Origin of the sequence: Streptomyces sp. NPDC051133, from assembly GCF_040682635.1 — a bacterium.
In the GTDB taxonomy this organism is placed as follows: Bacteria; Actinomycetota; Actinomycetes; order Streptomycetales; family Streptomycetaceae; genus Streptomyces.
Genome location: NZ_JBFBBK010000032.1, coordinates 1 through 54,099 on the forward strand (window position 1 = coordinate 1; position 54,099 = coordinate 54,099).

Annotated in this window: 61 protein-coding genes and 1 pseudogene (1 of these 62 only partly in view); 26 read left to right on the plus strand and 36 right to left on the minus strand. The window is 70.8% G+C overall.

All coding sequences use genetic code 11. The features are described 5' to 3' along the window. The first annotated feature begins 135 nt into the window (after positions 1-135). A complete protein-coding gene (locus AB0N17_RS28945; protein ID WP_366014475.1) occupies positions 136-708 on the plus strand; it encodes a GNAT family N-acetyltransferase in 573 nt (190 codons plus the stop codon). Here AB0N17_RS28945 and AB0N17_RS28950 read toward each other — a convergent pair. The 7 genes from AB0N17_RS28950 to AB0N17_RS28980 all read right to left on the minus strand — a co-directional run bounded on the left by AB0N17_RS28950 (position 705) and on the right by AB0N17_RS28980 (position 9,147). After that, entirely contained in the window at positions 705-2,204 is a 1,500-nt protein-coding gene (locus tag AB0N17_RS28950; RefSeq protein WP_366014477.1) for a type IV secretory system conjugative DNA transfer family protein, read from the minus strand. The two genes, AB0N17_RS28945 and AB0N17_RS28950, sit on opposite strands and share 4 nt — an antisense overlap. Positions 2,205-2,218: 14 nt before the next feature. Next, a complete protein-coding gene (locus AB0N17_RS28955) occupies positions 2,219-3,631 on the minus strand; it encodes an ATP-binding protein (RefSeq protein ID WP_366014478.1) in 1,413 nt (470 codons plus the stop codon). Between the two features lie 14 nt (positions 3,632-3,645). Beyond that, entirely contained in the window at positions 3,646-5,202 is a 1,557-nt protein-coding gene (locus AB0N17_RS28960) for an SCO6880 family protein (RefSeq protein ID WP_366014479.1), read from the minus strand. After that, positions 5,199-6,527, minus strand: coding sequence for a hypothetical protein (locus AB0N17_RS28965; RefSeq protein WP_366014480.1), 1,329 nt, complete (start codon positions 6,525-6,527; stop codon positions 5,199-5,201). Before AB0N17_RS28965 ends, AB0N17_RS28960 begins: the two co-directional genes overlap by 4 nt. Then, positions 6,517-7,347: a hypothetical protein gene (locus tag AB0N17_RS28970; protein WP_366014481.1), complete on the minus strand. Its 831-nt coding sequence runs from the start codon at positions 7,345-7,347 to the stop codon at positions 6,517-6,519. Before AB0N17_RS28970 ends, AB0N17_RS28965 begins: the two co-directional genes overlap by 11 nt. A gap of 177 nt (positions 7,348-7,524) precedes the next feature. Further along, a complete protein-coding gene (locus AB0N17_RS28975; RefSeq protein WP_356385887.1) occupies positions 7,525-7,833 on the minus strand; it encodes a hypothetical protein in 309 nt (102 codons plus the stop codon). Between the two features lie 642 nt (positions 7,834-8,475). Continuing rightward, positions 8,476-9,147, minus strand: coding sequence for a TetR/AcrR family transcriptional regulator (locus AB0N17_RS28980; protein ID WP_366014482.1), 672 nt, complete (start codon positions 9,145-9,147; stop codon positions 8,476-8,478). Between the two features lie 98 nt (positions 9,148-9,245). Here AB0N17_RS28980 and AB0N17_RS28985 point away from each other — a divergent pair, with 98 nt between their 5' ends. The 4 genes from AB0N17_RS28985 (at position 9,246) to AB0N17_RS29000 (ending at position 13,392) form a co-directional block, all read left to right on the plus strand. Then, positions 9,246-10,166, plus strand: a complete 921-nt coding sequence (locus AB0N17_RS28985; protein WP_366014483.1) for an oxidoreductase — start codon at positions 9,246-9,248, stop codon at positions 10,164-10,166. Positions 10,167-10,506: 340 nt separating this feature from the next. Continuing rightward, complete coding sequence (locus tag AB0N17_RS28990; protein ID WP_366014484.1) at positions 10,507-11,277, plus strand: trypsin-like peptidase domain-containing protein; 771 nt, start codon at positions 10,507-10,509, stop codon at positions 11,275-11,277. Between the two features lie 185 nt (positions 11,278-11,462). Continuing rightward, positions 11,463-12,470 carry a bifunctional lytic transglycosylase/C40 family peptidase gene (locus tag AB0N17_RS28995; protein WP_366014485.1) on the plus strand — a complete coding sequence of 336 codons (1,008 nt, stop codon included), beginning with the start codon at positions 11,463-11,465 and terminating at the stop codon, positions 12,468-12,470. Positions 12,471-12,699: 229 nt separating this feature from the next. Continuing rightward, entirely contained in the window at positions 12,700-13,392 is a 693-nt protein-coding gene (locus AB0N17_RS29000; RefSeq protein WP_366014486.1) for a phosphatase PAP2 family protein, read from the plus strand. Positions 13,393-13,422: 30 nt separating this feature from the next. Here AB0N17_RS29000 and AB0N17_RS29005 read toward each other — a convergent pair whose 3' ends face one another. Then, the gene (locus tag AB0N17_RS29005) at positions 13,423-14,988 is read right to left on the minus strand and encodes an FAD-binding oxidoreductase (RefSeq protein ID WP_366014580.1); all 1,566 of its coding nucleotides are present in this window, start codon (positions 14,986-14,988) and stop codon (positions 13,423-13,425) included. A 330-nt stretch (positions 14,989-15,318) separates the two neighbouring features. Here AB0N17_RS29005 and pstS point away from each other — a divergent pair, with 330 nt between their 5' ends. The 4 genes from pstS to pstB all read left to right on the plus strand — a co-directional run bounded on the left by pstS (position 15,319) and on the right by pstB (position 19,469). Beyond that, positions 15,319-16,449 (plus strand): phosphate ABC transporter substrate-binding protein PstS, encoded by a 1,131-nt coding sequence (pstS, locus tag AB0N17_RS29010; RefSeq protein ID WP_366014487.1) that lies wholly within the window; start codon positions 15,319-15,321, stop codon positions 16,447-16,449. A gap of 125 nt (positions 16,450-16,574) precedes the next feature. After that, on the plus strand, positions 16,575-17,585 hold the full coding sequence (pstC, locus tag AB0N17_RS29015; protein WP_366014488.1) for a phosphate ABC transporter permease subunit PstC: 1,011 nt from the start codon (positions 16,575-16,577) through the stop codon (positions 17,583-17,585). Next, entirely contained in the window at positions 17,582-18,643 is a 1,062-nt protein-coding gene (gene pstA, locus AB0N17_RS29020) for a phosphate ABC transporter permease PstA (protein WP_366014489.1), read from the plus strand. Before pstC ends, pstA begins: the two co-directional genes overlap by 4 nt. A 49-nt stretch (positions 18,644-18,692) precedes the next feature. Continuing rightward, positions 18,693-19,469 carry a phosphate ABC transporter ATP-binding protein PstB gene (gene pstB / locus AB0N17_RS29025; RefSeq protein ID WP_366014490.1) on the plus strand — a complete coding sequence of 259 codons (777 nt, stop codon included), beginning with the start codon at positions 18,693-18,695 and terminating at the stop codon, positions 19,467-19,469. Positions 19,470-19,775: 306 nt separating this feature from the next. Here pstB and AB0N17_RS29030 read toward each other — a convergent pair whose 3' ends face one another. After that, positions 19,776-20,774, minus strand: coding sequence for an inorganic phosphate transporter (locus AB0N17_RS29030; RefSeq protein WP_366014491.1), 999 nt, complete (start codon positions 20,772-20,774; stop codon positions 19,776-19,778). 7 nt (positions 20,775-20,781) lie between these two features. Next, positions 20,782-21,402: a DUF47 family protein gene (locus AB0N17_RS29035; protein ID WP_123975966.1), complete on the minus strand. Its 621-nt coding sequence runs from the start codon at positions 21,400-21,402 to the stop codon at positions 20,782-20,784. 218 nt (positions 21,403-21,620) lie between these two features. On the opposite strand from AB0N17_RS29035, the gene AB0N17_RS29040 reads away from it, so the two are divergent. Further along, positions 21,621-21,926 (plus strand): metal-sensing transcriptional repressor, encoded by a 306-nt coding sequence (locus AB0N17_RS29040; protein WP_199211084.1) that lies wholly within the window; start codon positions 21,621-21,623, stop codon positions 21,924-21,926. 29 nt (positions 21,927-21,955) lie between these two features. Here AB0N17_RS29040 and AB0N17_RS29045 read toward each other — a convergent pair whose 3' ends face one another. Then, positions 21,956-22,114 (minus strand): hypothetical protein, encoded by a 159-nt coding sequence (locus AB0N17_RS29045; protein WP_366014492.1) that lies wholly within the window; start codon positions 22,112-22,114, stop codon positions 21,956-21,958. A 94-nt stretch (positions 22,115-22,208) separates the two neighbouring features. Continuing rightward, entirely contained in the window at positions 22,209-23,165 is a 957-nt protein-coding gene (locus AB0N17_RS29050) for a hypothetical protein (RefSeq protein ID WP_366014493.1), read from the minus strand. Positions 23,166-23,310: 145 nt separating this feature from the next. On the opposite strand from AB0N17_RS29050, the gene AB0N17_RS29055 reads away from it, so the two are divergent. Then, the gene (locus tag AB0N17_RS29055) at positions 23,311-23,484 is read left to right on the plus strand and encodes a hypothetical protein (protein ID WP_366014494.1); all 174 of its coding nucleotides are present in this window, start codon (positions 23,311-23,313) and stop codon (positions 23,482-23,484) included. On the opposite strand, the gene AB0N17_RS29060 is transcribed toward AB0N17_RS29055, so the two are convergent. The 8 genes from AB0N17_RS29060 to mshD form a co-directional block, all read right to left on the minus strand. Continuing rightward, the gene (locus AB0N17_RS29060) at positions 23,466-23,873 is read right to left on the minus strand and encodes an NUDIX hydrolase (RefSeq protein ID WP_366014495.1); all 408 of its coding nucleotides are present in this window, start codon (positions 23,871-23,873) and stop codon (positions 23,466-23,468) included. The two genes, AB0N17_RS29055 and AB0N17_RS29060, sit on opposite strands and share 19 nt — an antisense overlap. A 19-nt stretch (positions 23,874-23,892) precedes the next feature. After that, positions 23,893-25,035: a CHAD domain-containing protein gene (locus tag AB0N17_RS29065; RefSeq protein ID WP_366014496.1), complete on the minus strand. Its 1,143-nt coding sequence runs from the start codon at positions 25,033-25,035 to the stop codon at positions 23,893-23,895. Continuing rightward, complete coding sequence (locus tag AB0N17_RS29070) at positions 25,016-27,247, minus strand: RNA degradosome polyphosphate kinase (protein ID WP_366014497.1); 2,232 nt, start codon at positions 27,245-27,247, stop codon at positions 25,016-25,018. The genes AB0N17_RS29065 and AB0N17_RS29070 overlap by 20 nt, the downstream gene beginning before the upstream one ends. 212 nt (positions 27,248-27,459) lie before the next feature. Further along, positions 27,460-28,215, minus strand: a complete 756-nt coding sequence (locus AB0N17_RS29075) for a hypothetical protein (RefSeq protein WP_366014498.1) — start codon at positions 28,213-28,215, stop codon at positions 27,460-27,462. After that, positions 28,212-29,207 (minus strand): ABC transporter permease, encoded by a 996-nt coding sequence (locus AB0N17_RS29080; RefSeq protein ID WP_366014499.1) that lies wholly within the window; start codon positions 29,205-29,207, stop codon positions 28,212-28,214. Before AB0N17_RS29080 ends, AB0N17_RS29075 begins: the two co-directional genes overlap by 4 nt. Beyond that, positions 29,204-30,082, minus strand: coding sequence for an ABC transporter ATP-binding protein (locus AB0N17_RS29085; protein WP_366014500.1), 879 nt, complete (start codon positions 30,080-30,082; stop codon positions 29,204-29,206). Before AB0N17_RS29085 ends, AB0N17_RS29080 begins: the two co-directional genes overlap by 4 nt. Continuing rightward, positions 30,079-30,465 carry a GntR family transcriptional regulator gene (locus tag AB0N17_RS29090; protein WP_366014501.1) on the minus strand — a complete coding sequence of 129 codons (387 nt, stop codon included), beginning with the start codon at positions 30,463-30,465 and terminating at the stop codon, positions 30,079-30,081. The genes AB0N17_RS29085 and AB0N17_RS29090 overlap by 4 nt, the downstream gene beginning before the upstream one ends. A 102-nt stretch (positions 30,466-30,567) precedes the next feature. Beyond that, on the minus strand, positions 30,568-31,494 hold the full coding sequence (gene mshD / locus AB0N17_RS29095) for a mycothiol synthase (RefSeq protein ID WP_366014502.1): 927 nt from the start codon (positions 31,492-31,494) through the stop codon (positions 30,568-30,570). Between the two features lie 82 nt (positions 31,495-31,576). On the opposite strand from mshD, the pseudogene AB0N17_RS29100 reads away from it, so the two are divergent. Then, positions 31,577-31,774: pseudogene (locus AB0N17_RS29100) on the plus strand (ABC transporter ATP-binding protein); the annotation flags it as partial. Positions 31,775-31,964: 190 nt separating this feature from the next. Here the strand turns inward: AB0N17_RS29100 and AB0N17_RS29105 are convergent. From AB0N17_RS29105 to AB0N17_RS29135, 7 genes are all read right to left on the minus strand, one after another. Next, positions 31,965-33,434, minus strand: coding sequence for a HAMP domain-containing sensor histidine kinase (locus AB0N17_RS29105; protein ID WP_366014503.1), 1,470 nt, complete (start codon positions 33,432-33,434; stop codon positions 31,965-31,967). Further along, positions 33,431-34,165 carry a response regulator transcription factor gene (locus AB0N17_RS29110; protein WP_366014504.1) on the minus strand — a complete coding sequence of 245 codons (735 nt, stop codon included), beginning with the start codon at positions 34,163-34,165 and terminating at the stop codon, positions 33,431-33,433. The genes AB0N17_RS29105 and AB0N17_RS29110 overlap by 4 nt, the downstream gene beginning before the upstream one ends. Next, on the minus strand, positions 34,162-34,461 hold the full coding sequence (locus AB0N17_RS29115; protein WP_366014505.1) for a hypothetical protein: 300 nt from the start codon (positions 34,459-34,461) through the stop codon (positions 34,162-34,164). Before AB0N17_RS29115 ends, AB0N17_RS29110 begins: the two co-directional genes overlap by 4 nt. A 110-nt stretch (positions 34,462-34,571) precedes the next feature. Beyond that, positions 34,572-34,802, minus strand: coding sequence for a hypothetical protein (locus AB0N17_RS29120; protein WP_366014506.1), 231 nt, complete (start codon positions 34,800-34,802; stop codon positions 34,572-34,574). An 84-nt stretch (positions 34,803-34,886) separates the two neighbouring features. Next, positions 34,887-35,894 carry a trypsin-like peptidase domain-containing protein gene (locus tag AB0N17_RS29125; protein WP_366014507.1) on the minus strand — a complete coding sequence of 336 codons (1,008 nt, stop codon included), beginning with the start codon at positions 35,892-35,894 and terminating at the stop codon, positions 34,887-34,889. A 107-nt stretch (positions 35,895-36,001) separates the two neighbouring features. After that, a complete protein-coding gene (locus AB0N17_RS29130; RefSeq protein WP_366014508.1) occupies positions 36,002-37,027 on the minus strand; it encodes a LacI family DNA-binding transcriptional regulator in 1,026 nt (341 codons plus the stop codon). Positions 37,028-37,125: 98 nt separating this feature from the next. Then, complete coding sequence (locus AB0N17_RS29135; protein WP_366014509.1) at positions 37,126-37,914, minus strand: response regulator transcription factor; 789 nt, start codon at positions 37,912-37,914, stop codon at positions 37,126-37,128. A 179-nt stretch (positions 37,915-38,093) separates the two neighbouring features. Between AB0N17_RS29135 and AB0N17_RS29140 the strand changes: the two genes are divergently transcribed. The 3 genes from AB0N17_RS29140 to AB0N17_RS29150 are packed head-to-tail and all read left to right on the plus strand — an operon-like array spanning position 38,094 to position 40,417. Next, entirely contained in the window at positions 38,094-38,945 is an 852-nt protein-coding gene (locus AB0N17_RS29140; RefSeq protein WP_366014510.1) for an alpha/beta fold hydrolase, read from the plus strand. Between the two features lie 49 nt (positions 38,946-38,994). After that, the gene (locus AB0N17_RS29145) at positions 38,995-39,249 is read left to right on the plus strand and encodes a MoaD/ThiS family protein (protein WP_366014511.1); all 255 of its coding nucleotides are present in this window, start codon (positions 38,995-38,997) and stop codon (positions 39,247-39,249) included. Positions 39,250-39,253: 4 nt separating this feature from the next. Next, positions 39,254-40,417, plus strand: a complete 1,164-nt coding sequence (locus AB0N17_RS29150; protein ID WP_366014512.1) for a hypothetical protein — start codon at positions 39,254-39,256, stop codon at positions 40,415-40,417. 98 nt (positions 40,418-40,515) lie between these two features. Here AB0N17_RS29150 and AB0N17_RS29155 read toward each other — a convergent pair whose 3' ends face one another. The 4 genes from AB0N17_RS29155 to AB0N17_RS29170 form a co-directional block, all read right to left on the minus strand. Beyond that, positions 40,516-41,481, minus strand: a complete 966-nt coding sequence (locus tag AB0N17_RS29155; RefSeq protein ID WP_366014513.1) for a folate-binding protein — start codon at positions 41,479-41,481, stop codon at positions 40,516-40,518. Positions 41,482-41,490: 9 nt separating this feature from the next. Next, positions 41,491-41,928 (minus strand): transcriptional repressor, encoded by a 438-nt coding sequence (locus AB0N17_RS29160; protein WP_366014514.1) that lies wholly within the window; start codon positions 41,926-41,928, stop codon positions 41,491-41,493. Between the two features lie 99 nt (positions 41,929-42,027). Next, positions 42,028-43,197: a transposase gene (locus tag AB0N17_RS29165; RefSeq protein WP_366014515.1), complete on the minus strand. Its 1,170-nt coding sequence runs from the start codon at positions 43,195-43,197 to the stop codon at positions 42,028-42,030. A gap of 82 nt (positions 43,198-43,279) precedes the next feature. Next, positions 43,280-43,855, minus strand: coding sequence for an FABP family protein (locus tag AB0N17_RS29170; RefSeq protein ID WP_366014516.1), 576 nt, complete (start codon positions 43,853-43,855; stop codon positions 43,280-43,282). 263 nt (positions 43,856-44,118) lie between these two features. Between AB0N17_RS29170 and AB0N17_RS29175 the strand changes: the two genes are divergently transcribed. Beyond that, positions 44,119-44,481, plus strand: coding sequence for a DsrE family protein (locus tag AB0N17_RS29175; RefSeq protein WP_366014517.1), 363 nt, complete (start codon positions 44,119-44,121; stop codon positions 44,479-44,481). On the opposite strand, the gene AB0N17_RS29180 is transcribed toward AB0N17_RS29175, so the two are convergent. Continuing rightward, positions 44,475-44,978 carry a hypothetical protein gene (locus AB0N17_RS29180; RefSeq protein ID WP_366014518.1) on the minus strand — a complete coding sequence of 168 codons (504 nt, stop codon included), beginning with the start codon at positions 44,976-44,978 and terminating at the stop codon, positions 44,475-44,477. The two genes, AB0N17_RS29175 and AB0N17_RS29180, sit on opposite strands and share 7 nt — an antisense overlap. Before the next feature lie 44 nt (positions 44,979-45,022). Further along, the gene (locus AB0N17_RS29185; RefSeq protein WP_366014519.1) at positions 45,023-45,286 is read right to left on the minus strand and encodes a DUF3099 domain-containing protein; all 264 of its coding nucleotides are present in this window, start codon (positions 45,284-45,286) and stop codon (positions 45,023-45,025) included. A gap of 159 nt (positions 45,287-45,445) precedes the next feature. Between AB0N17_RS29185 and AB0N17_RS29190 the strand changes: the two genes are divergently transcribed. The 5 genes from AB0N17_RS29190 (at position 45,446) to AB0N17_RS29210 (ending at position 49,028) form a co-directional block, all read left to right on the plus strand. Further along, positions 45,446-46,648, plus strand: coding sequence for a transposase (locus tag AB0N17_RS29190; RefSeq protein ID WP_366014520.1), 1,203 nt, complete (start codon positions 45,446-45,448; stop codon positions 46,646-46,648). A gap of 136 nt (positions 46,649-46,784) precedes the next feature. Then, positions 46,785-47,480: a DUF2993 domain-containing protein gene (locus AB0N17_RS29195; protein WP_366014521.1), complete on the plus strand. Its 696-nt coding sequence runs from the start codon at positions 46,785-46,787 to the stop codon at positions 47,478-47,480. Between the two features lie 157 nt (positions 47,481-47,637). Further along, the gene (locus AB0N17_RS29200; RefSeq protein ID WP_350751515.1) at positions 47,638-47,718 is read left to right on the plus strand and encodes an Ms5788A family Cys-rich leader peptide; all 81 of its coding nucleotides are present in this window, start codon (positions 47,638-47,640) and stop codon (positions 47,716-47,718) included. 120 nt (positions 47,719-47,838) lie between these two features. Continuing rightward, the gene (locus AB0N17_RS29205) at positions 47,839-48,684 is read left to right on the plus strand and encodes a sulfurtransferase (protein ID WP_366014522.1); all 846 of its coding nucleotides are present in this window, start codon (positions 47,839-47,841) and stop codon (positions 48,682-48,684) included. A 56-nt stretch (positions 48,685-48,740) separates the two neighbouring features. Next, complete coding sequence (locus tag AB0N17_RS29210) at positions 48,741-49,028, plus strand: DUF1416 domain-containing protein (RefSeq protein WP_004986406.1); 288 nt, start codon at positions 48,741-48,743, stop codon at positions 49,026-49,028. A 98-nt stretch (positions 49,029-49,126) separates the two neighbouring features. Here the strand turns inward: AB0N17_RS29210 and AB0N17_RS29215 are convergent, their stop codons facing one another. Then, complete coding sequence (locus tag AB0N17_RS29215) at positions 49,127-49,399, minus strand: hypothetical protein (protein ID WP_366014523.1); 273 nt, start codon at positions 49,397-49,399, stop codon at positions 49,127-49,129. Next, positions 49,396-49,797: a hypothetical protein gene (locus AB0N17_RS29220; RefSeq protein ID WP_366014524.1), complete on the minus strand. Its 402-nt coding sequence runs from the start codon at positions 49,795-49,797 to the stop codon at positions 49,396-49,398. The genes AB0N17_RS29215 and AB0N17_RS29220 overlap by 4 nt, the downstream gene beginning before the upstream one ends. A gap of 168 nt (positions 49,798-49,965) precedes the next feature. Between AB0N17_RS29220 and AB0N17_RS29225 the strand changes: the two genes are divergently transcribed. Further along, the gene (locus AB0N17_RS29225; protein WP_366014525.1) at positions 49,966-50,790 is read left to right on the plus strand and encodes a helix-turn-helix transcriptional regulator; all 825 of its coding nucleotides are present in this window, start codon (positions 49,966-49,968) and stop codon (positions 50,788-50,790) included. After that, on the plus strand, positions 50,787-50,963 hold the full coding sequence (locus tag AB0N17_RS29230; RefSeq protein WP_366014526.1) for a DUF397 domain-containing protein: 177 nt from the start codon (positions 50,787-50,789) through the stop codon (positions 50,961-50,963). Before AB0N17_RS29225 ends, AB0N17_RS29230 begins: the two co-directional genes overlap by 4 nt. Here AB0N17_RS29230 and dtd read toward each other — a convergent pair. Continuing rightward, positions 50,960-51,385, minus strand: a complete 426-nt coding sequence (gene dtd, locus AB0N17_RS29235) for a D-aminoacyl-tRNA deacylase (RefSeq protein WP_366014527.1) — start codon at positions 51,383-51,385, stop codon at positions 50,960-50,962. The two genes, AB0N17_RS29230 and dtd, sit on opposite strands and share 4 nt — an antisense overlap. Positions 51,386-51,544: 159 nt before the next feature. Between dtd and AB0N17_RS29240 the strand changes: the two genes are divergently transcribed. From AB0N17_RS29240 to AB0N17_RS29250, 3 genes are all read left to right on the plus strand, one after another. Then, positions 51,545-52,147 carry an aerial mycelium formation protein gene (locus tag AB0N17_RS29240; protein ID WP_366014528.1) on the plus strand — a complete coding sequence of 201 codons (603 nt, stop codon included), beginning with the start codon at positions 51,545-51,547 and terminating at the stop codon, positions 52,145-52,147. 95 nt (positions 52,148-52,242) lie between these two features. Continuing rightward, entirely contained in the window at positions 52,243-53,481 is a 1,239-nt protein-coding gene (locus tag AB0N17_RS29245; protein ID WP_366014529.1) for a GNAT family N-acetyltransferase, read from the plus strand. A 331-nt stretch (positions 53,482-53,812) separates the two neighbouring features. Then, on the plus strand, positions 53,813-54,099 hold the beginning of the coding sequence (locus AB0N17_RS29250) for a GntR family transcriptional regulator (protein WP_366014530.1). 628 nt of this gene lie beyond the right edge of the window; 287 of the gene's 915 nt are visible here — the first part of the coding sequence; its start codon is at positions 53,813-53,815; its stop codon lies off the right edge, out of view.

Genomic DNA, 54,099 nt, shown 5'->3' on the forward strand with positions numbered 1-54,099 from the left:
GTACTGCAGGGGGGACCCTGTGGGAGAGTAGGACGCCGCCGAACAAATTTTGGGAAAACCCCCGCATCGAAAGATGCGGGGGTTTTCTGCGTTTATGGGATGCCGCACGGGGCGGCCGGCACTACGGTGACCCTCATGAGTACCTCGACCCGACCCCACGATGACTACGTCGTCCGAGTGATACGCGCGGACGACTGGCCCCGAGTGAAGCAGCTGCGGCTGGACGCGTTGCGGGACCCGATCGCTCACCTCGCCTTCCTGGAGACGTACGAGGAGGCAGCGAGCCGGTCGGACGCCTTCTGGCAGGACCGTGCGGCCGGATCCGGTGAAGGGTCCACCGGCGCCCGGCAGTTCATCGCCGAGACGCCCGACGGGACCTGGATCGGCTCGGTCACCGTACTCATCGAGGAGGCCGGGACGAAGGACTGGGCGGGGCTTCCCGTCGAGCGCCGGCAAGGACATGTGGTGGGGGTGTTCGTCCGGCCCGAGCACCGCGGGCACGGGCTCATCAAGGCCCTGTTCGACGCCGGCGTGGCCTGGGCACGGGAGCGGGGTGCCGAGCGCGTACGGCTGCTGGTGCACGAGGACAACGACCGGGCCCAGGGGGCGTACCGCAAGGCGGGGTTCGTGCCGAGCGGGGTGGCGGTGCCGTTCGTGACGGACGCGGCGCAGAACGAGCTGGAGTTCGTGCTGGAGTGGCCGTCCTAGACCGGTAGTTCACGGTGCGGCCAGCGGGAGCGGGCCTGCTCGCGGGAGCGGAGCAGGGCGAGGGCCGGCATCCCCTGGTCGGCTCCCGTGCTCAGGAGGTCCGGGAGCTGGGGGAGCGGGGCCACGGCCGCGACGTCGTCCAGGACCAGGGTGAATGGTGGGTCGAGCCGACCGGAGGATGACCGTTCGGCCATGCGCCGGCCGCGCTCGACCACGCTGGAGACGAGGGCCGTCAGGAGAGGCATCGCGCCCGGGTTGCTCCTGGGGTCCTCGATGGATTCCCCCACCACGTAAAGCGTGCCCCCTTCATCCACGAAGGAATCCAAGGCGAGCGCATCAGTTCGGTTTGGGGTGCAAGCTTCACGGATGTTGACGGTGAAGAGGGCGGAGAGGGCTCGGCTGGTCAGCTCCTGGGCGATGTCCCGGCGTTCGGGGTGCGCGGTCAGGGCGGCCTCGAGCTCGCCCGCGGCGCCGGGCGCGGCCTTGGGATGGGTCCGCAGGGTCCGTACCGCGTCCTGCACCTGGGTGCCCTGGGCCCAGCGGTGGACGTGCCGGATGGTGCGGTTCTCCAGGGCGGCCGCGTGCAGGTAGCTGCGCAGGAGGGTCGTCGCCGTGTCGGCCACCGCCTGGTCGATCTTCGCGGTGGGCTGGACGGGGGCGAGGAGCGCTCCGGCCCGGTGCAGTGCGGTCTGCCGGTCCTCGCAGCCGCTGGTGGGGGACCAGTGGAGGCGGGCCGGGGTGTCGCAGAGGTGCGTGGGGTCGTAGAGGAGGGTGGGGCCCAGTTTGGCTCTGGCGCCCGTCGTCTCCGCCCAGAGGGCCGGGTTCGACGTGACGACCAGGGCGGGGCCCTCCGCGTCGCGTACGGCCTGGGCCGCGGCCGTCTGGCGCTCCGCGGGCGGGGCGTAGAGCACTGGGGCGTGGAGCACCGCGCCCTCGGGGCGGGGCGTTTCCCAGCCGGACGGCCGTTCGCCGTCGGCGGGTGGAGTGTTCGCCGCTGGGCGCGGCTCGGGTTCGCGACGCGGCGCGGGAACCTCGTGGGGGGTCTCGGGCAGCGGGGCCTGAGGCGCGGGCGGGGCTGCCTCCGGTACCCCCGTCGAGTCCTGCTCGGCTCTCCGACGGGCCCTTCCCGCCCGCCATCGTGCCACCGTCCCCATCACGAACATCGCGACGACGAACAGCACCATCAGCTGGCCGATGAACAGGCCCCAGAACAGACCCCAGCCGGAGAGCTGGGAGGCGGGGGTGTCGGGCCAGGCGCCGGCGATGTCGTGCGGCCGGCCGATGAGGTGGCGCATGGCCAGGGCGGTGCGGGTGAAGGCGACGCCGTTCGGCCAGGCGCCCTTGGCGAAGAGGGCCGCGAGACCGGTGGCCGTCCAGACCAGCAGGGTCATGCCGATGAGGAACGCGAGTATGCCGATCAGGAGGCCGTCGGGGATGCCGCCCTGGCCCTCCCGGCGGCCGTCCCGGATGTCGGCACGGCGATCGTCCGGTCTCACCCGTCAACCTCCCCCTACGCCACCGTCGACTCGGAGTCGCCCAGGTGCTGTTCCACGAAGGCCGCCGCCCGCTGCTCGGCCTCCAGCTCGGCGGCGTGCAGGGCGTCGTCGGCGGCGAGGTCGCTGGCGGACTCGGTCATCGCGCGGTCGGTGAAGACCAGGGGGCGTTCCGTCTCCGTGACCAGGTGTTTGACCACCTGGACGTTGCCGTTGACGTCCCATACGGCGATGCCCGGTGTCAGCGTGGGGATGATTTCCACCGCCCACCTCGGCAAACCCAGCACCCGTCCGGTCGCCCGTGCCTCGTCGGCCTTCTGGGCGTAGATGGTCCTGGTGGACGCCATCTTCAGGATCGCCGCCGCCTCCTTCGCCGCGGCTCCGTCGACGACGTCGGACAGGTGGTGGACGACGGCGACGAAGGACAGGCCGAGGCGCCGGCCGAACTTCAGCAGGCGCTGGAACAGCTGGGCCACGAAGGGACTGTTGATGATGTGCCAGGCCTCCTCGACCAGGAAGATGCGCTTCTTCCGGTCGGGGCGGATCCAGGTGTGCTCCAGCCATACGCCGACGATCGCCATCAGGATCGGCATGGCGATGGAGTTGCGGTCGATGTGGGAGAGGTCGAAGACGATCAGGGGGGCGTCGAGATCGATGCCTACCGTCGTCGGGCCGTCGAACATGCCGCGCAGGTCACCGTCGACGAGCCGGTCCAGGACCAGGGCGACATCGAGTCCCCAGGCCCGTACGTCGTCTATGGCGACGTTCATCGCCTCGGCCGACTCCGGCTCGGGGTGCCGTAGCTGCTCGACGATGTCGGTGAGGACCGGCTGGCGGTCGACGATCGTCTCGTTGACGTAGGAGTGCGCGACCTTGAGGGCGAAGCCGGAGCGTTCGTCCAGGCCGTGGCCCATCGCCACTTCGATGATCGTGCGCAGGAGCGCCAGCTGCCCGGTGGTGGTGATCGCCGGGTCCAGGGGGTTGAGCCGGATCCCGTGGTCCAGGGCGGCCGTCGGGTCCAGCCGGATGGGAGTTATCCCCAGCTCCTGCGCGATGAGGTTCCATTCCCCCACGCCGTCCTCGCCCTGGGCGTCCAGGACGACGACCTGGCGGTCCCTGAAGCGCAGTTGCCGTAGGACGTAGGTCTTCTCCAGGGCCGACTTGCCGTTGCCGGACTCGCCCAGGACCAGCCAGTGCGGGGCCGGGAGCTGCTGGCCGTACAGCTGGAACGGGTCGTAGATGTAGCCCTTCCCGGAGTACACCTCGCGGCCGATGATGACGCCGGAGTCGCCGAGGCCGGGTGCGGCGGTGGGCAGGTAGACCGCCTGGGCCTGGCCCGTGGAGGTGCGTACCGGCAGCCGGGTCGTCTCGACCTTCCCGAAGAGGAAGGAGGTGAAGGCGTCGGTGAGGACGGACAGCGGATCCCGCATCGGTGAATCAGCCCCTACCTTCGGATGCCGGTGGCGAAGGGAAGTGTGTTCACGAAGGCGCGGTGGTGCTCTCTGTCGCACCACTCCAGCTTGAGGTACGACTTGCCGGCGGAGGCCCTTATCGTGCGCTTGTCGCGGGCGAGGGCGTCCGGGTTGCGGGAGGAGACGGTGATGTAGCCGACGAGGTTGACGCCGGCGGCGCCGCTCGCGAGGTCCTCGCCGCGCTGGTCGAGGCGGTTGTGCGCGGCGATGTCGCGGGGGTCGACGGTCCGGTTCATCTTGGCGGCGCGGGACGCCTCGGCCTCGTCGTTGGTCTTCTCGGTCAGCATGCGTTCGATGGCTACCTCGGTGGGTTCGAGATCCATCGTCACGGCGACCGTTCGGATGACGTCCGGGGTGTGGACGAGGAGGGGCGCGAGGAAGTTCACGCCCACCGGGGTCATGGGCCACTCCTTCACCCAGGCCGTGGCGTGGCACCAGGGGGCGCGGGTGCTGGACTCGCGGGTCTTGGCCTGGAGGAAGGTGGGCTCCATGGCGTCCAGCTCGGCCGGCCAGGCGTTGCGCTTGGTCATCGCCTGGATGTGGTCGATGGGGTGGTCGGGGTCGTACATGGAGTGGATGAGGGAGGACAGCCGGCTCTGGCCGAGCGGCTGCCGTACCCGGATGTCGGCCTCCTGCAGCCGCGAGCAGATGTCGGTCAGCTCGCGGGCCATCACCACCGCGAGCCCGGCGTCCCGGTCGAGCTTGCGTCCGGCCTGGGGGCGTGCGGCCCGGGCCATGGCCTGTGCCTCGGCGGCCAGCTCGCGGGTGAAGTGCATGCAGGCGACGAGATAGGCGCGGTGCTGCTCGCTGCTGGTGGACACCATGGACTGGAGCTGGTCGTAGGACTGCTGGAGCCAGCCGAGGGAACGGCCGTCGCCGCGCAGGGCGACGTCCTTGGCGTGGGCGTCGGGGTCGGCGGGCAGCGTACGGGCGAGCATCTGCAGCCGGGTGACGAATCCGTCGCCGTTGGCCACGTGCTTGAGGAGCGTGCCGAAGCGGTCGACGAGCGCTTCCTGGTCCTCGGAGTCGCGCAGGCCGACGCCCGGTCCCTCGATCTCGATGGCCGCGGTGACGGTCTTGCGGTCGGCGTGCAGCAGTACGGCGATCTCGTCGGGCCCGAAGGGGGCGGCGAGCCAGGTGAGGCGGCCGATGCCGGGGGGCGGGCCGACCTCGATCTCACGCCCGTCGAGCCGGGTGCCGGCCTCCATGGCGCCGGAGCGGTAGACGGCCCCGTTCTTGAGGGTGCGCTTGTAACTGCGGTTGATCTCGAACCACTTGTAGAAGGTGCGGCGCTTGTACGGCACGTACACGGCGGCGAGCGCGAGCAGCGGGAAGCCCATCAGCAGCACGATCCGCAGGGACAGGACCGGGACGACGAGGCCGCACATCATGCCGAGGAACGCGCCGACGACGATCAGCGCGATCTCGCCGGACTCGCGGTTGCGGCCGATGATCGCGTTCGGCCGGGCGCGGCCGATCAGATATGTACGGCGGGGCGTGACCGGGGACAGGTGGGACTCGGTCGTCAACGCCCATCACCTCCCGTGCGGTTGTTGCGTGTGTTGCTTGCGTGCGGGGTGTTGACCGGGCTGGGCGCGCGGGGCGCGGGAGCGGCGGAGGGGACGGCTCCGCCGCTGCCCCCGGTGGGGGTACGGCTGCTGTGGGCGGCGACTCCGCCGCTGGCGGGGTTGGCCGGGCGGGGGCCGCCGGCTCCGCCGGGTGCCGCTCCGTTGTTGTCCGCGCGGGCGCTGTGGGTCTTGATGCCCTGGGCGACGAGGGTGGCGGGGGAGCTGATGACGGCGGCGGCCTTGCTCTCGGCGCCCTGCATGATGCGGTTGCTGCGGGAGCCGGCGATCTCGTCGCCGAAGCCGGGGACGAAGCGGTAGATCATCGCGCTGGCGAAGATGGCGAGCAGGATGATGGCGAGGCCGGAGACGACGGCGGAGAAGGCGTCGGGGCCGTTGCCGGAGGAGAGCGCGCCGGCGAGGCCGAGGACGATGACGATGACCGGCTTGACGAGGATGACGGCGATCATGATCCCCGCCCAGCGGCGCACGTGTCCCCAGAGGTTCTTGTCGACGAGGCCGGCGTAGACGACGGTGCCGAGGAGGGCGCCGACGTAGAGGAGGGCGGCCCTGATGACCAGCTCCAGCCAGAGGACGCCGGCGGCGAGGATGCTGACCAGGGAGACGACGATCAGCATGATGGGGCCGCCGCCGATGTCGGTGCCCTTGTTGAGGGCGCCGGAGAAGGTGCCGAAGAACGTGTCGGCCTGGTCGCCGGTGGCTTTGGCGAGGACGTCGGTGACGCTGTCGGTGGCGGACACGACGGTGTAGAGGATCAGCGGGGTGAAGGCGGACGCGAGCACGGTGAGCCACAGGAAGCCGACGGCTTCGGAGATGGCGGTGGTGAGGGGGACGCCCCGGACGGCTCGCTTGGCCACGGCCAGGAGCCACAGCAGGAGGGTGAGGATCGTGGACGCGGCGAAGACGATGGCGTACTGCTGCAGGAACTTGGGGTTCGTGAAGTCGACGTTCGCGGTCTCCTTCACGGCGGAGCTCAGCTTCCCGATGGTCCAGGAGGCAGCGTCGGCACAGCCCTTGGCCAGGGAGGAGAGGGGGTCGAGGGTGTCGGTGAGGGGGTTGTTGGGGGTTAGGCCGGGGGAGCCTTTGGAGGAGCCGCCGCCGTCCTTCTCGCAGTACTGCTTGGCAGGGCCGACGATGAGATCACACTTGTCGGACGACGGGGAGGGCGAAGGAGCGGCGACGGCTCGGGCAGCCAGCAGCAAGAGGGCACTTTGAACGGCACTGACCGTCACACCGACCCTGAGCACGCGTCGTGAGCTACCGGGCATAAGTGAAGCCTCCGTACTCCTCGACGGCCTTCGCCATCTGGTCGGCGCTTGAGGCCTTGTTGTCCCCAGGGACGGGTGCGGGGCCGTCCTTCTGGGAGAAGCTGTCGACCTTCCAGTCACCGTCCGACCAGCGCAACTGGAGGGTCATGGTGAACCAGTCACTGGTGACGGGGTTGGTCGAGTCGGCGCCGGCTGTTCCGAACACCCCGGTGCACCAGACCTCGACCGTCGCCGCAGCGTCCGAGTAGCTGGTCGTCTTGGTGCCGAGTGGGGCAGTACGCGAGACGTAGGTGTGCCCAGTGGGCGCATTGCCGTTCGCGTCCAAGCCGATGTTGCTGAGGAACTGCTTGCTGTACGCCTTGTTGAACTTGTCCGTCAGAGCGGCCTGCTGATCAGCTGCAAACACCTGCCTGATGATCTCGCTGCGCTCAGCGGGCCTCAGGATGTCGGCCGAGACCAGCACAACGGAGTAGTTCGCCGCCGCGCTCTGCGCCCCCTGTTGCGAGTGGGCGAAGCCCGAGGGGATGCCGTTCGCCTTTGTGTCCACCGGTCTCGTGCCGCTCGCTGCCGTGGACGCGGTCTGGGGGCGTGCCCCCTTCCCGGTCGAGCTGTCGGCAGACGAATCGTCTCCGCGGTTCGCGAAGGCGATCGCCGCGATCAGGAGGACCACCACGCCGACGACCGTGACCAGGCTCCGGGAGGAGGAGCGGCGGCCGCCTCGCCGCGGTGCGCCTCCGTAGGGGTCGTTCTCGGGCAGCCGGGTCCGGGTGTGGCCCGTGTCGCCGTAGTCCGTGTAGCCCTGCTCGTCTCCGAGACTCATGCCGCGTACGCCCCCTCCACCTCGTAGACATACGACGGTAGCCGTGCTGGTTCCCGCGCGGGCGCGGTGTGGTGACTCGACATCAGGGAAACGCAACCTCAGCCGGTGGGCACGACGGGTGGGTGGGGGTGGTGGGGACGGCCGGGCGTGCCCGGAGGCGTACGGCGTGAGCGGGTGTCAGACCGCCATGCCGTACACGATGGTGAACAGTGTGCCGAGGGAGCCGATGATGAAGACACCGGTGAGGCCGGCGATGATGAGCCCCTTGCCCTGTTCCGCGCTGAAGGTGTCGCGCAGCGCCGTGGCGCCGATGCGCTGTTTGGCCGCACCCCAGACCGCGATGCCGAGGCAGAGCAGGATGGCCACGGCCATCACCACCTCGATCATCACCTTCGCCTCGTTGCCCAGGCTGCCGAAGGGGCCCCAGTCCGGAGCGATCCCGCCGATGATGGTGTTGATGTCTCCCTTGTCGGCTGCGAGAAGCATGTAAGTCACCGCCCCTGGTGGGTAGTTCTGCTGGGCCCCTGCGGTGTGCAGAGGTCAGGCCTCATTGTCGCCGACAACGCCGCCAACGTATGTCGACTTGACGTCATTGACTGGCGGGTTTCGTACGAATCGCACGTACGGTCACTCTGTGTATCACGGCAGGTCACGCCGGGCAACGAGGTCCGACCGGAACCTGTCGTGTGGTTCTGTCGTTGACCTTCTTTACGGCCGTGCACGGTTTCTGACGGCCGGTCGGGTGAGTGGTCGCCTCGATGTTCTCACGGGCGATGCGGCGGGCGAGGGCGAAGGACGCCGGCCGTGCCAGAGGAGGACGGGCCGCGGTCGGATGCCGTGGCCCGTCTCCCTCTCCGTGCCGCCGAGGGGACCCCACGTCCCCCTCGTCCGGCGGCTCCCCGTGACCCGGCGGGGTGGTCGAACCGTGGTGACTCGGCCTGTGGCGGTGTCCCGTACCGAGGCTCGCTCGTTGAGTACGCAACAACAAGGGGCTTTCAGAATTCTGACTTCCGCGTTACCGGCGCAGGGCGGAGCCTGACCCGCCGATGACACGGTGCTGGCGCTCCGCTGGGCGGCGCTTGACCGGGGCGCGGGTGGGGCGCGGGCGGTCGGGCGGTCAGTGCCGGCTCACCTCGGCTTGAGGCCGTGCAGCAGCAGGTGGACGTGCTCGTCCAGGCCGGCCAGCGCCTCGTCCGGTTCCAGTGCGCAGCTGGCGATGAGGGCGGCCAGACCGTGCAGGCTCGCCGCGGCGATGGTCGTGATGCGCTCGGGGTCGCCCTGGACGATCTCGCCGCGCTCCTGGGCGTCGGCGATCAGCCGGGTGATGGAGCCGAGCGACTCGTCGACGGCCGAGACGAGTTGGGCGGAGCTGTCGGGATGGTGCTTGCGCGCGAACATCAGCTCCAGCAGTTCCGGGTTCTCGACGGCGAAGCCGAGATAGGCCCGGGCGAGGGCCGTCAGTCGCCCCTCGAAGGTGAGGCCCGGCTGTTCGGCGGCGCGGGCCAGGGCCTGGTTGAGCCGTTCGTACCCGTCCAGCGCGAGGGCGTCGAGCAGGGCCCGCTTGTCCTTGAAGTGCCGGCCGGGGGCGGCGTGGCTCACCCCGATGTCACGGGCCAGCTCGCGCAGCGAGAGTGCGCCGGCGCCCTTTTCGCGCAGGGTGCGCTCGGCGCTCTTGAGCAGGGCGGCGCGCAGGTCTCCGTGGTGGTAGGGGCGGCTCGACGGCGACGGCGACGGCTGCCGTGCGGGTGACGGTGACGGTGACGGTGACGGTGGCGGCGATGACGGGGACATGCGGGGCATGTGCACCATCGTATCCAGATGTAGACATCGTCAGCTTTGTTGGCGGCGCCACCTTTGTTGTCATTGACAGCATTGTTGCCGTTGCCTACATTGAGGCCATGGCTGATACGACCGAAGCGCGCCGTGCGCGCAAGTGGAACGCGAACCGCCTCCCCGACCAGAGCGGCCGTACGGCCGTGATCACCGGCGCCAACAGCGGCCTCGGCCTCGCGACGGCCCAGGCGCTGACCCGGGCCGGGGCGCACGTGGTGTTCGCCGTACGGGACCTCGACCGGGGCAGGGCCGCCGCGGCGAAGGCGGGCGGCAGCACCGAGGTGCGGCGACTGGACCTGGCCGACCTGGACTCCGTACGGGAGTTCGCGGACGCCTGGGACCGCCCGCTGGACCTGCTGATCAACAACGCGGGCGTGATGATGCTGCCGGAGCAGCGCACCAAACAGGGCTTCGAGATGCAGTTCGGCACGAACCACCTCGGGCACTTCGCGCTGACGAACCTGCTGCTGTCGCAGGTCACGGACCGGGTGGTGACCGTCTCCTCGGGCCTGCACCGGGGCGGTGACGGCGTGATCCACTTCGCCGACGTGAACCTGCGGGGCCGTTACTCCCCGACCCGTGCCTACGCCCAGTCCAAGCTGGCCAACCTGCTCTTCACCCTGGAGCTCCAGCGCCGCCTGACGGAGGCCGGCTCACCCGTCCGGGCCCTGGCGGCGCACCCCGGGTACGCGGCCACCAACCTGCAGAGCCATGCCGCGAACCCCCTGGCGCGGGCGGTCATGGGGGTCGGCAACAGGTTGTTCGCGCAGGACGACAAGGCGGGTGCCCTGCCGACGCTGTACGCGGCCAGCCAGGACCTGCCGGGCGCGGCGTACGTGGGCCCGGACGGCCTCGGCGAGATGCGCGGCGCCCCCACACTGGTCGGCCGCAGCGCGGCGGCGAGCGACCCGGAGTCGGCCCGGCGGCTGTGGACGCTGTCGGAGGAGATGACCGGGGTGACGTGGGGGCTGAAGCCGGTCGGCTGAAGTCCCGGGCCGCCGTCGGGCCACGGGGCCGGGGCCGGTGTCACCCTCGCGGAGGTACCGGAGGGATGCGAAAGCGGACGCGGTCTGCGGCTCCGGCCGCGGGCCTGCGCCGCCCCTGAGGCGTCGCTGTGCTGCGGAGTTGGGCCGGGACGGCGGTGGTGAGCCGGTGCGGGCGGGCCGCCGGGAGGGCTGCGGAGCGTGCCATGTCCGGAGGCGCGGGGGGAAGCCGCCCAGTACGGTGAGGGCCACTGGCCGGCCCGCGCCCCTCATGAGGTTTCACAGGAAAATCTCAGTGAAGTCGCTGCGGGTTTCTCACGTTGCTGGGACAGAGTGGAGGCTGATGAAGCGCATCTCACGCATCTCGCTCACCTCGCGTCCCGCGCTGCTCGGCGTCGTGGTGATGCTCGCCCTGACGTCCGCGTCCGTGGCCGCCGCCGATGACGGGCCGGGGCCCTTCGGGGTCACCGCCGACGTCGTCGCCACGCGGCACACCGCGCGGGTCGGCGCGCTGTTCGGCGCGGACCGGGCCGGCGGGCTGGCCGGGGGCCACTTCTGCACGGCCTCCGTGGTGCACAGCCCGCGCGGCAACCTCCTCGTCACCGCCGCGCACTGTGTTGACGGCGCCGGCGACGATCTGGTGTTCGTGCCGGGGTACCGGGACGGGAAGGCGCCGTACGGGGTGTGGAGCGTGTCGAAGCGGCTCCTGTCCGACACCTGGGCCAAGGACCAGGACGAGGACAGCGACATCGCGTTCGCCCTGGTGGACGAGCGTGACGGCAGGCGGATCGAGGACGTGGTCGGGGCGAACCGCTTCGCGTCCGGAACGGCCACCGGCGCCACCGCCGTGACCGTCCTCGGCTACCCGGACTCCCGTGAGTCGCCCATCATCTGCACCAACAAGCCGAAGCCGCACAGCAGCACCCAACAGCGCATCTACTGCCCCGGCTTCACCAGCGGCACCAGCGGCAGCCCCTGGATCAACGGCGACGGCCAGGTCGTCGGCATCCTCGGCGGCCACGAACACGGCGGCTCGACCGACGACGTGTCGTACAGCGTGGTGCTGGGGGGAGAGGCGGCGGGGCTGTACAAGGAGGCGGTGGGCGGACGCTGACGCCTGCGTCCTGAAGCAGGGTGAGTTGGTCCCTTGCTGTCCAAGGCCCAGTCCGGCACGCCGCCGCTGCGGGTGCCAATGGCAGGGGCGTGGCAGATTCGTAGGGTGGCGTGTTCGCCATGCTCGTGGCCCGGACGGTCGGCTCCTACACTGCTCCTCGTGGACGGGCCTGGTCTGGGGGGCGGTTGACGGTGCGTAAGGCGTGGATCGTCGGTGGCGCCCTGGTGGGGGGCGGGCTGAGCTTTGTCATGGTGCTCGTCGTCGGTGTCTACGTCGTCGCCGGGAGCCTTCTCAACGGGGTGACCTCGGGGAGCCGGGCGCTCGCCAAGGGGGCCGTGCCGGCCGCCTACACGTCGCTCGTGCAGAAGTGGGGCAACCTGTGCCCGGCGCTCAGTCCGGCCCTGCTGGCCGCGCAGTTGTACCAGGAGAGCGGCTGGAACCCGACCGTCGTCAGCCCGGCCGACGCACGCGGGATCGCACAGTTCATCCCGAGCACCTGGGCGACGCACGGCATCGACGGCAACGGGGACGGGAAGCGGGACATCTGGGACCCCGATGACGCGATTCCGTCGGCCGCTTCGTACGACTGCGAACTGGCGAAGTACGTCAAGGACGTGCCCGGGAACGTCTCCGACAACATGCTCGCCGCCTACAACGCCGGCGCCTATCGGGTGATCAGGGCCGGCGGTGTCCCGGCCATCAGCGAGACGCAGAACTACGTGCAGCGGATCCGCAGTCTCTCGAAGAGCTTCGCCGCACCCGTCAGCCGGATCGACCCCACCCAGCAAGCCGCCGGTGCCATCGCGTTCGCTCAGAAGAAGCTCGGTACTCCTTATCTGTGGGGTGGGGAGGGGACCGCCGCGCAGGGTGGGCGGTTCGACTGTTCGGGGCTGACGCAGGCCGCGTACTCCAGTGTCGGGATCGCGCTGCCGCGTGTCGCCAACGACCAGTACAACGCCGGGCCGCACCCCTCGCGGGACCAACTGCTCCCGGGGGACCTCGTGTTCTTCTCCGACGACCTCACCGACTCGCGGGCCATCCGGCACGTGGGGGTCTACGTCGGGGGCGGGTACATGATCGACGCTCCGCGGACCGGGGCAGTGATCCGCTTCGATCCGATCGACACCCCGGACTATTTCGGGGCGACCCGGGTCACCGAAGATGGCGCAAAAGCGTTGCCCACGACCGTGTGACCTAGCGTGAACCGGCCCCCTGAGCTGGGGGAATGAGTCTCTCTTCGATAACGTCTGCGTGATCATTCCGTGGAGAGTGGAACGTATTAATGGGGGCTGTGCGTTCCTGTTGACGTAGCCGAGCGGACGTCAGTGCGGCAGTGCAGCGGAAGCGGATCTACGCATCACGGGGGGCAGGAGCGACGCACACGAGGTGCGTCCGGGACACCGACGAAGGGGCCGCAGCACCATGGCTGTACTCGCCGAATCCGGATCGAACCCCGACGTCGACCTGCTCTACGACATCAACGGCCTGGCGAAGGACGCGCCGCACTGGTTCGACCTCGCCATGGAGTTCGTCGGGGAGTACGGGCTGCTCCTCGCCATGGTGCTGCTCGTGCTGTGGTGCTGGTGGTCCGTGCGGCGGCGGGGCGGTGAGGACGCGGCGCCCTCGGTGGCCGCGCTGGTCTGGGCGCCGTTGGCCGCGGGGATCGCGGTGCTGGTGAACGTGCCGATCCGGGGGTTCGTGGAGCGGCCCAGGCCGTTCGTGGACCATCAGGGCCTGGACGTCCTCGTCTCCGGCAAGACCGACTTCTCCTTCGTCAGTGATCACGCGACGATCACCATGGCGCTGGGCGTGGGACTCTTCGTCGCCAACCGCCGCTTCGGGCTCGTGGGGATCGGACTGGCGCTGCTGGAAGGGTTCTGCCGGGTGTACATGGGCGTCCACTACCCGACGGACGTCGTCGGCGGGTTCGCCCTGGGCACGGCGGTGGCGCTGCTGCTGTCGCCGCTGGCGATGGCGCTTCTCACGCCGGTGATGCGGGCGGTGGAGCGGTCGCCGCGGGCGGGCTGGGTCGTGCGGCGGCGGTCGGTGCCGGGGGTGCTGGTGCCGGGGGCCCGGCGCGCGGTGGAGTCGGAGGAGCGGGACCTGGCGGCGTAGGCAGCCCGCCAAGTCCCTTTCCCGGACCTTCTACAGCCCCTGCGCGTAGGAGAAGAACTTCTCCGGGTCGTAACTCTTCTTCACCTTCGTCAGACGTGCCGACGCGTCGCCGTAGTACGCCGAGCGCCAGTTCTTCAGGGTCGGGTCCGCGTAGTTCTGGTACGCCGCGCCGGACGCGTACGGCTGCATCGCGTGGTGTGCCGCCGTCAGCCAGGACTGGGCCGAGGTGCCGGAGGCCCCCGCGCCCCAGGACGCGATGTACTGCGCCAGCATGCGGGAGCGGCGGTGGACGAAGGCCGTCGCCGTGGGGCTGACCCGGTTGACCGCGCCGCCGAGGGCCGTGAACGCGATGCTGCCCGCGCCGCCGTGCACCGAGCGGATCTGGTTCAGGACCGTCTGGATGCCCGCCGCGGACAGGGAGCGGTCGAAGAAGTCCGAGCGGGCCGCGTAGGTCTCGCGGCCGAGCCGGCCCTGCGGGGAGCGGCCCGGGGTCGAGCCGGGCAGGTGGCACTGGGCGTCGGTGGCGAAGGAGGAGCAGCCGGCGTAGATCTCCATCGCCTCCTCGTAGCCGTGCCGGCGCAGGGAGACCGAGGCGGCGTCGGCGCCGGCCTGGTGGGCCAGGCGGTCGACCGCGTTCTGCAGTTCGCCGTACGTGCCCATGGAGAAGCAGGCCACGGAGATGGCCGGGGTCCCGCCCGGCGAGCATGACAGGTGCAGGGAGGACCAGATCTCGTCGGGCTGGCTCGGGCCCCACTCCTGCCAGGCCTTGAGGACCGCGGCGGCCTTCGACCACGGCCACGTCATGTACGCGGTCACCGCCTGCGGTGCCGCGTGGGTCTTGAAGTGCAGTTCGGTGACGACGCCGAAGTTGCCGTTGCCCGCGCCGCGCAGCGCCCAGAAGAGGTCGGAGTGGTTCTTGGCGTCCGCGGTGACCTGGGTGCCGTCGGCGGTGATCAGGGTCGCCTGGGTGAGGCTGTCGCAGGTCAGGCCGTAGGCGCGGGAGGCGACGCCGTGGCCGCCGCCCAGGACCAGGCCGGAGACGCCGACCGTGGGGCAGGAGCCCGCGGGGATGGTCACGCCCTTGGCGCCCAGCGCGCGGTAGACGTCGATCAGCTTGGAGCCGGCGCCGACCACCGCCTGGCCGCCGCTCACCCGGATCCGGTTCAGCCTGGAGACGTCGAGGACGAGGCGGTTGTCACCGGAGGAGTAGCCCGCGTAGGAGTGACCGCCGTTGCGTATCGACACCCGTATCTTGTGGGCCCGGGCGTACGCCAGGGTCGTACGGATGTCGGCCGCGTGCGCCGCGTACGCCACCGCCGCCGGCTTCAGGCCGTCGAAGCGGGTGTTGTACAGCTGGTGGGCCGTCTTCCAGGAGGCGTCGCCGGGCCGGACCAGGGTGCCGTCCAGATCACGGGCGAGGGCCGCCCAGTCGGCGGCGGCCGCTGCGCTGGTGGTCTTCAGCGCCGTACCGGACGATGAGAAGGCGTGCCGCTGTGTCGCCGACTCGGTGGACACGCCCGCGTTCGCGCTGCACCCGGCGAGCGCGCCCGCCGCCACGGCGGCCGCGCCGCCCGAGATGAACGTACGCCGTTCCATGCTCATCGCCGTCTCGCCTTTCCTGGGATCTCCTGGAACGAGACGACACCACGCTCGCCGAGGTTCCCCCGGGAGAGTGACGGCCATCGAATATATGTCCGCGTAACCGGGTCGTCGGAACCTCCACGTGCTCTCCCCGTGAGCATTCCGTGACCTCACCGGGCCGACGGCAGGGGTTCACCCCCCGTTCACTTCCGGCCATCGGCGGCTTCACCTGTTCTGCCTAATTTCGGCCGTGCAAGGTGCGGGGCGCGGCCAGGTGTGCGCCCGCCGCATCCCATGACTTCGCACGCCGCCGACAGCGGCGGCTCCTGGAAGGAACCCCCGAAAGTGATGCTTCAGCGCAAGAACCGGCTGCGCGCCCTCTCCCTCGGTGCTGTCGCCGTGACCGGCGCCCTTGCCCTGACGGCGTGCGGCTCCGACGACAACGGCGGCGGCAGCGCGTCGGGCGGCGCGTCCTCGACGACCAAGGCCAGCTCGATCAAGTGTGACAACGCCAAGGGTCAGCTGCTCGCCGACGGCTCCTCCGCGCAGAAGAACGCGATCGACGCCTGGGTCAAGCAGTTCTCCCAGGCCTGCGGCGTGCAGATCAACTACAAGGGTGGCGGCTCCGGCGCCGGTGTGACCGCGTTCACCCAGGGCCAGGTCGCCTTCGCCGGCTCCGACTCCGCGCTGAAGCCCGAAGAGGTCGCCGCCTCCAAGAAGGTCTGCAACGGCGGCCAGGGCATCGACCTCCCGATGGTCGGCGGCCCGATCGCCCTCGGTTACAACGTCCCGGGTGTCGACAACCTGGTCCTGGACGCCCCGACCATCGCCAAGATCTTCGACAGCAAGATCACCAAGTGGAACGACCCGGCGATCGCCGCGCTGAACAAGGGCGTGAAGCTCCCCGACCTGAAGATCCAGGCGTTCCACCGCTCGGACGAGTCCGGCACCACGGACAACTTCACCAAGTACCTGATCGCCACCACGCCGAGCAACTGGAAGTACTCCGGCGGCAAGGCCTGGCAGGCCAAGGGCGGCCAGTCCGCTCCGCAGTCCGCGGGTGTGGCCCAGCAGGTCAAGCAGACCTCCGGCGCCATCGGCTACTTCGAGCTGTCCTACGTCAAGGACGGCATGAAGGCGGTCTCCCTCAACACCGGTGCCAGCAAGCCGGTCGCCCCGAGCACCGACAGCGCCACCGCCGACATCGCCGCCGCGAAGATCGTCGGCACCGGCAAGGACCTGTCCCTGAAGCTGGACTACAAGACCAAGGCCGAGGGTGCCTACCCGATCACCCTGGTCACGTACGAGATCGCCTGCGACAAGGGCAACAAGGCGGACACCCTGCCCGCCACCAAGGCCTTCCTCCGCTACATCGCGAGCGAGGACGGTCAGAAGGTTCTCTCCACGATCGACTACGCCCCCGTTCCCGACGCCATCATCAGCAAGGTCCGTACCACCATCGAGGGCCTGAGCTGACCTGATCCGAGTGCGCGGTCCGGGTCCCAGCCACCGCCGGGACCCGGCCGCACACCGTCCGGTGCACCGCCGCCATGAGCCGCCGCCCCCCTCGGGGAGCACGGCTCCGCAGACCGGAGAACCCGATGGACATATCGACGACGAAGACGACTGACGCACCTCCCCCCACGCCCCAGCCGACGTCCGGCCGGCAGAAGCGCAACGCCCGCGGCGCGACCCGCCCCGGCGACCGCATCTTCCTCGGCCTGTCCCGCGGCTCCGGCATCCTGCTTCTGGTGATCATGGCCGCGATCGCGGTCTTCCTCACCTACCGTGCGTGCCTCGCGATCAGCAAGGACCACGGCAACTTCCTGACCACCTTCGAGTGGAACACCAACCTCCAGCCGCCGACCTTCGGCATCGCGGTGCTGGCCTTCGGCACGATCGTCTCCTCGATCATCGCCATGGCCATCGCGGTCCCGGTCGCGGTCGCCATCGCGCTGTTCATCACGCACTACGCCCCGCGCCGCATGTCCGGCCCCGTCGCGTACGTGATCGACCTGCTCGCCGCCGTGCCGTCCATCGTGTACGGCCTGTGGGGCGCCCTGGTCCTCGTACCGCACATGGACGGCCTGTACGGCTGGCTCAACGACTTCTTCGGCTGGACCGGGATCTTCTCCTGGGAGCAGGGCGCGCCGCGCTCGATGCTCACCGTCGGCATCCTGCTCGCGATCATGATCCTGCCGATCATCACCAACGTGAGCCGCGAGGTCTTCCGCCAGGTCCCGCAGATGCACGAGGAGGCGGCCCTGGCTCTCGGCGCCACGCGCTGGGAGGTCGTCCGCATGTCCGTGCTGCCCTTCGGCCGCTCCGGCGTGATCTCCGCGTCCATGCTCGGTCTCGGCCGCGCGCTCGGCGAGACGATGGCCGTCGCCACCGTGCTCTCGCCGAACTTCGACATCCAGGCCAGCCTGCTCAACCCGGGCGGCGGCACCTTCGCCCAGAACATCGCCAGCAAGTTCAGCGAGGCGGACGAGTCCGGCCGTGACGCGCTCATCGCCTCCGGTCTGGTCCTGTTCGTCATCACGCTGGTGGTCAACGGCGCGGCCCGGCTGATCATCGCCCGCCGCGCGGAGTACTCGGGGGCCAACGCATGAGCACCGCAAGCCTGACCGACAAGCGTCCCAGCACGCTGCGCGCCGCCAGCCTGCCCAAGTGGACGCCGTGGGCGATCGCCGGTGGCTCCCTCGCCCTGGGCGTGGGCATCAGCGCGGCCGCCGGCCTGCAGAGCAAAATCCAGTGGGCGCTCATCGCCGCGGTCCTGTTCGTGCTCGGTACGTACGTCATCGCCGCGCGCGTCGAGGGCCGCCGCCAGGCCAAGGACCGCATCGCGACCAGCGTCGTCTGGGTCGCCTTCGTGCTCGCCGTGATCCCGCTGGTCTCCCTGATCTGGGTGACCGTCGCGCGCGGCGTGAAGGTCCTGAACCTCTACTTCCTGACCCACTCGATGGGCATCGTCGCCGACACCGAGCCCGGCGGTGGCATCTACCACGCCATCATCGGCAGCCTGGAGCAGGTCGGCCTGGCCACCCTGATCGGTGCCCCGATCGGCGTGCTCACCGCGATCTACCTCGTGGAGTACGGGCGCGGCCGGCTGGCCAAGTCGGTGACCTTCTTCGTCGACGTGATGACCGGTATCCCGTCGATCGTCGCCGGTCTGTTCATCCTCAGCCTGATGCTCATCTTCAAGATGCAGCCGTTCGGGTTCGCGGGTTCGCTGGCCCTGGCCATCCTGATGATGCCGGTCGTCGTCCGCTCCACCGAGGAGATGCTCAAGCTCGTCCCGAACGAGCTGCGTGAGGCGTCCCTGGCGCTCGGTGTGCCGAAGTGGCGCACCATCCTGAAGGTGGTCCTGCCGACCTCCATCGGCGGCATCACCACGGGCGTCATGCTCGCCGTGGCCCGTATCGCGGGCGAGACCGCGCCGGTGCTGCTGCTGGTGTTCGGCAACCCGTTCATCAACAACAACCCCTTCGAGGGGGCGCAGGCGTCGCTGCCGCTGTACATCTACCAGCAGTTCGCGAACAGCGCGGGTTCGGGCGCGGCGTACGACCGGGCCTGGGCGGCCTCGCTCACGCTGATCGCCTTCGTGATGATCCTCAACCTGGTGGCCCGCGGGATCGCCCGCTGGAAGGCCCCGAAGACCGGTCGCTGACGCGGCCAACAGCGACCGAGCCTGAATCTCTGGAAGTGAAGTAGAAGACATGGCCAAGCGAATCGACGTAAGCGGACTGACCGCCTACTACGGCTCCCACAAGGCGATCGAGGACATCTCGATGACCGTCGAGCCGCGTTCGGTGACGGCGTTCATCGGACCCTCCGGCTGCGGCAAGTCGACGTTCCTGCGCACGCTGAACCGTATGCACGAGGTCACTCCCGGTGGCCGCGTCGAGGGCAAGGTGCTGCTGGACGACGAGGACCTGTACGGCACCGGCGTCGACCCGGTGTCGGTGCGGCGCGAGGTGGGCATGGTGTTCCAGCGCCCGAACCCGTTCCCCACGATGTCGATCTTCGACAACGTGGCGGCGGGGCTGCGCCTGAACGGCAACTACAAGAAGAGCGAGCTGACCGACATCGTCGAGAAGTCGCTCAAGGGCGCGAACCTCTGGAACGAGGTGAAGGACCGCCTGAACAAGCCGGGCTCCGGTCTCTCGGGCGGTCAGCAGCAGCGGCTGTGCATCGCGCGGGCGATCGCGGTCGAGCCGAACGTCCTCCTCATGGACGAGCCCTGCTCCGCGCTGGACCCGATCTCCACCCTCGCCATCGAGGATCTGATCGGTGAGCTGAAGGAACGGTTCACGATCGTCATCGTGACGCACAACATGCAGCAGGCGGCGCGCGTCTCGGACCGTACGGCGTTCTTCAACCTGGCGGCGGTCGGTCAGCCGGGCCGGCTGATCGAGATCGACGACACCGAGCGGATCTTCTCCAACCCGTCGGTCCAGGCGACGGAGGACTACATCTCCGGCCGCTTCGGCTGACGGACGCTGCCGCTCCGGCTCGGCCGGGGCGGCGCCGGACCCCTCGCGGTGCTGCATGGCGGTGCCACCGTGAGGACGCAAGAGGGCCCGCCCCTGGCTCCCGGGGGCGGGCCCATTGCGCGTGATGCGGGGGCTCCGCCCCCCACCCCGCCGGGGCTTCGCCCCTGGCCCCCATCGCCCACCCACCCGGCCCCCGGATCCCACCCCGTACCCAGCCCCGTACCCCGCCGCCCCCAAGCCCCCCGAAAAGCCGAGTGCCCACCTCCCTCGGTGTGGTGAGGGGGTGGGCGGGTGGGGCAGGGTGGGTCAGAGGACCGTCAGGTCTACGATTCCGAAGGCTGCCGCTGCTACCAGGGCCGCCGCAGGCATCGTGATGAACCAGCCCAGGACGATGTTCTTGGCCACGCCCCAGCGGACCGCGTTCACGCGCTTGGTCGCGCCGACGCCCATGATCGCGGACGTGATGACGTGGGTCGTGGAGATCGGGGCCTTGAAGAGGTACGCCGTGCCGAACATGATCGACGCGCCGGTGGCCTCCGCGGCGAAGCCCTGCGGCGGGTCCAGTTCGATGATCTTGCGGCCCAGCGTGCGCATGATGCGCCAGCCGCCGGCGTACGTGCCGAGGGAGAGCATCAGCGCCGAGACGATCTTCACCCAGACCGGGATCGGGTCGCCGAAGGTCTCATGGCCGGAAATCACCAGGGCCATCACCACCACACCCATGGTCTTCTGGGCGTCCTGGAGACCATGGCCCAGGGCCATGCCGGCCGCGGAGACCGTCTGCGCTATGCGGAAGCCCCGCTTGGCCTTGTGCGGGTTGGACCGGCGGAAGAGCCACATGATCGCCGTCATCACCAGGTAGCCGACGATCAGGCCGACCACCGGGGACAGGAACATCGGGATGATGATCTTGTTCACGACGCCGTTCCAGTGGACCGCCGTGCCGCCCGCGAGGGCCGCGCCCACCAGGCCGCCGAACAGCGCGTGCGAGGACGAGGACGGCAGGCCGTAGTACCAGGTGACCAGGTTCCAGGTGATCGCGCCGAGCAGGGCGGCGAAGAGGATGCCCATGCCCGTCGAGCCGGAGGGCGTCTCGATCAGGCCCTCGCTGACCGTCTTGGCGACACCGGAGCCGAGGAAGGCACCGGCCAGGTTCATCACGGCCGCCATGGCGAGGGCGGCCCGGGGGGTCAGGGCCCGGGTCGACACCGACGTCGCGATCGCGTTCGCCGAGTCGTGGAAGCCGTTCGTGTACGTGAAGAAGAGCGCGACCGCGATGGTCACGACCAGGGCGAAGGTGTCCATCGACGCCTCAGGACTCCTTGACGGCGATGGTCTCCACCGTGTTCGCCACGTGCTCGAACGCGTCCGCCGCCTCTTCGAGGACGTCCACGATCTGCTTGAGCTTGAGGACCTCGATCGCGTCGTACTTGCCGTTGAAGAGGTGCGCCAGCAGCTTGCGGTGGATCTGGTCGGCCTGGTTCTCGAGGCGGTTGACCTCGATCCAGTACTCGGTGAGGTTGTCCATCGTGCGCAGGTTGGGCATCGCCTCGGCCGTCAGGTCCGCGGCCCGGGCCAGCACCTCGATCTGCTGCTCGACGCCCTTCGGCAGCTCCTCGACGTTGTAGAGGACGACCAGGTCGACGGCCTCCTCCATGAAGTCCATGATGTCGTCGAGGGACGACGCGAGGGAGTAGATGTCCTCGCGGTCGAACGGCGTGATGAACGAGGAGTTCAGCTGGTGGAAGATCGCGTGCGTGGCGTCGTCACCCGCGTGTTCCGCCGCCCGCATACGCTCTGCGATCTCGGCCCGGGCGGACGCGTCCGCCCCGAGCAGTTCCATCAGGAGTTTCGAGCCCGTGACGATGTTGTCCGCGGATGCGGCGAACATGTCGTAGAAGCTCGTCTCCCTGGGGGTCAGACGAAAGCGCACGTGGGGTCCTCGGGGTGCTTCGGTTTCGGTCAGGCTGATGCTAGGCGCATCATCCGGCCACGGCTATCGGGCCGCATCCCAGTGTCGCCCATCGGGCAGAGTGATCAGCACGGGGGCGTACCAAGGGCTCCCTACCCCGCAAAATTGGTTACCATATACCCAGTAGGGGTATCTATCCCCGAATGTGTCCACGACTCGTCCCGAGAGGGAGGCCCGCGATGACGACGACCGAGGCCGGCGCCACGCACGGCTACCACAAGCAGAAGGACGAGCACCTCAAGCGGCTGCGCCGGATCGAGGGGCAGATCCGCGGGCTGCAGCGGATGGTGGACGAGGACACGTACTGCATCGACATACTCACCCAGGTCTCGGCCTCCACCAAGGCCCTGCAGTCCTTCGCGCTGCAGCTGCTGGAGGAGCACCTGCGGCACTGTGTCGCCGATGCGGCCCTCAAGGGCGGCGAGGAGATCGAGGCGAAGGTGGACGAGGCGACGAAGGCGATCGGGCGTCTCCTGCGCACCTGAGCCGGTCCGGCTGTGGATCTGCCGCCCGTCTAGTTCCCGCGCTCCTCGGCCACCCGCAGCACCTCGTCGATGCTCTCCAGGCTGAGCCGGTCCTCGGCGGCCGAGGCGGCGATGATCAGCTCTCCGCACAGCTCGATCTCGGCGAGGGCCACGTGGTCCTGTACCGCCGTGCCGCCGACCGGAGCCACCTGCCTCGCCTCTTCTCCGCCGTCTTCCCCGCCGTCACCGGCTTCCTAGAGTAGGCAGCGCCCTACACACCGCGCATGGCACGGACGGGCTAGTTCACGGGTGGCGCACCGGACTAGTGCGCCGGGCCGGCGTCGTCCCCGCGCTCCCCCCATCGCTCGCCCCACTCGCGCCTCCGGCCTCCTCGCCGCCCGCGCCCCCGCCCGCGCCCCCGTCCTCGGCGATCCGGCCCGCGTAGATGTCCCGCGAGCGCGGCAGGCGGACGTCCGCGGGGGCGCCGAAGTCGTACAGCAGCGTGGTGGAGGCGACCGCCACCGGTGTCTTCTGCCGGCCGTTGACGAAGCTGAAGCGCTGCCGGAGCTTGCGGATGCGGCCCTGGTCGTCGAGGTAGGCGTCGAACGGGACCTCGGCCGTGGCGAACCCTTTCGCCGCCGCGGCCAGGGGTGCCCTGTCCTCGGAGGTGGCGTACCGGGCCGCCTGGTTCAGGTCCGCCGTGCCCCGGTAGTGCCGTACGGCGGTCCCGCCGACCTCGGTCCTGCCGACGAAGGTCGCCGTACGCGTCCCGCGCAGCACCTCGGCCGCCGTGTACGGGTCGGTCGCGCCGCCGGTGACCAGGTTGCCGTCGGAGAGCGAGGCGGCCTCCACCCGCACCCACTTGTCGGCGGGCACCCCGGCTCCCCGGTTCTTCATGAACAGGGCACCGGGCGCGAGGAGTTCGGTGATGGGCCGGTGCTCGGCGGCGCCCGTCGGGTCCGAGGGGAGGACGACGGTGAGCCGGCCGAGACGGTGCCGGTAGTCGTAGACGCCCCGGCCGCGGATGGTGACCCGGGTGCCGCCGGTGGCCATCTCCATGGAGGTGGTGGCCTTGGAACTGCCCGCGCCGAGCAGGGTGTCGGCGGCCCGGTGCAGGATGGTGACCGGGTCGCCCGTGCCCTTGACGTCCTCGGCGGCGGCCCCGCTGCCGGAACAGCCCGTGCCGGCCGTCCCGAGGCCGACCATGATGCCGACCGCGACGACCGTCCTGCCCGCGCGCCTGTGCTGCCGCCGATCCATCGCCTGCCTACCCCCAAGCCGGTATGTCCGTCACGGGCCCCCTGTCGTGACGGTTAACGACGGGTAGGGGGTGGCCGTCACGCGCCGCCGGGGGCGGGGAAAGCCATACGAACCCTTTAACCGCGGTGTCGGTAACGTTGTCGGCGTGGCGCAGCAGGACGAACCGGAGCGGGCCCGGCAGGGGCGGGAACACCTCACCTCGACGGCGGAACAGGGCCGTTTCTGCGTGGCCCGCTGCAGCTGTGGCTGGCGCGGTCCGGCCCGCCGGGCCCGCAGCCAGGCCCGTACGGACGCGGAGGCTCACGCCGCCGAGCTGTGAAGGGCGTCCACCAGATCGCGGTCCCGGGGCTGGGTGAGGCGGCTGCGGGCGGCGGCGGGGGAGAGCCACAGGACGCGGTCCACCTCGTCGTTGGGTGTGAAGTGGCCGGAAACCGCCTCTGCCGCCCAGTAACGCACCTGCTTCGGGCGCCCGTTGGCCAGATAGCGCATGGTCGGCAGCTCGGCGCCGGGCAGGGCGGTGTACCCGGTCTCCTCCGCGACCTCGCGCAGGGCGCCCGCGAGCGCGTCCTCGCCCCGCTTCAACTTGCCCTTGGGATGGGACCAGTCGTCGTACTTGGGCCGGTGGACCAGGCAGATCTCCAGGTCGCCGGCGACCGGCGAGCGGCGCCACAGGACGCAGCCGGCCGCCTGGACCAGGGTGTCGTTCACACCGCCTCCTCGGGGTGACTCAGGGCGTGCCGACCGTCTGCTTCTGCCAGGCCTGCTGGAAGGCGAACCTGGCCGCCTCCACCTCGTGCCGCTGGTCGGCGTGGAGCACGCCGAGGGCGTAGGCGGTCGCGGGGGCGATGCGGGGGGTGCGGGCCGCCTGCGCCGCCGCGGCCGCGGCCTCCGAGGCGTCCCGGTGCCGGTTCAGTGCCTGACCGGCGGTCAGGAGGTCGACGTCCACGGGGCGGTCGCCCGCTTCCAGCACCTCGCGGGCGTACCGGTGCAGGCGCAGCAGCAGGCGTACCTGGTGCCAGGGTCCGTCCTGGGGGTGCGGGGACGGATCCGGGGACAGGCCGTGGACGAGGGCCTCGGCGTTGTAGGGGTGGCCGGCCAGGATCAGGGGCAGGGCGGCGATGGCGTCCGTGAGGCGCTCCTCGGCGGCCGCGGCGAGCGGGTGCAGGCCGGTGGCCGTGGCGGTGGCGGTGAGGGGGACCTCGCTGGCCAGTACGGCGACCCTGTCCGCCACGGCGTGGAAGCGGGAGGAGCCGAGGGCCTGGAGCGCCGTGGAGTGGGCCCTCGTCCGGGCGAGGGTGAGCTGGCGTTCGAGCAGGGCGCCCGCCTTGGCCGCGCCCACGGTGAGGTTGGCGCGCTCCGGCAGGGGCGCCGGCAGGGCCGGGCCGCCGGTGCCCTCCGGCGCCGCCTTCAGGCGGGCGGTGGCCACGCCGGCGGCACGGCTGCCCGCGGTCACCTCGGTCACCGGGGCCGCCCCGGTGACGTCCACGGAGGCCGGCTGGCCCGGGAACGCCGTGGCCCCCGACAGCCGGTGCAGGGCCAGCAACAGGCGTTGCAGCCGCGCCTCGTACGCGTGTTCCAGGGCCAGCGTGCCGGAGACCCAGGCGAGTTCCGGGCGCATCTCCTCGGACCAGGCGGGGTCGAGGAGGGGGCGGAAGGTGTGGAGGCTGGCGCTGATGCGGCGGGCCGAGCGGCGCAGGGCCCGGGCCGCGTCGACGGACTCCTCCGAGCCGTTCGCCGTGCCGTTCTCCCGGTGCAGGCGCAGCGCGCGGAGGAACTCCGTGGCCTGGGTACGCAGATAACCGGCGAGGGCCTCGCCGGTCACCGCGGTTGTGGCCGTGGGGTCCGTCGGGTCAAGGTGTTGCTGTGCCACGCCGGCGCCTCCGGGCGTCTATGAGCATCTCCTGAACGTTGCGCAGTGGTTGACCGTCCGCGTCGGTCGCGTGTCGCGTCCATTCGCCGTCCGGGCCGAGGTGCCAGGAGGCGGTGGTGTCGGACATGCCGGTGTCCAGCAGCCGGTTGAGGGCTGCGCGGTGGCCGGGGTCGACGACGCGGACCAGGGCCTCTATCCGGCGGTCGAGGTTGCGGTGCATCATGTCGGCGCTGCCGATCCACACCTCGGGCTCGCCGCCGTTGCCGAAGGCGAACACCCGGGAGTGTTCGAGGAAGCGGCCGAGGATGGAGCGGACGCGGATGTTCTCCGACAGGCCCGTGACGCCCGGCCGGACGGCGCAGATGCCGCGCACCCAGATGTCGACCGGCACGCCCGCCTGGGACGCCCGGTAGAGGGCGTCGATGACCGCCTCGTCGACCATCGAGTTGACCTTGATGCGGACGAAGGCCGGACGGCCCGCACGGTGGTGCTGGACCTCCTTGTCGATCCGCGCGATCAGGCCGTCCCGCAGGGACTTGGGGGCGACCAGCAGACGGCGGTAGGTCTCGCGGCGGGAGTAGCCGGAGAGGCGGTTGAAGAGGTCCGAGAGGTCCGCGCCGACCTGCGGGTCGGCCGTGAGCAGGCCGAGGTCCTCGTACAGGCGGGCCGTCTTCGGGTGGTAGTTGCCGGTGCCGACGTGGCTGTAGCGGCGCAGGGTCTCGCCCTCCTGGCGGACCACCAGGGACAGCTTGCAGTGCGTCTTCAGGCCGACCAGACCGTAGACGACGTGGCAGCCGGCCTCCTCCAGCTTGCGCGCCCACTTGATGTTGGCGTGCTCGTCGAACCGGGCCTTGATCTCGACCAGGACGAGGACCTGCTTGCCGGACTCGGCGGCGTCGATGAGCGCGTCGACTATCGGGGAGTCGCCGGAGGTGCGGTACAGGGTCTGCTTGATGGCGAGGACGTCCGGGTCGGCGGCGGCCTGCTCCAGGAAGGCCTGGACGGACGTGGAGAAGCTGTCGTACGGGTGGTGCAGCAGCACGTCCCGGGTGCGCAGGGCGGCGAAGATGTCCGGCGCGGACGCGGACTCCACCTCGGCGAGGTCGCGGTGGGTGCCGGCGACGAACTTCGGGTACTTCAGCTCCTGCCGGTCGAGGCTGTGGATGCGGAAGAGGCCGGTGAGGTCCAGCGGGCCGGGCAGCGGGTAGACCTCCGCCTCGGAGATCTTCAGCTCGCGGACCAGCAGGTCCAGCACCTCGCGGTCGATGGACTCCTCGACCTCCAGGCGCACCGGCGGGCCGAAGCGGCGCCGCATGAGCTCCTTCTCCAGAGCCTGGAGCAGGTTCTCGGCGTCGTCCTCCTCGACCTCGAGGTCCTCGTTGCGGGTGAGCCGGAAGGTGTGGTGCTCCAGCACCTCCATGCCCGGGAACAGCTCCTCCAGGTGCGCGGCGATGACGTCCTCGACGGGGACGTACCGGCCGGGGCTGCTCTCCAGGAAGCGGGACAGCAGCGGCGGCACCTTCACGCGCGCGAAGTGCCTGTGGCCGCTGACCGGGTTGCGTACGACGACGGCCAGGTTCAGGGAGAGGCCGGAGATGTACGGGAAGGGGTGCGCCGGGTCGACGGCGAGGGGGGTGAGGACCGGGAAGATCTGGTGCCGGAAGAGGGTGAACAGGCGTGCCTGTTCCTTCTCGGTCAGCTCGTTCCAGCGGACCAGGTGGATGCCCTCCTCGGCGAGCGCGGGGGCGACGTCCTCGTGGTAGCAGGCGGCGTGCCGGGCCATGAGCTCGCGCGAGCGGGCCCAGATCATCTCCAGCACCTCGCGCGGCTGCAGCCCGGAGGCGGACCGGGTCGCCACGCCGGTGGCGATGCGGCGCTTCAGTCCGGCCACCCGGACCATGAAGAACTCGTCCAGGTTGCTGGCGAAGATCGCGAGGAAGTTGGCGCGCTCCAGCAGGGGAGTGTTCGGGTCCTCGGCCAGCTCCAGGACGCGCTCGTTGAACGCCAGCCAGCTGCGCTCCCGGTCGAGGAAGCGCCCCTGCGGCAGAGGCGCACCGTCGGTGTGTGCCTCCTCGTACGCGTCGAGATCCGCGTCGAGGTCGGGTTCCAGGTCGGATACCGTCGCGGCCACCGTGTGCGGGCGGTGCGCGGCTATGGAGCCCACGGGGGGCTGTGCGTGCTGGACCGGTGCCTGGGCGTCTGGCTGACTCATGACCCCATTCTTCCGCGCCAGGGGCGTGACGGGCGCGTCGGAACGTGCGGGCGGGAGCGTCACGGCCCCGTTCCCCGCTGGCCCCTCGGGGGGCGGCGAAGGCTCTGGCACGGCGGGCTTCATTGGCCGAGCGTCGCAAGTCCGGCTGAATCAATGGTTACGGCGACATGACGTGTGGGATATCGGGGGGCGGCTCCCGGGGGGCCGTCGCCTCAGCCGGTGCGGCGGCGCAGCACCGCGTAGGCGGCGGTGACGGCGAGCGCGGCGAGGGTGAGGACGATACCGGTGGCCGCCAGGTGCAGGTACCAGAAGCCGGACAGGGCGGGGCGCAGCGGTTTCCACAGGTCACGCAGGTACAGCCGCAGGACCAGGGTGGCGGCTGCGGCCGTGGCCAGGGCCGGCAGGGTACGGCGCAGGGCCAGCCCGGCGAGGGTGCCGGCGGCGAGGGCGAACAGCACGAGCGCGGGCAGCAGCGGACCGCGCGGCACGAAGACCTGGTCCCAGGTCCAGTCGGTGACCAGGACGTCCCGGTCCGCGGTCCAGATCCGGCCGAAGGCCACGGCGAGGACGGCGGCGCCGCCGAGCAGCGGCAGCGTGGCCGTGACCAGCTTGGTGGTCAGCCAGCGGACCGGGGTGACGGCCTGGGTCCAGACCAGCTGTGCGGTGCCGGACTCCAGCTCGCCGCCGATCAGCGCGGCCCCGGCCCAGGCGGCCACCGCGCAGGGGGCGTAGGACAGGATCTCGCCGAGGCTGTTCATGACGTTGTTGGTGTCGGTGAACGCGGTGTACGAGCACCAGTGCCCGGGCTGCACGCAGGACCGGTCCCGGGGCGCGGCATCGAGGTGGAGCCAGAGCAGCTCGGCCGCCGCGAGCAGGACGAACGCGGTCCAGACGAGCAGCGCCGGGCGGTGCAGCCGCAGCAGGACCCGGCGGGTGACGGGGCGGGCGGGGGCGAGGGCGGTGCTCATGCGGTGGCCTTTCGGGTGAGCCGGGCGGTGCCCGTGAGGCGGCGCAGCACCAGGAAGGAAGCCGGCACCAGCAGTCCGGCGACGGCCAGGATCAGCGCGCTGGTGGTGAGCTGGAGGGGCCAGAAGTGGGAGTAGGGGTGGTACGCGTTGTAGTAGCCGGTGAGATCGGCGAAGGCGGCCTTGCACTGGGCGCTCGAACCGCACCGCGGGACCGGCACATGGGCGCCGGACCGGTCGATCATGCCCTGGTCGACGACGAGACCCGAGCCGGCGAAGCCCTGGTGGAGGGTGCTTTCGCGGGTGACCGGCGGCCACAGGTGGGGCAGCAGCCACTCGGCCAGGCCCCGGACGGCTCCGGTGAGCACCACGCCGAGCACGAGCGCGGGCAGCGTGCGGCGCAGCAGCAGGCCCGCCAGCACTCCGCAGGCGAGTCCGGCGAGGGCGAGGGCGGCGGTGGTGGGGCCGTTGGCGTGGAAGGTGAAGCGGTCGGTCCAGTCCTTGGCGGTGTCGATGCGGCCGCGGCCCGCGAGCCAGGCGAGGTCGTGCAGCCAGGACAGCAGGCAGGTGCCGGCGGTGACGGCGAGCGCGGGGACGGCCAGCCGGACCGCCAGCCAGCGGGCCGGGGAACTGCTCTGCGCCCACGACAGCCGGGCGGTGCCGGTCTCCAGCTCGCGGCCGATCAGGGCGGCGCCCGCCCACCCGGCCACCAGGAAGGGCACCGCGTTCAGCGCGTAGGTGGCGTAGTCGTAGTAGTCCTTGTAGCGCAGGATCGCGGCCTGGTCGTAGCTGCACTTCCGCGCGAACCCGCAGGCGTCGTAACTCCGCCAGCCCTCGGCCGCCGCGTCGGCGAGCGGGCCGCGCAGGGCGAGCAGCAGGGCGGTGAGGACGAGCACGAACCCCGCCCACGCGTACAGCGTGGGCCGGTGCAGACGCAGGACCCAGCGGGCCGGCCGGGGCCGGGGGGCGGCCGGGGTGGTCAGGGCGGCGGTCATGCGGCGCTCTCCTCGGTCAGGCCCGGTGCGGCGGGGTTGCGCAGGTGGGCGAGGAGGAGCTCCTCCAGGGAGGGCGTCGAGGTGCGTCCGGCGCCGGGGACGGGGCCGGCGGGACGGATCAGCGCGGTGAGCTGGCGTCCGGTGACCCGGGACTCGACGACGGTGTGCGGGCCGAGGTCGGTGGTGTCGGCGGGGCCGGTGACCCGGACGTGCGCGGCGAGCAGGTCGTCGATCTCACCGGCCAGCCGGACCCGGCCGCCGCCGATCAGCAGCAGATGGTCGCAGGAGTCCTCCAGCTCGGCGACGACGTGCGAGGACATCACGATCGTGGTGCCGTGCTGCGCCGCCTCGGCCATCAGCGTGCCCATCAGCTCGTGCCGGGCCAGCGGGTCGAGGTCGGCCATCGGCTCGTCCAGGAGCAGCAGTTCGGGCCGCTTGCCGAGGGCGAGGGCGAGCGCGATCCGGGTGCGCTGACCGCCGGACAGGGAGCGGATGCGGGAGCGGGGGTCCAGGTCGCCGGCGGCGACGACGTGCTCGGCGACGGCCTGGTCCCAGCGCTCGGGGTTGAGATCGGCGCCCATGCGGAGCGTCTCGGCGACCGTGAGCTGCGGGTAGAGCGGCTTGTCCTGGGCGACGAAGCCGAGCCGGGGGCGGGCCTGCGCCGGTGCGGTGCCGAGCACCCGTATGTGGCCCTCGGTGGGCGGCAGGAGGCCGGCGGCGAGGGCGAGCAGGGTCGACTTGCCGGCGCCGTTGGGTCCGACGACGGCGCACACCCGGCCGGTGGGCAGCCGGAAGCCGCAGTCGCGCAGCGCCCAGCTTCCCCTGCGCCCGAAGCGCCTGCCGAGGCCCGTGGCCTCGATCGCCGTGTCGCTCATGAACGTTCTCCCTGGAAGTGCTGGTCGAGTACGGCAGTGAAGAGTGCGGCCACGTCGTCCCGCTCCAGCCCGCAGGCGCGGGCCCGCACGGCCCAGGCCTCCAGGTCGGTGCGCAGCGACGTGTCGGCCGGGGCGGTGCCGAGCGAGCGGCGCACGAAGGTGCCGAGGCCGCGCCGGGCCTCCACCAGCCCCTCCCGCTCCAGCTCCCGGTAGGCCTTCAGGACGGTGTTGGGGTTGATGGCGGTGGCCTCCACGACCTCGCGGGCCGTGGGCAGCCGGTCGCCCGGCTTCAGCAGGCCCATGCGCAGCGCCTGCTTGGTCTGCTGGACGATCTGGACGTAAGTGGCGACCCCGCTGTGCCGGTCGATGCGGTACTCGACCACGCCTAGAACCACCCTTTCACTAATTGAGTAGTGAAAGGGTGGTGCAAGAGAGGGGCGGCCGTCAAGCCGGGCCGCCCCTCGCGTCGTACCGTGCCGGGCCGGTCAGGTCTCCGCGCGGTACATCAGGTCCGTCTCGTGCGTGGTGAACCCCAGCCGCTCGTACACCGCCACCGCCGCCTTGTTGTCGGCGTCGACGTAGAGCATCGCGGTCGGCAGGCCGAGCCCGGCCAGATGGCGCAGCCCGATCGTGGTCAGGGACTTGCCGAGGCCGCCGCCCTGCTCGCCGGGCCGCACGCCGAGCACGTACACCTCGCCGAGCCCCTCGGCGGCGTGCACCTTGGTCCAGTGGAAGCCGACCAGTTCCCCGCGCCGCTCGGCGAGGAAGAACCCGGCCGGGTCGAACCAGGCCTCGGCCTTGCGGTCGTCCAGGTCCCGCTGGGTCAGCGAGCCCTGCTCCGGGTGGTGCGCGAAGGCGGCGGCGTTCACCGCGAGCCAGGCCGCGTCGTCCTTGCCGGGCACGAAGGCACGGACCGTCACCCCCTCCGGCAGCACCGGGTCCGGCAGCGTCAGGCCGCTCAACGGCCGCCGCATCTGGCGCAGTTCGCGGAACAGGGTGAGGCCGAGCACCTGGGCCAGATGCCGGGCGGCGGCGTGCCCGCCGTGCGCCCACACGCGCAGCCGCTTGCCGGAGGTGGCGAGCAGGGCGGCGCCGAGCGCCCGGCCGTGGCCGTGGCCGCGGTGTGCCGGGTGCACGACCAGTTCGGCGGCCGGCGCCTCCACCGGGTCGGTGTCCTCCAGCTGGGCGTAGCCGAGGAGTTCGCCGTCGGCGGTCAGCAGCAGATGCGAGACGCCCTCGCGGGCACCCCCGCGCAGTTGCAGCCGGCCCTGCTCGGACACCGGCTGCTGGCCGTCGACCCGGGCGGCCTCGGCGAGCAGTGCGAGCACGGCCTCGGCCTGGTCCGGGGCGAGCGCGGAATAGGTCTCGATGGAGCGGGAGCCGGGAATCCGTTCGGTGTCGTCGCTGGTCATGCGTATGAGGGTACGGCGGGCGGGCCGCACAGGGGCGGCACATCACGGGACGGACGGCGGGCCGCGCGGCGGACGCCCCTGCGTGGGCGCGGTGTCGGCGGCCTTTTCCGCCGTCTTCTGCGCCGCCGCCCTCTGACTGCGCTGGGACCTGGCGCTGGTGACCTTCGTCCTCGCGCCCCTGTTCCTGCTCGCCGGCCGCCGTTTCTCCGGCCGCATCGAGCAGGCGTCCCGGGAGGGACGGGCCGCCGACGGCGCGATCACCTCCGTGGTGGAGGAGTCCCCCCACCACGGCTCATGCGCCTGCGCCTAGGGGGCTTCGTTTGGATCAGCCCGGGTCCGCGACGCCCGGCACGGCACCTCGCCGCGTTGTCGGACCACCCGAGTACGCCCAGTACGCGGGTGATCCTCCGCCTTGCGATGCACCGCACCGGACGCCGCGGCCTGATCCGACCTGATCCAAACGAAACCCCCTAGACCGGCAGTGTCTCCGGCGGAGGTGTGGTCGCCCCCGGCAGCCGTACCGTTGCCACCGTGCCGCCGCCCTCCGCGTGCGTGAGGGTGACCTCGCCGCCCGCCTGCTGGACCGTGCGGGCCACGATGGACAGGCCCAGGCCCGAGCCGGGCAGTGCGCGGGCGCTGGGGGAGCGCCAGAAGCGGTCGAAGACGTAAGGGAGTTCGTCCTCGGGGATGCCGGGACCGTGGTCGCGGACGGTCAGGACGCCGTCGTCGAGCTGCACCTCGATCGTGCCGCCCTCGGGGCTGAACTTCACCGCGTTGTCCAGGATGTTGACGACCGCCCGCTCCAGCGCCGAGGGCTCCGCGCGGACGAACCACGGCGACACGTCCGCCGTGATGGTCAGCTCGGGCCCGCGCAGCCGCGCCCGGCGCAGGGCCGCCTCGACGGTGTCCTGGAAGTCGACGACCTGGACGCGCTCGCCGCGCTCGCCCTCCGAGCGGGACAGCTCCTGCAGATCGCCGATGAGCGCGGCCAGTTCGGTCATCTGCGCCTTCACCGAGGCGAGCAGGGCCTTGCGGTCCTCCGGCGGGATCGGACGGCCCGTCTCCTCGCTGCGGGTGAGGAGTTCGATGTTCGTCCGCAGCGACGTCAGCGGGGTGCGCAGTTCATGGCCGGCGTCCGCGATCAGCTGCCGCTGGGTCTCGCGGGAGCTGGCCAGGGAGGCGGTCATCGAGTTGAAGGAGCGGGAGAGCCGGGCCACCTCGTCCTCGCTGTCGTCCTCCACGGGGATGCGGATGGTCAGGTCCTCGGTGCGGGCCACGTGTTCCACGGCCTCGGTGAGCTTGTCGACGGGGCGCAGGCCGGCCCGGGCGACCGCGAGACCCGCGGCGCCTGCTCCTATCACCCCGATGCCGGAGACCAGGAGCAGGATGAGGGCCAAATCCTTGAGGGTGTCCTGGGTGGCCTTGAGCGGGGTGGCCACCAGCAGCGCCGTGTTCGGGTACAGCTGGGGCGGGGAGGCCAGGTTGTCGGTGACCACCAGGGGCATGGTCAGGACGCGGACGGCGTTGCCGTTGCCGTCCGTGCCGTTGCGCAGCAGACCGCCCTGGCGCGACTCGGCCGTCCTCGCCACCTCCCGGTCGCTGGCGACGGTCTTCACCGTGCCCGCCGAGTTGGAGAAGACGCAGGCGGTGCCGTCCGCTCTGACCAGCTCGCCGTAGTAGGTGCCGCGCGCCCGGAAACCGGAGGTCGACTCCGAGGCGGCCTGCGGGCAGGTCTCCAGCGCCGCGTTGACGTCGGCCGCCGCCTGCGGCCGGACCGCCTTCTGCAGATCGGCGTCGACCTGCTGGTAGAGCTTGCCCTGCACGATGAACCAGGCCGTCACCGAGACCGCCGCCACCGCGAACGCCACCGCCGCCGCGACCAGGACCGCCAGACGGGCCCGGAGCGGCAGCGAACGGTAGCGCCGTGCCAGATTGCTCACTCGGCGCCGCCCTGCCGCAGGACGTACCCGACACCGCGCACGGTGTGCACCAGCCTCGGCTCGCCGCCCGCCTCGGTCTTGCGGCGCAGGTACATGACGTAGACGTCGAGGGAGTTGGACGAGGGCTCGAAGTCGAAGCCCCACACCGCCTTCAGGATCTGCTCCCGGGTGAGCACCTGGCGCGGATGGGCCAGGAACATCTCCAGCAGGGTGAACTCCGTGCGGGTCAGTTCGACCTGGCGGCCGGCCCGGGTGACCTCCCGTGTCGCGAGGTCCATGCGCAGGTCGCCGAAGGTGAGGGCCTCGTCCTCCTGGGCCTCGGCCGACACCGCCGCCGCGTAGGAGCTGCGCCGCAGCAGCGCGCGGATACGGGCGAACAGCTCGTCCAGCTCGAAGGGCTTGACCAGGTAGTCGTCCGCCCCCGCGTCCAGCCCCGTGACCCGGTCGCCGACCGTGTCGCGGGCGGTGAGCATCAGGATCGGGGTGGTGTCGCCGGCGCCCCGGATGCGACGGGCCGCCGTCAGGCCGTCCATGCGCGGCATCTGGATGTCCAGCACCACCAGGTCCGGCTTGTAGGCGGTGGCCTTCTCCAGCGCGTCCGCGCCGTCCACGGCGACCTCGGTGTCGTACCCGTCGAACGCGAGGCTGCGCTGGAGCGCCTCGCGCACGGCGGGCTCGTCGTCGACGATCAGGATGCGCTGGGGGTCACGGTCGCCTTCGGCGGGGCTCATCGCTCGCGGTTCCTCGGGGTGCGAAGGGTCGGATGGTCGGGGTGGACGGCCGGGGCCGGGGTGGTGGTCGGGACGGCCGGGGTCGGGGTGGCCGGGGTCAGGATGGCCGGGGTGGTCGGGACGGCCGGGGTGGTCGGGGTGGTCGGGACGGCCGGGATGGTCCGGATGGCCGGGGTGGCCGGGACGGCCGGGGTCGGGGTGGCCGGGGTCAGGATGGCCGGGGTGGTCGGGACGGCCGGGGTGGTCGGGACGGCCGGGGTAGTCGGGGTGGTCGGGATGGCCGGGGTGGTCCTCATGGCCGGGGGCCGTGGAGTCGGCGGGGTGACGGGAGTGGTCGGGACGGCCGGGACGGTCGGGGTGCCTCTCAGCGTCGCATGTTCCCGGCCGTGGGAGGCGCATACCGGCCTCAGGCGCCCAGCACGGCCAGCCCACGCATCGCGGTCAGGCGGTGCAGCGGCACCTTGCGGCGGTGCGGGCGGGCGGCGGAGGTGCGCAGGCCCATCAGCTCGGGGACCGACACGACCTCGGCGGGGCGCGGGGGCGCGGCCGGGGCGGGCAGCTCCCGCAGCACCTCGAGGGCCAGGGTGATACCGGCCGGGCCGCCTACGGGGACATCGTGGGAAACCTTGGTGATCATGACGTACTCCCTGCTGCCTGATGGGGGCCGACGGATGGGGCCCCTGCTGAGTCCCCCCTGCTGGATTCCCCCGGGTGAGACCGATCAGCTGCCGGAGCCCGCCCGCAGCTTGGCCAGGTCGGACTTGACGGTGTCGACGGGGATGGCGAAGCCGAGGCCGACGCTGCCCGCGTCCGAGGACGACGAGGACTGCTGGCTCGACGAGTACATCGCCGAGTTGATGCCGATCACGTGGCCGCTCGCGTCGATCAGCGCGCCACCGGAGTTGCCCGGGTTCAGCGAGGCGTCGGTCTGGATGGCCTTGTACGTGGTGGTGGACGAGCCGGTGTCGCCGTTGAACTGGCGGCCGCCGAACTGGAACGGCCACTGCCCGTCGCCGCCCTGGTCCTGCCCCTGCCCCTCGTCCGTGGAGACGGTCACGTCCCGGGCGAGGGCGGAGACGATGCCGCTGGTGACGGTGCCGGTCAGGCCCTCGGGGGAGCCGATCGCGACGACCGAGTCGCCGACCTGGACGTCGGAGGAGTCGCCGAGCGCGGCCGGCTTCAGCCCCGAGGCGCCCTGGAGCTTGATCAGCGCGAGGTCCTTGGAGCTGTCGGTGCCGACGACCTCGGCGGTGTAGCTCTTGCCGTCGCTGGTGCGCACCTTGATCGACTGCGCGCCGGAGACGACGTGGTTGTTGGTGACGATCTCGCCGCTCGACGAGATGATCACGCCGGAGCCGGTGGAGGAGCCGTTGCCGAGCGTCGCGTTTATCTCCACCACGCTCGGGCTGACGGCCTCCGCGATAGCGGCGACGTCACCCTTCTTGCCGACGGGCACCACGTTGGTGGTGGTGCCGGCGGAGGCGACGCTGTCCTTGCCGGTCAGTTCCTGGAAGCCGTACGCCGTGGCGCCGCCGACCGCCGCCGCGACGATCGCGACCGCCGCCAGCAGGGCGACGGGGCCCCGGGGACGCCTCCTCTTCGGCTCGGGGGCGGGCGCGGGGTTCATGGCCGCCGGAGACTCGTACGACGGCGGGGGCGGCCATTCGGGGTTCACGGGAGCGGAGTGGCTGTGCTGCTGCTGGGGGTATGCGCCCTGGCTCTCGGTCATGACAAACAGAGTCCCCCGTGACCATGAGAGCTTCCTGAGTGCCGACTGAGAAGCCCGGCAGAACCTCGTTTGCCCGATATGAGGAGGCGTCGCAGGAGACGTCCCGCTCAGCCGTCGCAGCCGCAGCTGGTGCGCACCACCAGCCGCGACGGAAACGTCTTCAGCCGCTCCCGCCGCGACCCCGCCACCCGCAGCCCGTCGTCCAGGACCAGGTCGACCGCCGCCCGGGCCATCGCCGAGCGGTCGGAGGCGACCGTGGTGAGCGGCGGGTCGGCGAGCGCGGCCTCCTTGATGTCGTCGAAGGCGGCCACCGCCAGCTCCCCGGGCACGTCGATGCGCAGCTCGCGCGCGGCCCGCAGCAGGCCGATCGCCTGGTCGTCGGTGGAGCAGAAGACCGCCGGCGGGCGGTTCGGACGGGACAGGAACTCCAGGGCCACCCGGTAGGCGTCGTAGCGGTTGTACGGCGCCTCGAACAGCCGGCCCTCGGTGGGCAGGCCCGCCTCGGCCATGGCCCGCTTCCAGCCCTCGACGTGGTCGGAGACCGGGTCGCCGACGGCCGGCGTCTGGGCCGTACCGCCCATACAGGCGACGTACTCGTAGCCGTGCTCCAGCAGGTGGCGCACGGCGAGCTGGGCGCCGCCCAGGTCGTCCGTCACCACGGCCACGTCGTCGATGGCCTCGGGGCGCTCGTGCAGCAGGACCACGCGGGCGTCCCAGGCGTCGATCTCGGCTGCGGCCAGATCGTTCAGGGCGTGGCTGACCAGGATCAGTCCGGAGACGCGCATGCCGAGGAAGGCGCGCAGATAGTGGACCTCGCGTTCGCCGATGTAATCGGTGTTCCCGACGAGGACCATCTTTCCGCGCTCGGAGGCGGCCTGCTCCACCGCGTGCGCCATCTCGCCGAAGAACGGCTGACGGGCGTCCGGGATGATCAGGCCTATGAGGTCGGTGCGGCGCGAGGCCATGGCCTGGGCTACCCGGTCGGGCCGGTACCCCAGTTCCTTGATCGCGGCGAGGACACGCTCGCGCGTGGCCGGGGCGACCGGCCGGGGTCCGTTGTTGATGACGTAACTGACGACGGCGGTGGAGGTCCCAGCCAGCCGTGCCACATCATCCCGAGTCACCTTGGCCACGCGCGGAGTCTACGCGGATGGACCCGCCCTGGGCAGGGCATATCAAGGGTTGGATGTGCGGAAGCAATGCCCCGCACGAGCGGCCTTCCCGTCGCGCGCTAGGCGTCCGCGTGGATCTCGGTGCCGTCCAGCTCGGCGGATGCGGCCGAAGTGTCCGGATTCTTGGCTTTCGCCCGGTCCGCCTTGGCCTTGGCGTCCTCGCCGGACCGGTCGGGCTTCTCGGGCGTAACGAATCGATAACCGACGTTCCGGACGGTGCCGATCAGCGACTCGTGCTCCGGGCCGAGCTTGGCCCGCAGCCGCCGTACGTGCACGTCCACCGTCCGGGTGCCGCCGAAGTAGTCGTACCCCCAGACCTCCTGCAGCAGCTGGGCCCGGGTGAAGACGCGCCCCGGGTGCTGGGCGAGGTACTTCAGCAGCTCGAACTCCTTGAAGGTCAGGTCCAGGACCCGCCCCTTGAGCTTCGCGCTGTACGTCGCCTCGTCCACCGACAGGTCGCCGTTGCGGATCTCCATCGGCGAGTCGTCGACCCCGATCTGCTGCCGGCCCATGGCCAGCCGCAGCCGCGCCTCGACCTCCGCGGGACCCGCGGTGTCGAGGAGGACGTCGTCGACGCCCCAGTCGGCGGTGACGGCGGCGAGGCCGCCCTCGGTGACCACGAGGAGCAGCGGACAGCCGGGGCCCGTGGAGCGCAGCAGCTGGCAGAGGCTGCGGACCTGGGGCAGGTCGCGGCGGCCGTCGACGAGGATGACGTCGGCGCCGGGGGTGTCGACGAGGGCGGGGCCCTCCGCCGGGGCCACCCGCACGTTGTGCAGCAGCAGGCCGAGTGCGGGCAGCACCTCCGTCGACGGCTGGAGGGCGTTGGTCAGGAGCAGCAGAGAACTCATACGTCTGGTTCCTCCTCGGTCCCTGCGAGGCTGTGCGGACGGGCACTGCTCTGCGATCCCGGGGGCCCCGTACACCGGCGGTCACCTGAGGTTTCCCGCTTCGTATACAACGCTTCCGAAAGCACAAAAGGACCCGGGGGCTACGCTGCCCGAGTCCTCTGCCCAGCAGAATAGCCCACATGAGCAACCGTTCGGCAGGTCATGTGGCACGTTCCACCGTTCGTCCGAATCCCGAGACGGGCGGACGGGCCCCTATCCGGACGTTCCTGCACAGCGCAGACGGAATTCCGATCGATTCCGTATACGATCCGCCCGCCGCCGTATACGAAACGGCTTCCGACACCTCCCGGCCACCCTCCCGCGACCTGGTGTTCGTGATCGCCCACGGCTTCACCGGGGACGTGGACCGCCCGCATGTACGAAGGGTGGCGGGCGTGCTGCGTGCTCACGGCGCGGTCGTCACCTTCTCCTTCCGCGGCCACGGACGCTCCGGCGGCCGGTCCACGGTCGGCGACAAGGAGGTCCTGGACCTCGCCGCCGCCGTCGACCGGGCCCGCGGCTTCGGGCACGCGCGCGTGGTCAGCGTCGGCTTCTCCATGGGCGGCTCGGTCGTCCTGCGGCACGCGGCCCTGCACCCCCGCACGGTCGACGCCGTGGTCTCGGTGAGCGCCCCGGCCCGCTGGTACTACCGGGGCACCGCCCCCATGCGCCGCCTGCACTGGCTGGTCACCCGCCCCGAGGGCCGCCTGGTCGGCCGCTACGGCCTGCGCACCCGCATCCACCACCGCGACTGGGACCCGGTCCCGCTGTCCCCGGTGGAGGCGGTCCCCCGGATCGCCCCCACCCCCCTGCTCCTCGTCCACGGCGACCGCGACGGCTACTTCCCCCTCGACCATCCCCGGATGCTCGCCGAAGCGGCCGGTGACCACGGCGAACTCTGGGTCGAGCCGGGGATGGGGCACGCGGAGCACGCGACGGACGAAGCCCTCCTCAACCGGATCGCGGACTGGGCCCGGGGCGCGGCGGGCTAGCCTGACACCATCTGTCTTTGTTGATTTCCGCCGCCGATTGAGGAACGAGATGCCCAAGGTCACGGTGCGCTACTGGGCCGCCGCGAAGGCCGCCGCCGGTGTCGCCGAGGAACCGTACGACGCGGACACGCTCGCCGACGCGCTGGCCGCCGTCCGCGCGCGACACCCCGGCGAACTGACGCGCGTGCTGCAGCGATGCTCCTTCCTCGTCGACGGGGACCCCGTCGGGACACGCGCGCATGAGACGGTACGGCTGGCCGAGGGCGGCTCGGTCGAGGTGCTCCCGCCGTTCGCAGGAGGGTGAGGCGATGAGCGACCAGCCGTATCAGGGCGGCCCGTACGAGGGCTACGACCCCTATCAGCAGCAGCCGGCGCCACAGGACTGGCCCGGCCACGACCCGTACGCCCAGCCCGGCGGCTACGACCCGCAGTCGACCCAGCAGTGGCAGGGCCGGACGTGGGAGACGCAGACGCACGCCCCGGTGCAGTCGCCGATGCAGGCGCAGGGGGCCGAGACGGCGTACCTGCCGCAGCACCAGTACCAGCAGCCCCCGCAGGCCCAGCCGTACGCCGACCCGCAGCAGGCGCAGTACGCAGCCCAGCCGCAGCAGCCACAGCCGCAGCCCCAGCCGGCGATGGCGCAGGCGCAGGCCCAGGCGCCGGAATCCGAGTCCGCGCCCGCCTACGGCCCCGCCACCCTGAGCGGCAACGCCCGGATCACCGACGCCCAGCGGGCGCGCCTGGAGGGCCGTTCGCCGATCATCGACCCCGGAATGCAGCCGGCGCTGCTCACCGCGCTCCTGGGCCTGCTGCTGGCCGCCACGGCGCCCGTCGCCTCGTACGCCCTCGCCGTCCCGCTGGTGCTGCTCCAGGCGGTCACCGCGGCCGGCTGGTTCCGGCTCAACGGCATGTGGCCGGCCCGGCAGGGCATCGCGCTGGCCTTCCTGGGCGGCCTCACGGCCGACGTGGCCGTCCTGGCCGCCGGCCGCGACCACGCCCCGGTCGCGATCCTCGGCCCGCTCGGCGTCTGGGTCCTGCTGTCCCTGGTCCTGCAGCTGCGCTCGCACGCCTCGCCGGACGAGCGCATGTACGGCCTGATGGCCACCGTCGCCTCGACGGCGCTGACGGTCCTGGCGACCGGGTACCTGGCCGCCGACGCCCACGCGGTGTCGGTCGGCGCGGCGGCGGTCGCGGTGGCCGTCCTGGCCCGCGCCCTGCCCCTGCCGACCCCGGCGTCGGTGGTCGTCGCGGTGCTGGCGGCGGCGGGCGCGGGCATCGCCGTCGGGGGCATGACGGGGCTGGGCGCGAAGGGCGCCCTGCTCGGCGGAGCCGCCGGCGTCTGCGCGCTGATCGGTCACCGGGTGGCTGCCTACGACTACCCGTCCCGCTTCGTCCACTTCACCGCGGGCGTGGCCCTGCCCCTGTCGGCGGCGGCACCGGTGGTGTGGGTACTGGGACGCACGCTGGGCTAGGCGCCAGGCGCCAGGCGCCAGGCGCCAGGCGCAAGGCCTGGCCACGGGGCTGGTCGTGCTCCACGACCAGCCCAGACCCTCCCGGGCCGCGGCCGCCCCTACGGCTCGACCACGGTCTCCTGCGCCGCCGCGGTCTCTCCGGCCAGCAGCCGCGCGTCGGTCGGGATGTTCCGCTTCACCAGCGCCAGAGCCACCGGCCCCAGCTCGTGGTGGCGTGCGGACGTGGTCACGAAACCGACCTTGCGGCCGTCCGCCCCCTCGTCCGCGAGCCGGATCTCCGTGCCCGCCACCGGCAGGTGCACCTCGCTGCCGTCCAGGTGCAGGAAGACCAGGCGCCGCGGCGGCTTGCCGAGGTTCTGCACCCGGGCCACGGTCTCCTGCCCCCGGTAACACCCCTTCTGCAGATGCACCGCCGTACCGATCCAGCCCAGCTCGTGCGGGATCGTCCGGTGGTCGGTCTCGAAGCCGAGCCGGGGCCGGTGGTGCTCGACGCGCAGCGCCTCGTAGGCGAGCAGACCCGCGGCGGGCCCGTGCGTGGCGGCGAAGGACTCCAGGTCCTCCCGGGGCAGGAACAGATCACGGCCGTACGCCGTCTCGCGTACGACGACGCCCTCCGGCACCTCGCCGATGGACCCGGCGGGCAGGTGGACGACCGCGAGGTCGGCGGTCCGGTCGGCGACCTCGACCCGGTAGAAGAACTTCATCGACTCCAGGTACGCGATCAGCGCGTCCTGGGTGCCGGGTTCCACGTGCGCCCAGACGGTCGTCCCGTCGTCCACCAGGTACAGGGCGTGCTCGATGTGCCCGTGCGCGGACAGGATCAGCGCCTCGGTGGCCTCACCGACGGGCAGTTCGCTGACGTGCTGGGTGAGCAGCAGGTGCAGCCAGCCGAGGCGGTCCTCGCCGGTGACGGCGACGACACCGCGGTGCGAGAGATCGACGAAGCCGGTGCCGTCGGCGAGGGAACGCTGCTCCCGGAACAGGTCGCCGTAGTGGGCGGCGACACCTTCGTCCACACCCTCGGCGGCGACGGCGCCGGGCAGGGACAGCAGAGGGCTCTTCATACCGTCAGCCTACGACGTGGTAGTTGAACTCCTCTGCGAACAGTCCTTGCACCGGCCGAAGATCGCGAAGTGCTTCATGTCGGTGTCGAACCCGAACTGCTGCCGCAGCTTGGCGGTGAACTCGGCGGCCACGTCCACGTCGGCCTCGATCACGTTCTCGCAGTCGCGGCACACCAGGTGCAGATGGTGGTGGCGGTCGGCGAGGTGGTAGGTGGGCGCACCGTGCCCCAGATGGGCGTGGCTGACCAGGCCCAGCTCCTCCAGCAGCTCCAGCGTGCGGTAGACGGTGGAAATGTTGACCCCCGACGCCGTCTTCCTCACTTCCACGAGGATGGCGTCGGGGGTCGCGTGCTCAAGGGTGTCCACTGCTTCGAGGACAAGCTGCCGCTGCGGCGTCAGCCGGTAGCCACGCTGCCTGAGGTCGCTCTTCCAGTCGGTGCTCACCACACCGACGAGTGTAGGTCTACGTCAGCCACTCAGGCAGTCATGCCTGGGTTTGCAGCTCGGATCATCGATGGCTTCGAAGGGCCGGCCGCGTCCAGCCCCTTACGTCGCAGGGACGAGGGCAGGGGCCACTGACTTGGCCCCGCGACCCCACACCTGCCAGCCGCGACTGGCGATGTTGTGGGACGAGTTCAGATCCGCATGTTCAACGAAACCGCAAGATCTGCAGGTGAAGACGGCCTGAGACGGCCGGTTGCGTTTGTCGGTGTGGTGGCAACGGGAGCATTCCTGGCTTGTGTGAGCCGGATCGACCTGCACGATCGGCACCCCGACCCGCTTCGCCTTGTACGCAATGAACCGGCCGAGCTGATGAAAGGCCCAGGAATGCAGCGTGGCGCGTTGGGGCTTCCTGAGCCGTACCCGTTCGCGGATCCCGCCCAGATCTTCCAGGGCGATCCCGCGACCGGTGCGTTGAGCCTCCGCCACGATCTGCTTACTGATCTTGTGGTTGATGTCGCGGGTCCTGCGCGCTTCTCTGCCCGCGTGCTTCTTCGCCCGTCTTTTGGCGGACTTGCTCCCCTTCTGTTGCAGCTTGGAGCGCAATCTCCGGTCGCTCTCGCGGCGGCGGTTCAAGCGTCGTCCGCTGTATCGCCGCCCGGTGGAGGTGGTGGCTATGTTCACGATCCCGAGATCGACTCCGATGAACCCGTCCGGCCGCCCGTTCTCATCGGTCTCGGGAACATCGCAGGTCGCAGCCAGGTACCACTGTCCGTTTCGACGGATCAGGTCCGACTCGCCGCGTCGGTAGCGGGTCAGCAGTTGTATGTGCTCCGGATGCCCGGTGAAGGCGACGCCCTTCAGTCGACCACTGATGGTCCAGATCGACACCGTACCTGCGTCCATCTGCCAGGACAGACAGCGGTCATCGAAGGGCTGAGCCGCCTCCGCTCGAAACCTGATCGGCTTCCACGCGGCGGATGCGCGGCTCGTGGATTTTGAGGGCCCCAGCTTCCCTGCGCGGGGCTGTGCCCCCAATGCGGTGTAGGCATCGGCCACCTTCCGCAGCACATGCAGCGCAGGCTGCGCCGACAGCCCCAGGGCGCGTAGCTGCGCATACGCCAGAGTCTGGAGCCCGGCGCGGGAGGCCACCCGGCGGGCGAAAGCTGCGGTCGACAGCCAGTTGGCCGCCTCGTTGCAGATGAGCAAGGTCGCCTCGAGCGCCGACGCCTGCTGAGGCGTCGGCAGCAGCTTGACCCGCACCACCAATTTCACGATCAAGAACGCTAGGCAGCGGAGACCGGCCGTGTCTCATGGAGACGCGTTGTTCACTCGACAGGGTGATCCGGTTAGCGGACTACTTGAAGAATGCGATGCCGTCGTCCGGCATGTCGTCCGGGAGGGCCTTGGCCCAGCGTTCGACGTCCTCGGGGGTGACGACCTTCTTCAGCTGGGCCGACATGTAGGGGCGCAGCTCGACGTCGGGGGTCTGCTTCTCGCCGACCCACATCAGGTCGCTCTTGACGTAGCCGTAGAGGCGCTTGCCACCGCTGTACGGCTGGGAGGCGGCCGTGCGGGCGACGGCGTCCGTCGCCAGGTCGATCTGCGGCTTCTTGTCGGCCATCTCGCCGTACCAGATCTCGATGACACCGTCGTCGCGGGTCATCGTGACCTCGACCTTGCGGTTGGCGTCGATCCGCCAGTAGCCGTCCTCCGACTCCAGCGGGCGGACCTTGTTGCCGTCCTGGTCCAGCACCCAGGTGCGGGAGTGGTACTCGAGGAAGTCCCGGCCGTCGTGGCTGAAACTGACCTCCTGCCCGAAGTTGCACTTCTCCGAGCCGGGGAAGTCGTGCACGCCCGCGCCGGCCCAGTTGCCGAGCAGGAAGGCGAGCGGGACGAGGTCCTTGTGCAGGTCGGACGGGATCTCGATCATGAGTGGCAGCTTTCCTGGGAGACGGTCAGCGCTGACCCTGGTACAGCTTCTTCACGGTCAGACCGGCGAAGGCGAGCACGCCGACGCAGACCAGGACCAGCAGGATTTCGTAGAAGGTTTCCACGGGTGCTCCTTGAGCAAGGGTGGGCGGACGACAGAGCCGGGCCCCAGCTTACGCGGCCGGGGCCCGGCCCTCCTGACGAGGTCCCTCGGGCGAAGTCGTGGCATGCGCATGAAGTCGCAGGCCGGATTACGATTCGGCCATGGCGAAGAAGCTCGTGATCAAGGTGACCGCCGGGGCCGACGCACCCGAGCGCTGCTCGCAGGCGTTCACGGTGGCGGCGGTGGCCGTGGCCAGCGGCGTCGAGGTGTCGCTGTGGCTGACCGGGGAGTCGTCGTGGTTCGCGCTGCCGGGGCGGGCGGCCGAGTTCGAGCTGCCGCACGCGGCCCCGCTGCCGGACCTCCTCGACTCGGTCCTCGCGGCCGGCCGCATCACGCTGTGCACCCAGTGCGCGGCCCGGCGCGAGATCACCGAGAAGGACGTCATCGAGGGCGTACGGATCGCGGGCGCCCAGGTCTTCGTCCAGGAAGCCCTGGCGGACGACGCCCAGGCCCTCGTCTACTGAGGCCCGCGGGCCCGCCGCTGGTCGGTGACGAAGGGGGCGTACCCGACCGGGACCTCGCTGACCTCCAGCTCCGAGAAGAGCAGCGTGAGGGACTGGGCGTTGCTCTCGACGCGCACCTCGTGGAAGTCGACTCCGAGGTCCCGCGCCCACCGGCGGGCCTCCTCGGACTCGGGGAGCAGCTCCGCCTCCCACGCGGCGTGGCAGTTGACGCCCCAGACGTATCCGTCGAGGTCGAGGTCGTTGGCGGTCTCGTGGTCCAGGAGCCGGTCGTCCAGGGAGACGCGCCAGGTGTCGGGCGCCACGGTCGTCTCACAGTGCGCCCGCACGCAGTGCCGGAAGAGATAGCGCACGTACGCGGGCGGCACGCCGGTCCGGGGATCCGCCGTCATGTACACGAACATCTCGTAGTCGCGCATGTAGGTCGTGTAGCCGTGGTGCACCACGGCGCGGTCGGCGGCGAGGTCGTCCAGCAATCTCTGGAGTACGGCGGTGTCCACCACCCTGTTGTAGCCCACACGGGGCGCCCGTCAGGGGCGGGGCCCTATTGCCGCGGGCGCTTCTTGCCGTCCAGTTCGTCCCACCACTCGTCGGACTGCGGGTCCCCGGAGGGGTCGTCCCACCAGCGGTCCTCCGGACCCCGGCGGTTGGCGATCATCGCGGCGACCGGCGGGATGACCATGGCGACGACGCACATGCCCACGGCCGCGGGCACGGACCAGATGCGCACGACCCCCCACGCCAGGACGAAGAGACCGATGCAGATCCCCATCATGGCGAAGTAGATGTGGCGTCGCCGGGCGTACATGCTTCCAGAGTAGATAGATGCCGTCGAACGCGCGCACCCCTGTTCGCTGGTGGGGGTGACGTCGACGCGATCGCGTGCGGGCGTTCGACGCCCGCACATACGGTCTGTGATGAAGGCCGGGCGACTGGGCAGGCTGGGCGTGGGACCGGGGGTGACAGCATGGCGGCAGTGAAGCAGGCTGCCGGAGTCGGCCATGCGCGATACACCTACCGCGTGCGAGTGTCGTCAACCGCCCGGACGGGGTTGCTGGCGGAGTGGGACCGCTGCCGGTGGGTGTGGAACGAGTGTGTGGCCCGTTCGAAGAGGGCCCATGTGGAGGGGGAGGCTTGCGGACCCGCCCGGCTGGACAAGATGTTGACCTCCGCCCGTGCGGTCACACCTTGGCTTGCTGCGGGATCCTCGGTCCCGCAGCAACAGCTGATCCGCGACTTCGGTAAGTCCCGTGCGAAGGCGACGAAGGACATCAAGGACCGGTTGCCGGTCAGGCGACGGGCGGGGATGCCTGGTTACAAGAAGAAGCATGCGACTGATCCGAGCCTGAACTACACCCGGCGCGGCTTTCGACTCAAGGATGGCCGCCTGCATTTGGCCGGCGGCATCGTCCTGACTCCGGTGTGGTCCCGCGGCCTGCCCGCCGAACCCACGTCCGTACGGGTGTACCGGGACAGTGTCGGCGACTGGTATGCCTCGTTCGTTGTCCCCGCCCGGTTCGAGCCGTTGCCCACCACCGGCCTCTCCCTCGGTGTGGACTGGGGTGTGAAGGAGATCGCGACCACCACCAGCGATGCCCATGACCTCCCGCATCCGGAGCTGGGCAGGAAGGCCAAGGGGAAGCTGACCCGGTACGACCGGATGATGGCCCGCCGCAAGTCGAGCAAGGGTCAGTCCGTGTCGAACGGATACCGCAAAGCGAAGAAGTGGCGGGCGAAGGCACACCGGAAGATTGCCCGGCAACGTCAGGACACCGCCCGGAAATGGGCGAAGAAGGTCGTTCGGGATCACGACGTGATCGCTGTGGAGGACTTCCGGCCGAAGTTCCTCACCAAGACCCGCATGGCCCGCAAGGCTGCCGATGCCGCGATCGGCGCCACCAAGCAAGCGCTGATCGAGATGGGACGCAAGCACGGGCGGGACGTACGTCTGGTGCATCCTGCGCACACAACCATGGACTGCGGACGTTGCGGAGCGAGAACCAAGCACGCACTCCCGCTGTCTGAACGTACCTACACGTGCACCCCGTGCGGAGCCGTCTCCCCGAGGGACAAGAATTCCGCCCTGGTGATGCTCGTCCGGGCTGGTCTGGACCCGGCTGGTGCAGAGGGCGTGAGACCACCTGGAGCGCCGCTCCAGGAGGCAGCCTGAGCCAGGAATTCCCTTCCTCCAGGAGGGGAAGCAGTCAAAACCGATCGACAATCGCCGCCCCACCGGATCGGGCGGGGTTACCGTGGCGTACGTCGTACCGCTTCGTACACCGCCGCCGACCCGGGGGAAACACCACATGCGCGCCCTGCGAATACTTCTGGTCCTCGTCGTGATCCTGGGCGTGCTGTTCGTGATCGTGGACCGGGTCGCCGTGCACTTCGCCGAGGGCGAGGCCGCGGACAAGCTGAAGGCGTCGCAGAACCTGGCCTCCACCCCGGACGTGAGCATCAAGGGCTTCCCCTTCCTCACGCAGGTCGCGGGCGGCTCGCTGGACGACGTCCAGGTGGGGATCAAGGACTACGAGGCGACCACCGGCACCGCCGGCGAGAAGATCCGGATCGACGATCTGACGGCCGACATGAAGGGCGTCTCCTTCTCCGGTGACTACAGCTCCGCCACGGCGGCCGACGCGTCCGGTACCGCGACGATCGCCTACGACCAGCTGCTGAACGCCGTCAAGGACGACCCGGTCCGCCTGCCGCTGGGCGCCACCGGCAAGGTGACCGGCCTCTCCTACGGCGGCAACGGCAAGGTCAGGGCCACGGTCGAGGTCGCCGGTGTGCCGCTGCCGGTGCTCGGCACGGCCATGGTCCAGGGCGACACCGTGAAGGTGCACGCCGACGGGCTGCCCAAGTTCGGCAACCAGGCGCTCGACGTCTCCGAGGTGAAGATCGGCGCGCTCCCCGGCGGCATCAAGCTGGACAAGGTGCAGGCCGCCCAGGACGGTGTGGAGGTCACGGTGAAGGGTTCGGACGTCAGGCTCGCGGGGTAGTACCACTGCCGGTGGACAGGAACCGTCCGACTGGCGAGACGATCAGGTCCGCGGAGAAGCCGCGGTGACCTCTTCGTATCCCAGTATTCGGACGATCGTGTCTCGCGATATGACACACCGGTGACATGTCCGCCCGGACGTCCCTACGATCGAGGTCATGAAGCGACAGGCGGATCTCACGAAGCGGCGGGCAGTGGACCTGTGCCGCGTTGCCGCCATGCTCTGTCGCCCCTTCTGAGCGAAAGTCCCCGACTTCCGCATCACACCCCCCGCCCTGCTGGAAGGGCACCCGTGCGCCCCGATGCGCGCACCCCTCTCTACGCACGCCCCGCCGCAACTGCCCCGGAGGAGAAAGAGCATGAGCCGCACCGACGTCCTGGTCGACGCCGACTGGCTGCAGGAGCACCTGGACGACCCGGCCATCGCCATCGTCGAGGTGGACGAGGACACGTCCGCCTACGAGAAGAACCACATCAAGAACGCGATCCGCATCGACTGGACGAAGGACCTCCAGGACCCGGTGCGCCGTGACTTCATCGACCAGGACGGCTTCGAGAAGCTGCTGTCGAAGAAGGGCATCGCCAACGACACCCTGGTGATCCTCTACGGCGGCAACAACAACTGGTTCGCGTCCTACGCCTACTGGTACTTCAAGCTGTACGGCCACGAGAACGTCAAGCTCCTCGACGGCGGCCGCAAGAAGTGGGAGCTGGACGCCCGCGAGCTGGTCGCCGGTGACGACGTCCCCGAGCGCCCGGCCACCGACTACAAGGCCAAGGCCCAGGACACCTCCATCCGCGCCTTCCGTGACGACGTCGTCGCCGCGATCGGCGCGCAGAACCTCGTCGACGTCCGCTCGCCCGACGAGTTCTCCGGCAAGCTGCTCGCCCCGGCCCACCTCCCGCAGGAGCAGTCGCAGCGTCCGGGCCACGTCCCGTCCGCCCGCAACATCCCGTGGTCGAAGAACGCCAACGACGACGGCACCTTCAAGTCGGACGAGGAGCTGAAGGCCCTCTACGCCGAGGAGAGCGTGGACCTCGCCAAGGACACGATCGCCTACTGCCGCATCGGTGAGCGCTCGGCCCTGACCTGGTTCGTGCTGCACGAGCTGCTCGGCGTGGAGAACGTCAAGAACTACGACGGCTCCTGGACCGAGTACGGCTCCCTCGTCGGCGTGCCGATCGAGCTCGGCGCCAACAAGTAAGCCCTCAGGTACCCATCCCGACCGACCTCCCGGTCAGACCCCTCTGGAGAAACAGCATGTGTGGAGCGAAGGCCGGCGGCCCGGACGCCTCGACGATCAAGCCCGGTGAGACCACGATCCAGGGTCAGGTGACCCGCGACGGCGAGCCGGTGACGGGCTACGTCCGTCTGCTGGACTCGACGGGCGAGTTCACCGCGGAGGTTCCGACCTCCGCCACGGGGCAGTTCCGCTTCTACGCGGCCGAGGGCACGTGGACCGTTCGCGCGCTGGTGCCCGGTGGCACCGCGGACCGCACGGTTGTGGCCCAGCAGGGCGGACTCGCCGAGGTCGCCATCGCGGTCTGAGTGCGCAGAGTGCGCTGAGTGCTTCGAGCGCTCTGAGTGACGGCTGAGGGCCGCACCTCCCTCCGGGTTGGACTCCGGGGAGGTGCGGCCTTTCGGCATTACCCGGCGGGCTGCCAACCGGGGAGGAGGATCGCCACGAGCAGCGCGACGACGCAGAGGGCGGTGAGCGCATCGCTCACGGCCGTACTGCCGGCCTTCCGGCGCCCGGGGCGAGGCGGGGGCGAGGGGGCCTCGCGGTCCCGCACGCCGTGCACACCGGGATGGAACGGCGGTAACGCGTAGGCGGGCCACGGGGTCTTCCCGTCCCGCGGTGCCGCCCGTTCCTGCTGCCGCCTGCACTCCTCGTACGGCAGGCCCTGTCCGGCGCTCATGCGCGGTGCTCCTCACGCTGGTGCTGGCGCAGCAGGACGTTCGCGTCGGTCTCGGCGCTGCGGTCGTACGCCGCCCGCGCGGTCTCCCGGCGTCCCGCCAGGCCCGCGCAGGTGCCGCACCCCGGGACGGCCCGCGGCGGCCGGCCGGTCTGTTCCGGGGGCGGGGACAGCGACGGCACGGCTGCGCTGCGGTGGTTGGCGGCCCGGACGCTCGCGCCGAGCCGCTCCTGGTTCGTGGCCGGCCGCAGCGTGTCCGGATCGGCCTCCCACTCCCGCCCGCCGCCGACGGGGCGGAGCATCACGTAGGGACCGGCGCGGTCGCGGTATTCGCCGACCTTGGCCGTCGCCGGGTCGTAGCAGAGGGACCCGGGTCCGAGGGGTTCCGACGCCGTTGTCATCGGGCTCCGCTCCTTTCCATGAACGTCTGTGCGCAGCGCGCACGCAGGACTACGCTGCGTGTTCGGGACGTGACGAGCATGGCGTACGGCGAGGGCGTTCGGGCTGTTGAGCGGCCCAAATTCAACGCTGGGGCCGCCAAATTCAACAAATTCAACAGGAGCGGCGCGATGCCACAGCGACTGGTGATCACGGGGCGGAGTCAGGAGCCGAGGGGGCGGTTCGCCGAGGAGCTGCGGCGCCTGCGGAGCGAGCGCGGCCTGAGCCTGCGGGACCTCGCGAAGGAGGTGGGCTGGGACGCGTCCCAGTTCAGCAAGATGGAGAGCGGGCGGACGCTGGGCGGCCCGGAGGTCGTCCAGGCGCTGGACCAGTTCTACGGGACTCCGGGGTTGCTGGTGACGTTGTGGGAGTTGGCGGTGACGGACCCCAGGCAGTTCAAGGAGCAGTACCGGGGCTACATGGAGCTGGAGTCCGAGGCGGTGAGCCTGTGGCAGTACTCCGTGAGCAGGCCGCCGGGACTTCTCCAGACGGCCGGGTACGCGCGTGAGGCTCTCGCCGCGGGCGGCCTCAAGGGCGACGAACTGGACCAGCAGGTGGAGGCGCGCATCGGGCGGCGGACGGTACTGGAAGGGGACGACCCACCACCGTTCCGCGTCCTCCTCTCGGAGACGGTGCTACGCAACTCGCTGCGTGAGCCGAGGGAATGGAGGAGGCAGTTGGAGCGCCTGGCGGAGGCGGCGGTGCAGCCGAACATCACTCTCCACGTGTTGCCGTTCGGCGCCGGGCTGCACGGCTTGGACAGCACCGACGTGATGTTCCTGCGGCTGCTGGACGGTCGTACCGTGGCCTATGTGGAGAACGACGTGAGCGGTGAACTGATCGAGGATCCAAGCAAGGTTGAGCGTTTCCAGCGCACCTATGATGCGGTGCGCGATCTGGCCCTGTCCCCGGCCGAGTCGCAGAAGTTCGTCCTGCGGATGTTGGAGGAAGCGTGACGTGGCGTAAGAGCAGCTACAGCAACTCGGACGGCGGCAACTGCCTCGAAGTCGCCGAAGGCAACCCCTGCGTCGTCCCCGTCCGCGACAGCAAGGACCCCGCCCGCGGAACCCTCCTCTTCCGGACCGCCGCCTGGGCCGCCTTCGTGGACGGGGTCAAGCGGGAGGACTAGATCTCCAGCAGGACCGTGAAGGGTCCGTCGTTCGTCAGGGACACCCGCATCCGGGCGCCGAAGCGGCCCGTCGCCACCGTCGCGCCGAGCGCCCGCAGCTGGGCCACCACCTCGTCCACGAGCGGCTCGGCGACATCGCCGGGGGCCGCCGCGTTCCAGGTCGGGCGGCGGCCCTTGCGGGCGTCGCCGTAGAGCGTGAACTGGCTGATCACCAGCAGCGGGGCGGCGATGTCGCTGCACGACCTCTCGTCGGCCAGCATCCGGATCGACCAGAGCTTGCGGGCCAGCTGGGCCGCCTTCTCCTTGGTGTCCTCGTGGGTCACCCCGACGAGGACGCACAGCCCCTCGCCCTCGATCGCGCCCACCGTCTCGCCGTCCACGACGACACTCGCGCCGTCCACCCTCTGCACCACCGCTCGCATGCGGACCATGATGCCGGGTGCCCCGTACGACCTCACAGGGGGCCCAATATAGATCTCTTACCGCCCATCTGGGGCCGTTCGGGGGCACTCGGTCACATAGCGGCCACTTGGGGTGGCACGATGCTTGCACACGCCGGTCGAGGGGACGGTCAGAAGCACATGAGCACACCGAGTACCAGCGGGCAGCTGGGGACGCAGGGGTCGTACCGGCCGCCCGCCCAGCGCGCCGACGGCCCCGTGGGTCCGGCGCTGCCCGCGGAGCCTCCCGAGCACGACATGGCCCGGCTGAGCCTGCCCGAACTGCGCGTCCTGCGCCGTGACGCCCAGCGCGACGAGGCGGACCTCAGCTATGTGCGGCGGCTGCTGCAGGGCCGTATCGACATCCTGCGCGCCGAGCTGTGCCGGCGCGGCCGGGCCTCCGTGCCGGCGCCCGCGGACGGCTCCGTGGTGGACCGGCTCCCGGAGATCCTGAAGGACGCCCCGGCCCGCCACCGCTCCTCGGCCCGCCATGTCACGCTCGGCACCCCGCACAACGAGGAGTACCGGCAGCTGGCCGCCGAGATGCTCGGCGAGGTCGAGCTGAGCGATCTCGAGGCGCGTACCGATCTCGAACTGACCAGCGCCATGGGGCGGCTGGTGCGGTACGAGCAGGAGGTCTCCCGGCGCCGCCAGCGGCTGCAGCGCACGGCCGACGACTGCAGCGGGGAGATCGCGCGCCGGTACCGGGAGGGCGAGGCGCAGGTGGACGACCTGCTGACCTGACCACGTACGACCTGGCCACGCACGACCTGAGCGCGCACGACCTGACCACGGAAAACGGGGCGACACCCGGCGGGACGGGTGCCTATCGTGGCCCGATGAGCGACGTGCGCACCGTCACCGAGGCCGACTTCGAGGACTGGCACCGGGCCCTGAACACCGGGTTCCTGCGGCCTCCCGTGTTCACACCCGAGCAGATCGAGGCCCGCCGCAGGCAGTTCGTCCCGGGCCGGCTGCTCGGCGCCTTCGACGACGGCCGGTGCGTGGCCACCTTCCGCTCCTTCGCGCAGGAGCTGACCGCGGTGGGCGGTGCCCCGGTCGCGGCGGACGCCATCTCCAACGTCACCGTGAGCCCCACCCACCGGCGCCGTGGCCTGCTGAGCCGCATGATGGGGCAGGACCTCGCGGCGGCGAAGGAGCGCGGTGACGTCGTCGCCACCCTGATCGCCGCCGAGTACCCGATCTACGGGCGGTACGGCTTCGGGCCCGCGACCTGGACGACCCAGTGGACCGTCGAGGTCACCCGGGCCGGCCTCGACCCGCGCTGGTCGGGCCCGGCGGACGGCGGGCGCATCGACCTGGTGGACGGCGAGGACGTGCGCAAGCTCGGCCCCGAGCTGTACGAGCGGTTCCGCCGCGCCCAGCCCGGCGCGGTCAGCCGCGACGAGCTGTGGTGGCAGGTGCACACCGGGGCGGTCCGCTTCCACGACACGTGGACCGAGCCGTTCTACGCCGTCTACCGCGCGGCCGGCGGCGAGGTCGAGGGCCTGGTCACGTACAGGTCCGACGAGACCTGGAACGGCAAGCAGCCCGAGCAGACCGCCGACGTGCAGAAGCTCGTCGCGACCACTCCGGCGGCCGAGCGGGCGCTGTGGCACTACCTGTGCTCGATCGACTGGATCACCAAGGTCAAGACCGGTTACCGCGGCCCCGACGACCTGCTGCCGCACCTCCTCCCGGACCCGCGCGCGGCCCGGGTCACCGAGCAGGCGGACTGGCTGTGGGTGCGGATCCTGGACGTCGTACGGGCTCTGGAGGCGCGGACGTACGAGGGTGCGGGCTCGCTGGTGCTGGAGGTCGTCGACGGCGCCGGTCTCGCCGGGGGCCGGTTCCGGCTGGAGGCGGGTGCGGGCGGGGCGTCGTGCACGCCGGCGGGCGGCGCGAGCCCCGATCTCACGCTGGACGTGGGCGAGTTGGCCTCGGTGTGGCTCGGCGGGGAGTCGCTGCTGCGGCTCGCCGCGCTCGGCCGGGTCCGGGAACAGCGAGAGGGCGCCGCCCGGAAGGCCGACGCCCTGTTCCGCTCGCCCGGGCGGCCGTGGTGCCCGGACATCTTCTGAAGGCCCCTTTCGCCGACGACACGGTGCCTGTTCATCCGTAGCGAGCTGTTCAGTTGTGGCTGTGCTCTGCGGTGTTCAGTTGTGGCTGTGCCATGTCGTGTTCAGTTGTGGCTGTGCCATGTCGTGTTCAGTTGTGGCTGTGCGCTCCGGTGGCCGTCCCCTGTACGGGCTCCCGGCTCCCCTCCGGATGGGAACCCGTTCGGCCAACCACTGGGAAGCTCGACCATGTCCTGCAAGTTGGCAGCCAACTTCACTGTTCTTATCTCCGCCCTGAACCGTCTCATAACCAGCTGCCGGTGAACTGCCTAAAGATGGCGGGAAGTTGTAGTGTTTGTCCGTGGACCCGGAGCACGCCTCCGTCAGTGGACGGACGAGGCCACAGCGGCCACGCTCGTCCCACCAGGAGATCGCCGACGAACTGCGCAACCGGATCAGGTCCGGTGAGCTGCGGCCGGGTCAGCGCATGCCCACGCAGGCCGAGCTGGCCGACGAGTTCGGCGTGGAGCGCGGCCGGGTGCGGCAGGCGTTGCGCGTCCTGCAGTCGGAGCATCTGCTCACCAACGTCTCCAAGGGCAGCCCGGCCACGGTGGCCGGGGTCCCGGGGCCGGCGCGCCCCTT

Coding starts and splice junctions, on each gene's coding strand:
- AB0N17_RS28945 (WP_366014475.1), top strand. CDS start 136: ATGAGTACCTCGACCCGACCCCACGATGACTACGTCGTCCGAGTGATA.
- AB0N17_RS28955 (WP_366014478.1), bottom strand. CDS start 3,631: ATGCGGGATCCGCTGTCCGTCCTCACCGACGCCTTCACCTCCTTCCTC.
- AB0N17_RS28965 (WP_366014480.1), bottom strand. CDS start 6,527: ATGCCCGGTAGCTCACGACGCGTGCTCAGGGTCGGTGTGACGGTCAGT.
- AB0N17_RS28970 (WP_366014481.1), bottom strand. CDS start 7,347: ATGAGTCTCGGAGACGAGCAGGGCTACACGGACTACGGCGACACGGGC.
- AB0N17_RS28975 (WP_356385887.1), bottom strand. CDS start 7,833: ATGCTTCTCGCAGCCGACAAGGGAGACATCAACACCATCATCGGCGGG.
- AB0N17_RS28980 (WP_366014482.1), bottom strand. CDS start 9,147: ATGCCCCGCATGTCCCCGTCATCGCCGCCACCGTCACCGTCACCGTCA.
- AB0N17_RS28985 (WP_366014483.1), top strand. CDS start 9,246: ATGGCTGATACGACCGAAGCGCGCCGTGCGCGCAAGTGGAACGCGAAC.
- AB0N17_RS28990 (WP_366014484.1), top strand. CDS start 10,507: ATGAAGCGCATCTCACGCATCTCGCTCACCTCGCGTCCCGCGCTGCTC.
- AB0N17_RS29000 (WP_366014486.1), top strand. CDS start 12,700: ATGGCTGTACTCGCCGAATCCGGATCGAACCCCGACGTCGACCTGCTC.
- AB0N17_RS29005 (WP_366014580.1), bottom strand. CDS start 14,988: ATGGAACGGCGTACGTTCATCTCGGGCGGCGCGGCCGCCGTGGCGGCG.
- pstC (WP_366014488.1), top strand. CDS start 16,575: ATGGACATATCGACGACGAAGACGACTGACGCACCTCCCCCCACGCCC.
- pstA (WP_366014489.1), top strand. CDS start 17,582: ATGAGCACCGCAAGCCTGACCGACAAGCGTCCCAGCACGCTGCGCGCC.
- pstB (WP_366014490.1), top strand. CDS start 18,693: ATGGCCAAGCGAATCGACGTAAGCGGACTGACCGCCTACTACGGCTCC.
- AB0N17_RS29030 (WP_366014491.1), bottom strand. CDS start 20,774: ATGGACACCTTCGCCCTGGTCGTGACCATCGCGGTCGCGCTCTTCTTC.
- AB0N17_RS29040 (WP_199211084.1), top strand. CDS start 21,621: ATGACGACGACCGAGGCCGGCGCCACGCACGGCTACCACAAGCAGAAG.
- AB0N17_RS29050 (WP_366014493.1), bottom strand. CDS start 23,165: ATGGATCGGCGGCAGCACAGGCGCGCGGGCAGGACGGTCGTCGCGGTC.
- AB0N17_RS29070 (WP_366014497.1), bottom strand. CDS start 27,247: ATGAGTCAGCCAGACGCCCAGGCACCGGTCCAGCACGCACAGCCCCCC.
- AB0N17_RS29075 (WP_366014498.1), bottom strand. CDS start 28,215: ATGAGCACCGCCCTCGCCCCCGCCCGCCCCGTCACCCGCCGGGTCCTG.
- AB0N17_RS29080 (WP_366014499.1), bottom strand. CDS start 29,207: ATGACCGCCGCCCTGACCACCCCGGCCGCCCCCCGGCCCCGGCCGGCC.
- AB0N17_RS29085 (WP_366014500.1), bottom strand. CDS start 30,082: ATGAGCGACACGGCGATCGAGGCCACGGGCCTCGGCAGGCGCTTCGGG.
- mshD (WP_366014502.1), bottom strand. CDS start 31,494: ATGACCAGCGACGACACCGAACGGATTCCCGGCTCCCGCTCCATCGAG.
- AB0N17_RS29110 (WP_366014504.1), bottom strand. CDS start 34,165: ATGAGCCCCGCCGAAGGCGACCGTGACCCCCAGCGCATCCTGATCGTC.
- AB0N17_RS29115 (WP_366014505.1), bottom strand. CDS start 34,461: ATGAGGACCACCCCGGCCATCCCGACCACCCCGACTACCCCGGCCGTC.
- AB0N17_RS29120 (WP_366014506.1), bottom strand. CDS start 34,802: ATGATCACCAAGGTTTCCCACGATGTCCCCGTAGGCGGCCCGGCCGGT.
- AB0N17_RS29125 (WP_366014507.1), bottom strand. CDS start 35,894: ATGACCGAGAGCCAGGGCGCATACCCCCAGCAGCAGCACAGCCACTCC.
- AB0N17_RS29135 (WP_366014509.1), bottom strand. CDS start 37,914: ATGAGTTCTCTGCTGCTCCTGACCAACGCCCTCCAGCCGTCGACGGAG.
- AB0N17_RS29140 (WP_366014510.1), top strand. CDS start 38,094: ATGAGCAACCGTTCGGCAGGTCATGTGGCACGTTCCACCGTTCGTCCG.
- AB0N17_RS29145 (WP_366014511.1), top strand. CDS start 38,995: ATGCCCAAGGTCACGGTGCGCTACTGGGCCGCCGCGAAGGCCGCCGCC.
- AB0N17_RS29150 (WP_366014512.1), top strand. CDS start 39,254: ATGAGCGACCAGCCGTATCAGGGCGGCCCGTACGAGGGCTACGACCCC.
- AB0N17_RS29155 (WP_366014513.1), bottom strand. CDS start 41,481: ATGAAGAGCCCTCTGCTGTCCCTGCCCGGCGCCGTCGCCGCCGAGGGT.
- AB0N17_RS29170 (WP_366014516.1), bottom strand. CDS start 43,855: ATGATCGAGATCCCGTCCGACCTGCACAAGGACCTCGTCCCGCTCGCC.
- AB0N17_RS29175 (WP_366014517.1), top strand. CDS start 44,119: ATGGCGAAGAAGCTCGTGATCAAGGTGACCGCCGGGGCCGACGCACCC.
- AB0N17_RS29185 (WP_366014519.1), bottom strand. CDS start 45,286: ATGTACGCCCGGCGACGCCACATCTACTTCGCCATGATGGGGATCTGC.
- AB0N17_RS29190 (WP_366014520.1), top strand. CDS start 45,446: ATGGCGGCAGTGAAGCAGGCTGCCGGAGTCGGCCATGCGCGATACACC.
- AB0N17_RS29195 (WP_366014521.1), top strand. CDS start 46,785: ATGCGCGCCCTGCGAATACTTCTGGTCCTCGTCGTGATCCTGGGCGTG.
- AB0N17_RS29200 (WP_350751515.1), top strand. CDS start 47,638: ATGAAGCGACAGGCGGATCTCACGAAGCGGCGGGCAGTGGACCTGTGC.
- AB0N17_RS29205 (WP_366014522.1), top strand. CDS start 47,839: ATGAGCCGCACCGACGTCCTGGTCGACGCCGACTGGCTGCAGGAGCAC.
- AB0N17_RS29210 (WP_004986406.1), top strand. CDS start 48,741: ATGTGTGGAGCGAAGGCCGGCGGCCCGGACGCCTCGACGATCAAGCCC.
- AB0N17_RS29215 (WP_366014523.1), bottom strand. CDS start 49,399: ATGAGCGCCGGACAGGGCCTGCCGTACGAGGAGTGCAGGCGGCAGCAG.
- AB0N17_RS29220 (WP_366014524.1), bottom strand. CDS start 49,797: ATGACAACGGCGTCGGAACCCCTCGGACCCGGGTCCCTCTGCTACGAC.
- AB0N17_RS29225 (WP_366014525.1), top strand. CDS start 49,966: ATGCCACAGCGACTGGTGATCACGGGGCGGAGTCAGGAGCCGAGGGGG.
- dtd (WP_366014527.1), bottom strand. CDS start 51,385: ATGCGAGCGGTGGTGCAGAGGGTGGACGGCGCGAGTGTCGTCGTGGAC.
- AB0N17_RS29240 (WP_366014528.1), top strand. CDS start 51,545: ATGAGCACACCGAGTACCAGCGGGCAGCTGGGGACGCAGGGGTCGTAC.
- AB0N17_RS29245 (WP_366014529.1), top strand. CDS start 52,243: ATGAGCGACGTGCGCACCGTCACCGAGGCCGACTTCGAGGACTGGCAC.